The organism is Alteromonas genovensis (assembly GCF_010500895.1).
GTDB classification, from domain to species: domain Bacteria; phylum Pseudomonadota; class Gammaproteobacteria; order Enterobacterales; family Alteromonadaceae; genus Alteromonas; species Alteromonas genovensis.
Genome location: NZ_JAAAWO010000017.1, coordinates 1 through 45435, shown reverse-complemented (window position 1 = coordinate 45435; position 45435 = coordinate 1). Strand labels below are relative to the sequence as shown.

At 43.6% G+C, this 45435-nt stretch carries 43 protein-coding genes, 1 tRNA gene and 1 rRNA gene; 24 read left to right on the top strand and 21 right to left on the bottom strand.

Features of this window, described 5'->3' with window-relative positions:
* Positions 1-106 (top strand): 5S ribosomal RNA (gene rrf / locus GTQ48_RS17135); the annotation flags it as partial.
* A gap of 205 nt (positions 107-311) precedes the next feature.
* Here rrf and GTQ48_RS17130 read toward each other — a convergent pair.
* From GTQ48_RS17130 to GTQ48_RS17085, 10 genes are all read right to left on the bottom strand, one after another.
* A complete protein-coding gene (locus tag GTQ48_RS17130) occupies positions 312-872 on the bottom strand; it encodes an EF-hand domain-containing protein (protein WP_203565293.1) in 561 nt (186 codons plus the stop codon).
* A gap of 234 nt (positions 873-1106) precedes the next feature.
* The gene (locus tag GTQ48_RS17765; protein WP_239060177.1) at positions 1107-1265 is read right to left on the bottom strand and encodes a hypothetical protein; all 159 of its coding nucleotides are present in this window, start codon (positions 1263-1265) and stop codon (positions 1107-1109) included.
* A 105-nt stretch (positions 1266-1370) separates the two neighbouring features.
* Positions 1371-1910: an acyloxyacyl hydrolase gene (locus tag GTQ48_RS17120; RefSeq protein WP_163107752.1), complete on the bottom strand. Its 540-nt coding sequence runs from the start codon at positions 1908-1910 to the stop codon at positions 1371-1373.
* 170 nt (positions 1911-2080) lie between these two features.
* The gene (locus GTQ48_RS17115) at positions 2081-2905 is read right to left on the bottom strand and encodes a type 2 periplasmic-binding domain-containing protein (protein ID WP_338023354.1); all 825 of its coding nucleotides are present in this window, start codon (positions 2903-2905) and stop codon (positions 2081-2083) included.
* Between the two features lie 65 nt (positions 2906-2970).
* Positions 2971-6102 (bottom strand): error-prone DNA polymerase, encoded by a 3132-nt coding sequence (locus GTQ48_RS17110; protein ID WP_163107751.1) that lies wholly within the window; start codon positions 6100-6102, stop codon positions 2971-2973.
* Positions 6103-6109: 7 nt separating this feature from the next.
* Positions 6110-7606: a Y-family DNA polymerase gene (locus GTQ48_RS17105; protein ID WP_163107750.1), complete on the bottom strand. Its 1497-nt coding sequence runs from the start codon at positions 7604-7606 to the stop codon at positions 6110-6112.
* On the bottom strand, positions 7606-8310 hold the full coding sequence (imuA, locus tag GTQ48_RS17100; protein ID WP_163107749.1) for a translesion DNA synthesis-associated protein ImuA: 705 nt from the start codon (positions 8308-8310) through the stop codon (positions 7606-7608). Before imuA ends, GTQ48_RS17105 begins: the two co-directional genes overlap by 1 nt.
* 342 nt (positions 8311-8652) lie before the next feature.
* The gene (locus GTQ48_RS17095) at positions 8653-9165 is read right to left on the bottom strand and encodes a hypothetical protein (protein WP_163107748.1); all 513 of its coding nucleotides are present in this window, start codon (positions 9163-9165) and stop codon (positions 8653-8655) included.
* Entirely contained in the window at positions 9162-10919 is a 1758-nt protein-coding gene (locus GTQ48_RS17090; protein WP_163107747.1) for a DUF885 domain-containing protein, read from the bottom strand. The genes GTQ48_RS17095 and GTQ48_RS17090 overlap by 4 nt, the downstream gene beginning before the upstream one ends.
* 39 nt (positions 10920-10958) lie before the next feature.
* On the bottom strand, positions 10959-11294 hold the full coding sequence (locus tag GTQ48_RS17085; protein WP_163107746.1) for a DUF1820 family protein: 336 nt from the start codon (positions 11292-11294) through the stop codon (positions 10959-10961).
* A 190-nt stretch (positions 11295-11484) separates the two neighbouring features.
* On the opposite strand from GTQ48_RS17085, the gene GTQ48_RS17080 reads away from it, so the two are divergent.
* Positions 11485-13152 (top strand): M28 family metallopeptidase, encoded by a 1668-nt coding sequence (locus GTQ48_RS17080; protein ID WP_163107745.1) that lies wholly within the window; start codon positions 11485-11487, stop codon positions 13150-13152.
* A 132-nt stretch (positions 13153-13284) separates the two neighbouring features.
* On the opposite strand, the gene slmA is transcribed toward GTQ48_RS17080, so the two are convergent.
* A complete protein-coding gene (gene slmA, locus GTQ48_RS17075) occupies positions 13285-13875 on the bottom strand; it encodes a nucleoid occlusion factor SlmA (protein WP_163107744.1) in 591 nt (196 codons plus the stop codon).
* Between the two features lie 192 nt (positions 13876-14067).
* The gene (gene coaBC / locus GTQ48_RS17070) at positions 14068-15282 is read right to left on the bottom strand and encodes a bifunctional phosphopantothenoylcysteine decarboxylase/phosphopantothenate--cysteine ligase CoaBC (protein ID WP_163107755.1); all 1215 of its coding nucleotides are present in this window, start codon (positions 15280-15282) and stop codon (positions 14068-14070) included.
* A gap of 187 nt (positions 15283-15469) precedes the next feature.
* On the opposite strand from coaBC, the gene radC reads away from it, so the two are divergent.
* The 5 genes from radC (at position 15470) to GTQ48_RS17045 (ending at position 20266) form a co-directional block, all read left to right on the top strand.
* Complete coding sequence (gene radC, locus GTQ48_RS17065; RefSeq protein WP_163107743.1) at positions 15470-16147, top strand: RadC family protein; 678 nt, start codon at positions 15470-15472, stop codon at positions 16145-16147.
* A 94-nt stretch (positions 16148-16241) separates the two neighbouring features.
* Positions 16242-16601, top strand: a complete 360-nt coding sequence (locus GTQ48_RS17060; RefSeq protein WP_163107742.1) for a hypothetical protein — start codon at positions 16242-16244, stop codon at positions 16599-16601.
* 112 nt (positions 16602-16713) lie between these two features.
* On the top strand, positions 16714-17406 hold the full coding sequence (locus GTQ48_RS17055) for a YjbF family lipoprotein (protein WP_163107741.1): 693 nt from the start codon (positions 16714-16716) through the stop codon (positions 17404-17406).
* A complete protein-coding gene (locus tag GTQ48_RS17050; protein WP_239060176.1) occupies positions 17403-18167 on the top strand; it encodes a capsule biosynthesis GfcC family protein in 765 nt (254 codons plus the stop codon). Before GTQ48_RS17055 ends, GTQ48_RS17050 begins: the two co-directional genes overlap by 4 nt.
* Complete coding sequence (locus GTQ48_RS17045; protein ID WP_163107740.1) at positions 18164-20266, top strand: YjbH domain-containing protein; 2103 nt, start codon at positions 18164-18166, stop codon at positions 20264-20266. The genes GTQ48_RS17050 and GTQ48_RS17045 overlap by 4 nt, the downstream gene beginning before the upstream one ends.
* A 68-nt stretch (positions 20267-20334) precedes the next feature.
* Here GTQ48_RS17045 and GTQ48_RS17040 read toward each other — a convergent pair whose 3' ends face one another.
* The 3 genes from GTQ48_RS17040 to GTQ48_RS17030 are packed head-to-tail and all read right to left on the bottom strand — an operon-like array spanning position 20335 to position 22838.
* Positions 20335-21357, bottom strand: coding sequence for a CDP-glycerol glycerophosphotransferase family protein (locus tag GTQ48_RS17040; RefSeq protein ID WP_163107739.1), 1023 nt, complete (start codon positions 21355-21357; stop codon positions 20335-20337).
* Positions 21354-21752: an FAD synthase family protein gene (locus tag GTQ48_RS17035; RefSeq protein ID WP_163107738.1), complete on the bottom strand. Its 399-nt coding sequence runs from the start codon at positions 21750-21752 to the stop codon at positions 21354-21356. Before GTQ48_RS17035 ends, GTQ48_RS17040 begins: the two co-directional genes overlap by 4 nt.
* A 12-nt stretch (positions 21753-21764) precedes the next feature.
* Positions 21765-22838 carry a CDP-glycerol glycerophosphotransferase family protein gene (locus GTQ48_RS17030; RefSeq protein ID WP_163107737.1) on the bottom strand — a complete coding sequence of 358 codons (1074 nt, stop codon included), beginning with the start codon at positions 22836-22838 and terminating at the stop codon, positions 21765-21767.
* Between the two features lie 368 nt (positions 22839-23206).
* Here GTQ48_RS17030 and rpmB point away from each other — a divergent pair, with 368 nt between their 5' ends.
* The 4 genes from rpmB to mutM all read left to right on the top strand — a co-directional run bounded on the left by rpmB (position 23207) and on the right by mutM (position 25488).
* Complete coding sequence (rpmB, locus tag GTQ48_RS17025; protein ID WP_032094753.1) at positions 23207-23443, top strand: 50S ribosomal protein L28; 237 nt, start codon at positions 23207-23209, stop codon at positions 23441-23443.
* 11 nt (positions 23444-23454) lie between these two features.
* Positions 23455-23610 carry a 50S ribosomal protein L33 gene (gene rpmG, locus GTQ48_RS17020; RefSeq protein ID WP_013786148.1) on the top strand — a complete coding sequence of 52 codons (156 nt, stop codon included), beginning with the start codon at positions 23455-23457 and terminating at the stop codon, positions 23608-23610.
* A gap of 603 nt (positions 23611-24213) precedes the next feature.
* Complete coding sequence (locus GTQ48_RS17015; RefSeq protein WP_163107736.1) at positions 24214-24675, top strand: hypothetical protein; 462 nt, start codon at positions 24214-24216, stop codon at positions 24673-24675.
* Positions 24676-24678: 3 nt separating this feature from the next.
* Positions 24679-25488, top strand: coding sequence for a bifunctional DNA-formamidopyrimidine glycosylase/DNA-(apurinic or apyrimidinic site) lyase (gene mutM, locus GTQ48_RS17010; RefSeq protein WP_163107735.1), 810 nt, complete (start codon positions 24679-24681; stop codon positions 25486-25488).
* 110 nt (positions 25489-25598) lie between these two features.
* Here mutM and coaD read toward each other — a convergent pair whose 3' ends face one another.
* Both coaD and GTQ48_RS17000 read right to left on the bottom strand, forming a co-directional pair.
* Positions 25599-26087: a pantetheine-phosphate adenylyltransferase gene (gene coaD, locus GTQ48_RS17005; RefSeq protein WP_032094750.1), complete on the bottom strand. Its 489-nt coding sequence runs from the start codon at positions 26085-26087 to the stop codon at positions 25599-25601.
* 168 nt (positions 26088-26255) lie between these two features.
* Positions 26256-26984 carry a 3-deoxy-D-manno-octulosonic acid kinase gene (locus tag GTQ48_RS17000; protein WP_203565292.1) on the bottom strand — a complete coding sequence of 243 codons (729 nt, stop codon included), beginning with the start codon at positions 26982-26984 and terminating at the stop codon, positions 26256-26258.
* Between the two features lie 108 nt (positions 26985-27092).
* On the opposite strand from GTQ48_RS17000, the gene GTQ48_RS16995 reads away from it, so the two are divergent.
* The 8 genes from GTQ48_RS16995 to glpG all read left to right on the top strand — a co-directional run bounded on the left by GTQ48_RS16995 (position 27093) and on the right by glpG (position 36154).
* Positions 27093-28097 (top strand): glycosyltransferase family 9 protein, encoded by a 1005-nt coding sequence (locus GTQ48_RS16995; protein ID WP_163107733.1) that lies wholly within the window; start codon positions 27093-27095, stop codon positions 28095-28097.
* A gap of 102 nt (positions 28098-28199) precedes the next feature.
* Positions 28200-28670, top strand: a complete 471-nt coding sequence (locus tag GTQ48_RS16990) for a hypothetical protein (protein WP_163107732.1) — start codon at positions 28200-28202, stop codon at positions 28668-28670.
* Positions 28667-29842, top strand: a complete 1176-nt coding sequence (locus GTQ48_RS16985; protein ID WP_163107731.1) for a hypothetical protein — start codon at positions 28667-28669, stop codon at positions 29840-29842. The genes GTQ48_RS16990 and GTQ48_RS16985 overlap by 4 nt, the downstream gene beginning before the upstream one ends.
* Positions 29843-29850: 8 nt before the next feature.
* On the top strand, positions 29851-32343 hold the full coding sequence (locus GTQ48_RS16980) for a putative bifunctional diguanylate cyclase/phosphodiesterase (protein ID WP_163107753.1): 2493 nt from the start codon (positions 29851-29853) through the stop codon (positions 32341-32343).
* Positions 32344-32484: 141 nt separating this feature from the next.
* On the top strand, positions 32485-33681 hold the full coding sequence (locus GTQ48_RS16975; protein WP_163107730.1) for a glycine C-acetyltransferase: 1197 nt from the start codon (positions 32485-32487) through the stop codon (positions 33679-33681).
* Positions 33678-34703, top strand: coding sequence for an L-threonine 3-dehydrogenase (gene tdh / locus GTQ48_RS16970; protein WP_032094743.1), 1026 nt, complete (start codon positions 33678-33680; stop codon positions 34701-34703). Before GTQ48_RS16975 ends, tdh begins: the two co-directional genes overlap by 4 nt.
* Positions 34703-35014 (top strand): thiosulfate sulfurtransferase GlpE, encoded by a 312-nt coding sequence (gene glpE / locus GTQ48_RS16965; RefSeq protein WP_032094742.1) that lies wholly within the window; start codon positions 34703-34705, stop codon positions 35012-35014. Before tdh ends, glpE begins: the two co-directional genes overlap by 1 nt.
* Before the next feature lie 237 nt (positions 35015-35251).
* Positions 35252-36154: a rhomboid family intramembrane serine protease GlpG gene (gene glpG, locus GTQ48_RS16960; protein ID WP_163107729.1), complete on the top strand. Its 903-nt coding sequence runs from the start codon at positions 35252-35254 to the stop codon at positions 36152-36154.
* 31 nt (positions 36155-36185) lie between these two features.
* Here glpG and GTQ48_RS16955 read toward each other — a convergent pair whose 3' ends face one another.
* Positions 36186-36602: a flagellar basal body-associated protein FliL gene (locus tag GTQ48_RS16955; protein ID WP_163107728.1), complete on the bottom strand. Its 417-nt coding sequence runs from the start codon at positions 36600-36602 to the stop codon at positions 36186-36188.
* Positions 36603-37086: 484 nt separating this feature from the next.
* Here GTQ48_RS16955 and GTQ48_RS16950 point away from each other — a divergent pair, with 484 nt between their 5' ends.
* Entirely contained in the window at positions 37087-37698 is a 612-nt protein-coding gene (locus GTQ48_RS16950; RefSeq protein ID WP_163107727.1) for a chorismate lyase, read from the top strand.
* Positions 37695-38555 (top strand): 4-hydroxybenzoate octaprenyltransferase, encoded by an 861-nt coding sequence (gene ubiA / locus GTQ48_RS16945; protein ID WP_163107726.1) that lies wholly within the window; start codon positions 37695-37697, stop codon positions 38553-38555. The genes GTQ48_RS16950 and ubiA overlap by 4 nt, the downstream gene beginning before the upstream one ends.
* Positions 38556-38630: 75 nt before the next feature.
* Here ubiA and ubiK read toward each other — a convergent pair whose 3' ends face one another.
* Complete coding sequence (gene ubiK / locus GTQ48_RS16940; protein WP_032094737.1) at positions 38631-38879, bottom strand: ubiquinone biosynthesis accessory factor UbiK; 249 nt, start codon at positions 38877-38879, stop codon at positions 38631-38633.
* A 119-nt stretch (positions 38880-38998) separates the two neighbouring features.
* Between ubiK and rep the strand changes: the two genes are divergently transcribed.
* A complete protein-coding gene (rep, locus tag GTQ48_RS16935; protein WP_163107725.1) occupies positions 38999-41014 on the top strand; it encodes a DNA helicase Rep in 2016 nt (671 codons plus the stop codon).
* Positions 41015-41050: 36 nt separating this feature from the next.
* Here rep and GTQ48_RS16930 read toward each other — a convergent pair whose 3' ends face one another.
* Positions 41051-43651, bottom strand: a complete 2601-nt coding sequence (locus tag GTQ48_RS16930) for a sensor domain-containing phosphodiesterase (protein ID WP_163107724.1) — start codon at positions 43649-43651, stop codon at positions 41051-41053.
* A gap of 104 nt (positions 43652-43755) precedes the next feature.
* Positions 43756-44163 carry a c-type cytochrome gene (locus GTQ48_RS16925; protein WP_163107723.1) on the bottom strand — a complete coding sequence of 136 codons (408 nt, stop codon included), beginning with the start codon at positions 44161-44163 and terminating at the stop codon, positions 43756-43758.
* A gap of 246 nt (positions 44164-44409) precedes the next feature.
* Between GTQ48_RS16925 and GTQ48_RS16920 the strand changes: the two genes are divergently transcribed.
* Together GTQ48_RS16920 and GTQ48_RS16915 are read left to right on the top strand one after the other, a co-directional pair.
* Positions 44410-44486, top strand: a tRNA-Arg gene (locus GTQ48_RS16920).
* A 166-nt stretch (positions 44487-44652) separates the two neighbouring features.
* On the top strand, positions 44653-45294 hold the full coding sequence (locus GTQ48_RS16915; RefSeq protein WP_163107722.1) for a DUF1826 domain-containing protein: 642 nt from the start codon (positions 44653-44655) through the stop codon (positions 45292-45294).
* Positions 45295-45435: the final 141 nt, after the last annotated feature.

Below are 45435 nucleotides of genomic sequence, written 5' to 3'. Positions count from 1 at the left end.
ATAGCGATACGGCACCACCTGACTCCATTTCGAACTCAGAAGTGAAACGTATTAGCGCCGATGGTAGTGTGGGGTTTCCCCATGTGAGAGTAGGACACTGCCAGGTCCCATTAAGAAAAACCCGCCTCACGGCGGGTTTTTTGCTTTCTGCCCCAAAAATAATGGGGGTCAGGTCCACGTTAATCCTCAATTACATTCACTACATCCAACCTAACGAACATAAAACAGGGTCAGAACCCCATATTGCTAATATTTTTAGTGTTTAAACTAGAATGATAGACAAAGAATGTGGATCTGACCTCATTTATTGCTTATTCAGTTTCTATTTTCTCGAAGTATGCACGGTATTCCATTCTGGTAATTTCTTCATCACCATCGGTATCCATATCTGAAATATTGCCTTCAATTTTACTGGCTTCAAGTTCCTTCATAGAGAGCGAGCCGTTGCTGTCCATATCGAGGTCTGTAAATCTGCTGTCTGCTGTAGCTGACATTTCTGTACGAAGCTCTTTATTCTTCTCAGAAATCATTTCACCATCATCTAATGCTGACATCTTTTCTTGTTCAGACATTAAAGGTTGTGTAACAGTTTGCGTATTTGCTGATGTAATAATATCGTCGCTAAACATGCTCGGCTTCTCTTCCACAAAGTTATTAAATTCTGTACGACTTACTTTGTTATCGCCATCAGTGTCCATCTTCGCAAGCAGTTTGGGATTTACTGTACCTTTAGCTTCTGCTTTAGTGACAAATCCGCTGCCGTCCATATCGAGTGCGCTAAAGCTTTTCTCGATCTTAGTTTCATGGTGACCTGCTAGAGCTGATGTTGAAAGTACAGTTCCTATTACTACGGTAAGCGTGGCAATTTTCATAATATAAATCCTTCTATGTCTATAGTGTCTCGATTTACAGAGTTGCTCATTGATGAGCTAAACTATGAAATACGAAATACCAGTATCTCTATAAATCTTATTTGCGTTTAAAGTATTCACTTATAACTTTCCAATTGTTCACATTAGATTATTCACGACTTATGCCAAAAACCTAACCTGCTGTTTTTATTGTTAATTGAGTAAAATCATCATTATTTTTTTCGTAAAAGATTGTTAAAAGGAAACAGTTTTTTGAAAATGCTGCATAGCGGGCATAGCGGGCATAGCGGGCATAGCGGGCATAGCGGGCATAGCGGGCATAGCGGGCATAGCGGGCATAGCGGGCATAGCGGGCATAGCGGGCATAGCGGGCATAGCGGGCATAGCGGGCATAGCAGCTAAGGTAAATTTATTGGCAGGAGAGCTTAATATACAAAGTGATGGAATGTGCTTAGCGTGGAGTTCATGACTATAGGGCTAAGCACACGTTATTTTGATTTAAAAATGATAAGCGTAGGATAGGTTGAGAAAGTCTAGTCCTGGGTTGTCGCTGTTAAATCCACCATTTGAAAAGTGCATGTATCTTACAGCCACGTGTTGGCTTTCATCTAACTCAACGAATACGCCGAGTCGGTCTTCAAACTGATAGTTAGAGCCAATGTCTTTACCCGCTACTTCTTGATCGCCAATATAGCTAGCGCCAATGCCAGCTTCAATGTATAGAGGATACTGGTTGGCAATGGTCGTAATCTGTTTCATAAAAACAGGGGTTAAAGAAACCGCATAGCTCGTGCTTCTGGTGTTACTTTCACCGTATTCCCACACAACAGCGCTAGCTTCCCAATAGAGCTTTATATCGCCAAACCACTGGGTAGTAATATCTTGTGTAAATGGACGGTAGGCAAACCTCAACCCATCAATACCATCAAATCCATGCATGTAATCAGCACTCACAGTTTGTTTGGCCGAAACTGAGTTGGTGGTAAATAGTAATGAAGGGAAAAGCAAAATGTAGAAAAAAAGTGTAAAACGGTTCATGTGTACTCCTTAATGATAAGGAGTCTTAGCAAAAACGTGACCAAGTAATATAAGTTTTTAAAAACAGTAGTTTAAAGATTTTTAGGATGCAAATTCACGGCTGCAGCAGAGAGATTTACCCAGCGATGAGAAGTTTTTACAAAGCAGAAGGGTGTAAGTCATTTATAACTTTATTCTGCGCTGGGCACGGTATTTGTCCATACTTCATTCGGTGCTAACTGCTGCTCACTAACCAGAGTATCGAAAAGTTCAGAGAGGGGTGTTATTGCATACCTAGCCCTTATCTCCTTTATGAGCTCAGGGTTTGATGTAATAAACCCGTTTAGCTCATCAATAATGTCCTGATGCGCTAAGGTGGAAATGCAAAATGAGACTTCATTGTGTGGCAAGGTAAGGTCTAAAGTCACATCATCGTATTGCGGTAATGTGGCGGTTGAGTATTGAGCTACGTGATATTCTAAATCTAAGGCATCAACTTTTTCTTGTTGAAGTAAGGCAAATCCCTGCGGGACATCTTTTACTGAGGTGAGTAAGGTGTCGCCATTATTGACTCTTTCTTGCCAGTTTACAGGGGTAAAACCAAGCGGCATGGCCAGGTTCTTTATTGCCGTTAAGCCTTTACCTGCTTTCTTTTTCTTTACGATAGTACCCGTTACCGCATGAGTGAGTGGAAGAGAAAAGCTTTTATCTTTGGTACTTGTAATACTGTTGTACCACCTATCGTTGTCAGGGTAGACGAAATCCACATTGCCTTTCATTAACTCCATCTGAAGTCGCCTTATTGGTAAGTCTACATAGATAAACTCGTGACCTGATACATCTGAAAAAGCTTCAAGTATTGCCCACCCAACGCCTTTATCAACATCTGACTCAAAGTCGTAATGAGGGAAATAAGATAGATTTTGTGCGCCTACAATAAAACGTTCAGCTATGGCATTAGCACTACCCAAAATACCAAACACTGCAAAAGTACACGCTACTGCCCAATGCTTCACTTTATACTCCAAAACGATAATGCAATTACGTTACGCTAGCTTGTATGAAGATAGCATAAATTATCTCAATGAAAATCGCGAGATGGAATAATAATCGATTCTAGCCACGGTGTTCTATCAACCAGTTTGCCTGCAATAACGTGTACAACTCCTTCTTTAGAATGTTCAACAATACCGTTAACTTGAAGCAGTTTGGCTTTCAAAAATACTTTTTGTTGAGCTCTAGCGGTGGCTTGCCACACAACAACATTCACATTACCCGTATCATCTTCCAAGGTGAGAAAAGTAACGCCAGATGCTGTACCAGGCGCCTGTCTACCAGTTACAGCACCAAGTATGCTCACCACTGACCGGTTTGGTTTATGAGAAAGGGTGTGTGCCCAGCTAATCTTATTAAGATTTTTATGTTGTTTGAGCAATGAAATAGGGTGATTATCAACAGATAGCCCAGTGGCTGCATAATCTTCAAGCAAGTTTTGAGCTGCTGAGGGAGCATTACATAAAGGTTGAGAAGGTTGAGAGTGCAGCGGCTCACCGTCTTTTACGCTTATATTGTCAGCATTATAATTTGAAGTAACATCTTCAAAAAGAGGAAGGCTGGCTTGACTATCCATCATCTGCCACCGAGTTTCATACCGATTACCAGAAATTAGTTTAAAAGCATCGGCACTTGCGAGCGCCTCTAGTTCGTTACTACGTAGCTTTATTTGCCTAACCTGATTTACACTGCTAAAGCCATTTTTAGGGCGCCGACTAACGACGGCATCAGCGCCTTCTTTACTCAGCCCTTTAATGAGAGTTAACCCTAAACGCAGCAGCTTTTGTTCGCCATCTATCACCATTATATGTTCTACATTGGAGTTATTAACGCAAGGCGGTAATACTTTAATATTATGTCGCTTAGCATCTTGAACCAATTGCGATGGCGTATAAAAGCCCATAGGCCAACTGTTAAGTAACGCCACGTAAAACTCCACCGGAAAATAAAATTTAAGCCAGCAAGACACATAGGCTAATACTGCAAATGATGCAGAGTGAGACTCAGGAAATCCATAACCCGCAAAGCCTTTAATCTGCTCAAATAGGTTGTGCGCAAAGGTACTGTCATAGCCTTTATCCGTCATTCCCTTGATTAACTTATCTCTGAATTCAAATATGCGACCGTCTTTTTTCCAACTAGCCATTGCCCTTCGCAGCTGATCAGCTTCGCCGCCGCTAAACCCTGCCGCCACCATGGCAAGCTGGATGACTTGTTCTTGAAAAATGGGAACACCCATTGTCCGAGATAATACGTTTTCAACTTCCTTGGAAGGGTAGGAAACTGTTTCGTTACCATGACGTCGAATGAGATAGGGATGTACCATATCGCCTTGAATTGGACCGGGCCTTACAATGGCGATCTGCACAACAAGATCGTAATATTTTCGGGGTTTGAGGCGCGGTAACATCGTCATTTGAGCCCGTGACTCTATTTGAAAAACGCCTACGGTATCGGCCTGGCAAATCATATCAAAGACTTGTTTGTCATCGCCTAGCTTCGTAATAAAGGGAATGCTCACGTCTACTGGAAATTGCTTATTGATGAGTTCAAATGTTCGGCGTATTGCGCTTAGCATGCCAAGGGCCAGTACATCCACTTTGAGTAAGCCAAGTGTTTCTATATCGTCTTTATCCCACTGAATAATAGTGCGTTCTGGCATTGCTGCATTCTCAACAGGTACCAGCTCGTAAAGAGGGCCTGCGCTTATTACAAAACCTCCCACGTGTTGTGAAAGGTGCCGCGGTGTGTCTAGCAACTGTTCTGTTAAATCAACAAGAAGACTCACCCTTTTATTACTAGGGTCTAAACCAAGGTCGGCTAACTGAGACTTCCAAGGAATTACCTTGTCCCGTCGATTAATTTGCTTTATGACAAAGTCGAGTTGAGATTCGCTGAATCCTAGTGCTTTACCCACGTCCTTGAAGGCCGACTTAAAACGGTAGCAAATAACAGTAGCCGCAATAGCCGTTCGCTCTCTGCCGTACTTTTTGAAAATGTACTGAATGATTTCTTCGCGCCGTTGATGTTCAAAATCCACATCGATATCGGGAGGTTCGTTTCGCTCTTTTGAGATGAATCTTTCAAAAAGAACATTAATTTGGCGAGGATCGACAGCGGTTATTTCAAGGCAGTAACACACGACAGAATTAGCAGCTGAGCCTCGGCCTTGATATAAAATACCTTGCTGTTTAGCAAACTGCACAATATCGTAAATAGTGAGAAAGAAGTATTCGTACTCTTGCTCTTTAATGAGTACTAGCTCTTTTTCTATAATTTGCCTTATCTCGGGCTGTAAGCCTTCAGGAAAACGCAGTTTGATTCCACGTTCAACACACGCCCGTAAATATGAGGTTGGTGTGTAGCCCGAAGGCACCAATTCTGCTGGATATTGGTAGCATAATTCGCTCAGTGAAAAATGACACTGTGAGGCTAGGGTACTGGCATTATGGAGCCACTTTTCAGGGTACAATTTTTTAATTTTCTGCGTGGTTCGCAAGCATCTTTCGGCGTTACTTAGTGCGGCGCGCCCTATTTCATCTACCGGCTTATGTGTTCGGGTGGCGTGCAACACATGCTGAAGTGGCAAGCAGTCACTATGATGCATAAGCACGCCGGTACAGGCTATGACTGGATAACTATAGGTTGCGTGAAGATAGTTATAGTTTTCAAACCTATGGTGATCTAATCCATCGAGTAGCCGCTGCGCACCGATATGAACCTGAATAGCCGACTGCTTTGCTAGCCAGCTTGCCCAGTGGTCGTCGTACTCCTTTTTACCGGATGGCAGCCATATAAACTGGCAATGTTTAATGGTGCGCAAATCCCACTCTGCCAGTTTGTATTCGCCTTTTTCAGAGCGCCGACGGGCATTAGTAATAATTCGGCATAACTCGTTGTAAGCTTCTTTACTTGGGCATAGCAATACAAAAGAAAGAGAGTCATCAAATACAAAATAGCTACCTATAATAAGTTTTATCGGTAAACGTTGATGGGTTATCTCATCAAATGCGCGTACAACACCCGCCACCGAACACTCATCGGTTATAGCTATAGATTGGTAACCTAAAAACGAAGCAGTAGTCACTAACTCGGCAGGAGAAGAGGCTCCCGTTAGAAAGCTATAATGACTTTGACAGAAAAGCTCGCTGTAATTCATAACAACCCTAACTGAAAAGACCCTGTGCCCACCACTGATTGTCTTCGTCTTTAAATATCAGCATGCGCACTCCATATAAGGTTTGAGCAATAAAATAGTCTCGTTTTCGCGGTGTTTCATGCCACCACTCACTGTGCAGTCTTACCGGGCCGAAACAGACTTTCGTTGATTGAGTCAGTGGTTTAGGAGTGTCGAATAGAAAAGTAGGAACAATGTCTGAGGTAAATGTTGATGCAGATATGCTAGATGAAATTTCAGCGTTCGACATAGTCTCAAATTGATGTGTATCTGACACTTTTGGCTGAAAAGTGCACTCTTCCCCCAACTTTGCGTTCAAACGTCCAATTAATTGTTTCTGAGCTACCTCGTTAAAACGATTACTGAAGAAGTCACCATTACTGCCTTCTATCGTTTCGAAGTTGTCGCAGCGCAGGGTTATCGATACTGCTGGCTCAGGTAACACTTCGTTTTCAATGCGTAGCGTGAGTAAAGACAGCCAGCTGTCGACGGTGCTTTGTGGTAGCGCTGACTTTATTTCTAACTGCGTTGATGGATGCTCTCGAAAATCAATTTGAAAGCAGAGTGTGGACGTTTGTAAATTTCTGGCACGTAAGTAGTGCGCAAGATAGCCCAGTAGCTTTTCCATAAAAGGAGTGAGATGTTGAGTGTTTTCAACATCAAAAGGGAGAAGCGTGAAGTGCTCAAAGTGCTCTGCAGGCCGAAAAAGGGTGACATGAGGAAAGGTTTCTCCCCGCAGGGCAGTGAGGTATGAAATGGTGTTGTTATCGAATCGTCTGCCCAGCTCATGTACAGGCATGGCAAGTAATTGATGAACATGACGTATGCCCACACGAGTCAGCGCTTCTTTTGTTTTTTTATCCAACGCAGTTAAAGACAGCGAGCATTGCGATAACCTATGTTTGATATTGTCACGGTCGCACTCATAGTTATCAACGCCATTTAAAGCCAGTATTCGTGCGGCTTCAATAGACCACGCTGTAGCGAAGTGGTAGCTCACTTTTGATAAATTAAGTTCATGGGTGATAGTGCTCCACAGCTCTTTGTGACCGCCATAGTAATGCACTAAATTATCAAGTCGTATAGCCAGTGTGTTATGTGTGTCTATGACAATATCGGAAACAAATGGATAGAGTCGGTGCGCTAATTGTACGAGAGTGAGGCGTTCGTCTTCTTCACTAAAAGGAATAATACATACTTGAGGACACAGTGCACCAGCCTGAGCAAGCCCGTGGCCTATCTCTATACCTTGCTGAAGTGCCCCGTTATTTCGTTGAACAATGTGGTTTGTTTTTTCGCAATAAACAATGACAGCCGGTGTTTGTGTTTTGCCCGGTTGGTGTTGCCCATTCGCCGATTCACCTGTTCTTTTATGTCGTGCTTCGTTTTTCGTGTCGTAGCGTGAGTTATTGCCCACACTCAAACTCGCTTTTTCATGCGTATCCAAGGTGATTTGATGAAAATACAGGTATGCCCACAACATCATTAACTCACTGAATGAAGTACATGACGTTTTACTTTGTTATGTTCAACTGCCCACTTGATTGCACGGTTGTTCGGAGTCCAGTCGTTATGTATGGCAATACTATCTTTGGGCCAGCCGTGGCGCTGCTTTAGCACGCTGACTTCCAACGCATGTTGTCGATAGTTAAGGCATAAATCTAGAGAGATAGGTAATGTCTGCAGTGCTGCGCTGTTGTGCATACTGTTTCTGTTCGGGCGGGTGAAAAGCAAACAAAGTGCATCGTTATGTGTTGCTGCTACTTGTAGTCGTCTGGATTCCTTTGTGTTCACCCCATTACTCCACAAAATAACGCAATGGCAGGCCGTACTCTTCAAACACTGTTCAGTTGCCCACAGTGACTCCTTTTCCGTACTCGGCTTTACAATTAAAACCTGTTTAACATCAATTCCAAATGTTGCTAACCAGGGGGCTTGAATATCTCCTGGCGGGTTAACAAACGCAATCATCTTGTGCGTGCGCTGCTTGCTGATGACGTGTTTGAATAGAGAGAGCTCGCCAATGCCAGTTAGTGTGCGTATACGAATCACGCCAGAGGTTGAAATACCGCCGTTTAGCGCTTCATCTAACTGATCAAAACCCAGCGAAAATCGCTCTTCTTGCTGACTCTGCTCTCTAGCCCGCCAAATATGCGGGTGATTCTCTAACATAGATAATGACTTATTCATAACACCAACAAATACTGTATGTATGTACAGTATTATAGTGAGAGGTGAAGTCTTTTCAAGATAAACTGGCGCCTTTCTACTTCGTAGTTTGCTAACGTATTGATTATTTTAAAAAGGGAAGACATTAAATTTCACTTCACACTTTTTATGAGCGAGAAGCTGATAATAAAGATAGGTATAAAAATTGCCCGGTGAATGTGGGAATAAAAAACTGATGAAGAAAAACAAAAATGGAGACTTTAAAAGCACTAATAACGAAAAAAGCTGCCTGTAACAGCAGCTTTCAATTAATCCGAACTAGTTAAAATTACACCGAGACTGAGTGATGCCGAACCTGGGCCGTTAGGATACTTTTTTAGCTTGTCCTGCGTCTTGAGGGTCGCTGCTGCTCTTTACCGACGTGACTGCCTGGCAAAATGCGATAAATCCATCGGCTGTGTTCTTAGACCACAACATTCTAAGGTTACTGGGTAAGTCTTTTACAACTAGCTGTATTCCTTCTAAAGAAATCTCTTCATTACTTAACGCTTTTTTGAGTGACTCTTCCAGCGAATCACCTTTTTCACAGCAGTTCATCACAATGGTTGAAAAGTACGTCATCAAAGGTAGTAATGCATCATATTGGTCTTGATTAATAAGCCGACTTTTATACAGGCTCTGCAAACGCTGTGTCAGGTTTTTTTCTAAGGCATCAGTGACTAAGACCAAGTTGCGTTGAGCGTAATTGACTTTGCTGTTGCTCTGCTTATTGGAAGAGCGGGAAAGTATTAATTCTTTCTGCAAGTTTTGCGCACGTAGCACGAAATAAATCAAAAGCAGAATGAGTACCCCGATAACACCAAATGCAACAATCATAGTTCTTTAGCCTTTTGTTCCTTTATAAACGTATTAATACGCTGTTCTAAGATGAAAAGTGGAACTGAGCCATTCTCTAATACAGCTCGGTGGAATTTTCGAACGTCAAAGTGTTCGCCTAATTCAGTTTCTGCTTTTTCACGTAGCGCTTTTATTTTTATTTCGCCTATTTTGTACGACAGCGCCTGGGCAGGCCAAGATATATAACGGTCAATCTCAGTGTTAACGTTGTGCTCAGACAGTGCAGTATTTTCCATCATGTAGTCTACCGCTTGTTCACGATTCCAGCCCATTGTGTGCATACCTGTATCCACGACTAAGCGGCATGCACGCCACATTTCATAACTTAAACGGCCAAAGTTATCGTAAGGGTCTTCATAAATGCCTGCTTCAATACCAAGAAATTCTGAATATAATCCCCAGCCCTCGCCAAATGCCGAAATATAGGTATTGCGGCGAACCATGGGGAGATCCTCAAGCTCTGCTGCTAATGATATTTGTAAATGATGCCCCGGCACAGCTTCATGAAGGGTTAATGCAGGTAGTGCATACAAGGGGCGCTTATCAAGAGCATAGGTGTTTACCCAGTAGTAACCAGGCTGATCGTCTCTACCTGGATGAATGTAGCGGCCGGTGGTGTACTTAGGCGCAATGGCGTCTGGCACTGGAGCAACACCGTAGGGGGTTCTGGGCAGGTATTCAAACAATTCCGGCAGTTTAGCATCCATTTTTTTAGCGATAAAAGATGCCTCTTTCAGCAGCTCTTCCGCGCTGGTGGCATAAAACTGAGGGTCTTCCCGTAAAAATGTAATGAATTCGTTTATTGAGCCATCAAACGCTAAGTCATCAACAATCTGCTGCATTTGCGCGCGAATTCTTGCTACTTCAGATAAGCCCAGTTCATGGATCTCTTTTGGACTCATATCTGTAGTTGTGTAATGTTTAGCTCTGTTTGCGTAATAGTTAACCCCATCAGGCCATTTCTCTGCGGCTATCTCATCCCGCGCACCAGGAATATAGTCATTCACCATAAAGTTATAAAACGCTTGATAAGCCGGTAGTACAAAGTTGCGTATTGCTTGCAGGCCTTGTTTTTTCAATGCTGCTTTTTCTGTGTCGCTAAAATAGTCTGGAAAACGAGTAAAGGGCCCGTAGAAGCTACTGTTCGTCACATCGCTGACTAAATACGTTGAAATAGAATCTTCGAAACCGTTAAGTACTGCGCTAGGTTGGGTATATCCCTCTGCTAATGCCTGTTTCATATAGTCAATTTGCTGCTCGAAATAGGGTTTTAGCGCCTGTAAGCGACTGATATACGCCTCGTAATCTGCTACGCGCTTAAACGTAGACAGGTTGGGCAAAGACGCCATGGCGCTGTGAAAACCGTATTCTGAATTGATGGGAACAAGATAAGAGCGATACGTGTACTGGTCTATATAGTTTGCCAATCTGTACCGCTGCATCAATAAGGCAATAAACGCATCTTGCGATAAATTGCTTCTATCATAATGAGCCAGTTCGTTTTGGAACTTAAGCCAATTTTTATGCTGACCACTCAGCCCTTCAGGAGATATGTCAGGCAGTGCATGCGCAAGGTCTGTATTACCTTGGCGAGAGGCAAGCAGTGGAGATACAGACATTTCATACTGCCAAATGTTATCGAGCAGTGTATACAGACTTTTATCATCATAGCTTTTGGCTGATAAGCCTAGGCTGCAAAGTAAAAGTGTTGCGGCAAGAAGCAAGCGATACATAAGGGTCTCCGGTAACCTTAACCGGAAAACCCCGGCGCGTTACTCTTTAGTTGGTGTATAAATTGGACTAGGAAATTGAGTTACTTTATCAGATTTGTTTTCTAATTGAGTAATTTTGGCAGAACCTTTTTTATTTACAGCATCAATGCGCAAGACATTGTGCATAGGAATATAGGTTTTTGTGACTTCTGCAAATTCAGATTTTAACTTTTCATGGCTAGGGTCGAGTACAACGCTGGTATGCGTATCCCAGACAAAATCCCCAATTTCAACAAAGCCAAATAGGCTTCCTTGCATGAGAGTTTTTACATATAGCTCGTATCGCTCACCATTGCTGATGAATTGAATACGATATAATAACGCTTCGTTAGACATGTGCCGCTCTTATCATTTAAAAAATTACGAGTGAATTTTATAACGACCCTACTATGCGGGCAATGGCATAAAACCCGTGTTAAACAAAAAGGGGTTGCATAGCATTGCCCCTATGAACTGAGTTAACATGTTGCTTACAGCGACAAGCAAGAAATAAAAATTTTGTATAATAAAAACTTGGTGAATTAAAATGATAAAAAAACTACTACTAGGTAGTGCTCTAACGGCAATGACTTTTGCTGCAAGTGCACACAATCATTCAACGGCAGAACATTCCTCAAAAGCCCATGCATCAACTGAGGGGGCTTTTAGCCCAGATACTCAGCGAATTAAATCTCACCTTTTCTTTTTAGCTGACGATTTACTAGAGGGACGTGATACTGGCTCTCGTGGGCACGATATTGCTGCGCTTTATATTGCAACAGAGTTTGCAAAGTATGGTTTAACGCCGGCCGGCACTGATGGGTTTATTCAAGATGTATCATTTCGCAAGGCAAACTTAGTTCAAGAATCTCCACAGTTTACTTTGACGAAAAACGGCAATACCGTAGATTTCGCCTATCCAAAACAATACCTTGCTGGCCCTAGCTTATTGAACGTAGATGCGAAGGTAAGTGGTGAAATGGTCTTCGTGGGCTACGGTATTGTTGCCGACGAACTGTCGCACAACGACTATGAAGGCGTAGATGTAGACGGAAAAATTGTCGTTGCGCTAGCGGGTAAGCCGAGTGATTTTCCTTCAGAAGAAGGAGCGCATTTTGCATCGGGTTATCAAAAGCAAAAGTATGCCGTAGACAATGGTGCCATTGGCATGATTACTATCACTACCCCGAAAAATGAAAAGGTGCGTCCTTATCAAAGCCGTTTAAGTTACATCCATACACCACGCATGGCATGGCTAAATGATGACAATGAGCCTGCAAACAGTTTTCCTCAGCTTAAAGGCGGCGCTTACATGAGTGAAGGGGCTGCTCGCACGTTATTTGAAGGCGCTGAGCGCAGTTTAGACGACGTTTATGCTGACCTTGAGGCTGACAAAGTACCAAAAGGTTTTGCGTTACAAGGCACAGTGGATATCAGTAAAAAGAGTGTGCATGACACCATTACAAGTCCAAACGTAGTGGGCATGTTGGAAGGCTCAGATCCTACATTAAAAGATGAGTACGTCGTATTTTCAGCTCACTCTGACCACATAGGCTTTGCGAAAACCGTTAAAAAAGACAACATTAATAACGGCGCGATGGATAATGCCTCTGGCACCTCTGTAATGCTAGAAACGGCGCGACTTTTCAGAGAAATGAAACAAAAGCCTAAGCGTTCTATCTTGTTTGTATCTGTAACGGGTGAGGAAAAAGGACTGCTAGGTGCCGACTATTTCGCACGCAACCCCACGGTACCAGTAACGTCTATGGTGGCTAATGTAAACCTAGATATGCCTATTCTTACCTATGAGTTTGCAGATGTTATTGCATTTGGTGCAAATCACAGCGATTTGCAGCAGTCGGTGGAAAAAGCGGCTGCAAATGCTGATATTGAACTAAGCCCAGATCCATGGCCTGAACAAGCCCTATTTACACGCTCAGATCACTACGCGTTTGTTAAACAAGGTGTTCCTTCGGTGTTTATGGTGCCAGGTCTTAAATCAAAAGATCCAAGTGTAGATGGCAGCAAAGTGTTTGGGCAGTTTTTGTCGACGCACTATCACAAGCCTAGCGATGATGTTAACCAGCCCTTTAATTGGAAAGCGGCTGAAACCTTTACGAAGGTGAATGCTCAAATAGGTTGGACGTTAGCCAATCAAGAAGATAAGCCTCAGTGGAATGAAGGCGACTTTTTTGGGGATACCTTTAGCAAATAATATTGCCATTCATTAACGAATAAACGGTGCTTATTGAACCGTTTTTTGGCTTCTACATTTTTCGGAAGTTTTGTCAGCGCGCCTTTAAAATGCAGGCGCGCTTCTTGGCAGAAAGACAGCGCGCTATTACTTCTATGCAATAAACATGTGTTTAAAGGCTGCCCACTGTTCGTTGAACTGCTCGGTAGGTTTGCGTGTGAATCCGCTTCTGATAAACAAGTTTATGCGCCCGTCAGTGTAACAAATTAGCATGTTTGCAATAATGGCTTCATCGGCAGAAAGGGTTTTGCCTTCTCTGAGTTTGCGCTCTCTAAGCACTTGCTTTAACTGAGTTTCCAGGCGCTCGAAAAGTTTTGCGATACGGGCGCGTAACCTGTCTTGTTCGCCCATTAATGCATCACCATTAAGAATACGGGTAATACCCGGGTTTTTTTCTGCAAAACCAAGGATAAGGTGCAAAATCATTTGGCAGCGAGTTAACGAATCTTTCTCTTCGTTTACAATCTTGTTAATGCGCGTAAACAAGGTTTCTTCTATAAACTCAATAAGGCCCTCGAACATACGAGCCTTACTTGGAAAGTGACGATAAAGGGCGGCTTCAGAAACCCCCACTTTTTCCGCCAATTTTGCTGTAGTTATACGCTGACCTGGGTTGGTTTCTAGCATTCCAGCAAGTGCTTGCAGAATTTGCGCTCTGCGATTTGTTTTTTTGACTGCAGGCATGACGAAATGACTTCCTCCGCAACCGAGTAAGTTCTACCCGGGTTCCTTGTTAAGTTGGCTAATGCCAAAACGTTATCGTTTTATTGTTATTATTTATCAAGCCTACCACTTTCTTTTGTGGCAGCACTCTTAAACCGTGTTTCTATTAATCAGCATGTTGAGCTGCTGTTATCGACACATTAAAGGTGTCGTTTAATTTTTTTCGATTTCATTAAGCCGTGTTGTTATTAGCGATATTAATTGGTGCGCTAATTCACTTTTGCTGGTGGCGGGTAACTTTTTATCGCCTCCGCTCCACAAAACATGAAGTGCGTTGTTGTCGCTATTAAAGCCTAAGCCGTCTGCTGTTATGTCGTTGGCCGCTATCATATCAAGCTTTTTATTGATCAGCTTCTGGCGGGCATATTGCTCAACATCTTGGCTTTCAGCCGCAAAGCCTACGCAAAACGGTCTGTTATCTTTACATGAAATTGTAGCTAGAATATCAGGGTTTTTTGTAAAAGTAAGTGTTAACTCATTATCTGATTTTTTGATTTTATTTTCAGCCACACTTACCGCTTTATAATCGGCTACCGCCGCTGTACTAATGAAAATATCTGCCTTGCGCGCGAATTGTTCACAAGCATCTAGCATATCATCTGCCGTAGTAACATCTATACGTTCGCATCCCCGCGGTGTTTGAAGGGAAACTGGGCCTGCCACCAAGGTGACTTCAGCCCCCGCGTTCACGGCAGCTTCGGCAATAGCGAACCCCATTTTTCCAGAGCTATGATTGGATATATATCGCACGGGATCCAAAGGCTCTCTTGTTGGCCCAGCTGTAATTAAAACGTGTTTACCACGAAGCTCAGCAACTGCATGTCGGTTGACTGTTTGACCTACAATCGAGGCAATCTCTACTGGCTCCATCATTCTTCCCGCGCCCAAATCTCCACAGGCCTGCTCTCCGCTTGCTGGACCAATAAAATTAACTCCGTACCGTGCTAATCGCTCTACATTATCCAGTGTCGCCGGCGCTTTCCACATTTGTTGGTTCATTGCGGGTGCAATAAATACGCTGGCTGTGGTGGCAAGATACAGTGTAGTTAATAAGTCATCCGCTATACCAATGGCTAATTTGGCCAATACGTTCGCCGTGGCCGGGGCAATAAGTAATATGTCTGCCCACTTCGCCAGTTCGATATGTCCCATTGCTGCTTCTGCTGCGGGGTCTAGCAAATGCTGGTGGACTGGATTACCCGATACAGCTTGAAGAGATAATGGGCTGACAAATTCTGTTGCCGAGCCTGTAAGTACGACGCGTACGTTAGCGCCTAAAGCGGTAAGTTTGCGAACAAGATCGGGTGCTTTGTACGCTGCAATGCCGCCAGTAACGCCAAGCAGTACATTTTTATTTGCAAGAGACATAGTCATATAAATACGGATTGAAACGAATAGTAGTGATACACGCATACTAAACTATCATGAAGCTAAAATCTGGGATAGGTAAACAATAGTAGGTGTTAGGGTTTCACTAATAAACCCGCCTTGAAGACAGTCGCCGTTGATTTGAGTTTTCGATATAACATGCTTTCACATTAACTAGAGTACAATAATGTCGATCAAAGCATGGCCATTTGGTGAAAGACCAAGAGAAAAATTACTGACTTCAGGTGCACAGAGTCTCAGTGATGCTGAGTTAATTGCGGTGCTATTTGGCAAAGGAGTAAAAGGAAAGTCAGCAGTAGAGCTTGCCCACGATATGCTAAACGAGCTTGGTACACTACGAGAGGTTGTCACTGTTTCAGAGGAGCGCTTTACATCGTTAAAAGGTATCGGGCGCTGCAGCTATGCACAATTTCAAGCTGCGTTTGAAATTTTCCGTCGTAACTTAGAAATACAGCTTACGCGCCAAGATGCATTTCATAACGTCGATGACACAAAACAATATCTACAGGCCAAGCTAAGAGATTGTGAGCAGGAAAAGTTTGCTCTTTTAATGCTTAACAGTCAGCATCAACTCATTGCATTTAGAGTGATGTTTACTGGCACGATAAATAGTGCAGCGGTGTACCCCAGAGAACTGATAAAGCAAGTGATGAAAGACAATGCCGCTGCTGTGATCCTAGTACATAATCACCCTTCTGGTATAGCAGAACCAAGCCATGCAGACATTCGATTAACAAGCGAGATCAAAAGTGCGATGGGAATGATCGACGTGCCTGTTCTAGATCATTTTGTTGTTGGCGACAAAGAAACTATTTCTTTTGCACAAAGGGGCTTGTTATCATAGCAACTTAAGTCATTTTTTTTGATTATATTCTAGTCAAAGCGTTCAGAATGATTTAACATAGGATATTAGTGGGTATTTTTATTAAAGGACTGTTATGAAAAAGTCGATTATCGCATTATTTGCAGCTGCAACAATGGTAGCTGGTGTTAACGCGCAAGACGTTGATGGTGGTAGTGGAACTACTGGTGCTGGTCTGACTACAGGTCAGATTGTGGGTACGATAGCCGTTGTTGGAGCTATCGGCGCTGGTGTTGCAGGCAACGCGAACGCTGATGCACCTACAGTAGTAGATCCAGATCCAGCTGTTCCGACTTGTGAAGGTACGGATCCATTGGTAGACGGTGTATGTGTTGGTACAACTAACACAGTAACGGTTACTACATCTGGTACAACAACAGCAACAACTACAGTCACTGTTCCAGTGACATTTACTTACTCTCCGACAGTACAGTAAACAAAACGTATTTATTAAAAGCCGCTTTTATTAGCGGCTTTTTTATTGCTAAAACGTTATAAAATACAGTTAAAACAGGTATACCTAATTTTCCTTTCGTCGGCGCATTCAAATGAAACCATATTTTTCCTTGGCCACTGTTGGCTTTCTATTACTCGCTATTTCTGGTTGTTCAACAACCACGCTTGCTTACTACAACACGTTAAAATTAGCGCTAAAAGACAGAACGGTAACCTATACCGTTGAAGAGATCGCGAATAACAAAGCCGATCTTATGCAAATTAAAGCAGGCGATCGTGATAATGCCTCGTTGGCGTTAGCCTTTATAGATGGCGATCGCTATCGCTGGGTTTCGGCTGATAAAGTCATTTTCACTATGCATCACGGTGTTATTATTAAAACAGAAGGGTTAGATAACGACATCTTCTATACGGGTAACCTTCAACATAATCCATTGGGTGGAAACGATACGCTTAATTTTAACTGGAAGCGTAAGGTTGATTTGTCTGAGGTCGGTTTTGGACTGGCTGTGAATTCAGCATGGCGTGTAGAAGGTGAAACAAGCCGCACCTACTTTGACTACCCAGTTCCCCTTATCAAAATAGTAGAGACAGTGTCGTTCCCTGAATATACGCCTTTTATTGATGTAGGCTTGTCGTGGGAAAACACGTATTTTCTGCATAAATCGACTAAAGAGCTTTTGGCTTCAACACAAAAGTTTAGCCCTATTGGGGATACCTACGAAATGGTGTACTTAAGCCGCATTGTTCGTCAGATGAATAAGGCAGGAGCAGAAATACAATGAAAGGGCTAAATTACATTTTATTTGCTGCTATCGCGCAGTTTTTAAGTATGAATTTCTCGCAGGCTGCAGTGGCCCAAAGCGACCTCGTTACAATAATGATCAACAAGCAAACCTATCAATTTGATAGAACCATTAGGCTATCGAGCGCACTGTCCATTGTTGCGGACAACGGGCAATGGTATTGGCCGACTGCTGCCGCATTTGATTTGACCAGCCCTAAAGCAGAGCATGAAAAAGAAGTGGTGTTGGCTAGCATTAGGCAGCTGTTAACTCATTTCGATAAAACCAGCAACACACATAAAGCACTGAGCAACTTATACGGGCAAGTGGCACAGTGGACAGTGTCTACCCGCTTAGATATGCCTATATCCTATAACCGCTCCCGTTTATTTTTTGAAGATAACCCTATGTTTCAGCCCGGCAAGTATTGGTTGAGACTGAATGGTCGGCCCAATGTGCTTCATTTTTCTGGTGCGCTTGTTAAGCCCGGGGCATACCAACATCAAAGCGATACGTCTGTTTATACAGCGTCGCACAAAGTGGCCAAACTCGATGATGCAGACAAGAGTATTGTTTACGTTGTACACCCAAATGGTGAAGTTGAGCGCAAAGGCGTTGCTTATTGGAATCTTGATTTTTCACAGCTGATGCCGGGCAGTCAGGTTTACGTACCTGTTTCATCAGAGCTATTCAGTAATAAAATAAATCAGCTTAATCAGCGGGTTGCCGCTTTAGCAGTACACAGGGTTCTTCCTCAATGAGTGCGTATTTTCCTTCAAAAAGAACAACACTAGCGCTGGTTGTGGGCAGTGTGTTATCGACAACAACGCAAGCAGACACGCAAATAAACGTAACGCCTTCACAAATGGTACAAGGTGGTAACGGTCTTATACAAACGCCAACGGCGCGTATGCGCGAGCAAGGCGGCATGGCCATAAATTACACCGACAACGGAGAGTATCGTTTTTGGTCTGTGAATATTCAGCTCTATGATTGGATGGAGGCGACTGCTCGTTATACCGACGTACGTACTCAGCTCTATAGCCAATTTGAATCATTTAGTGGAGATCAAACGCTCAAAGACAAAGGCTTAGACGTTAAGTTTAGATTGTGGAAAGAGAGCTATTACTTACCGGATATTAGCGTTGGCTTTAGAGACTTTGGTGGTACCGGTTTTTTTGAAAGTGAATATATCAACGCCAGTAAATCTGTAGGCCCGTTTGATTTTCATTTAGGGTTGGGTTGGGGTTATCTTGGTACTGCCGATGATATTACCAATCCGTTTTGTGAGCTAAGAGACAGTTTCTGCGAACGCCCTGGAGGCTTTTCCGGCAGAGGCGGAAAAGTAGATTACGATCAGTTCTTCAAAGGTACAGCCTCATTTTTTGGTGGTATTGAATATCAAACGCCTTGGGAACCGCTCACGCTAAAGCTAGAGTTTGAAGGGAATGATTACTCCGAAGACCGGGCTGGTGAGCTTGAACAAGATTCTCGTTGGAATATTGGTGCGGTTTATCGATACAAAGACGTCGATTTTTCTTTTAATTATCAGCGTGGTAATACCATTGGGTTTGGCTTAACGTATCGTTTCAATATGAATACTGCCTCGCAGCTGAAATTCGATAAGGAGCCGCGTTCGCTTATGGCAAGGCGCCCGCCTAAAAAGATTGAAGACGTTAATAAATCAGCATTGTATAACGACATGTTCCGCGATGCTGGCTTCGTACTTTCTGATGCAGAATTAAACGAGAACGAAGCAACGTTTTACGGCACACAAGTGAACTACCGCGATCAAGACGAAGCAATAGAGCGAATTGGTCGTGTGGCGGCCTCTGAGCTGCCAGATACGGTAAAAACCTATCATATTGTAGATAATCGTGGCGGTCAGCCAATGGTAGATACGCAAGTAGATGCTGAAGCCTTCATTGCGGCTGCGCGCTATGAGTCTGTGGACGCTGATATTAAGCAAACCTACATAAGAACTGACCCCTCTCAAGAGGTATTAGACGCTTATGAACCTGAAAATACCAAAGGGTTATTTTATAGCGCAGACTTTTTCTTTACTCAGTCTTTCGGTAACCCAGAAGATTTCTACCTCTACCAAACTGGTTTTTTGCTAGGCGGTGGATATGCGTTTGACGAGAAGTTTTCAATACGAGGTAGTGCTCGTGTAACGTTGCTTGATAATTTCGATAAGTTTAATTACCTAGTCGATAATGAAGAAGTCGCCTTGCCCAGAGTGAGAACGCGGGTAAGAGAGTATGTGTCTGAAAATGACGTGTGGCTAGATACTGCTATTTTGCATTACAAAGATAGACTATCTGAAAACCTATTTGGGCAGGCTTATGCGGGTTATTTAGAAACCATGTTTGCTGGAGTCGGCGGCGAAATAATGTATCGCGAAGTGGATAGTAATATCGCCTATGGCGTAGATGTTAATTACGTAAAGCAACGCGACCCGTTAAAACAAATGGCGTTGGAAGACTACGATGCTATCACCGGACACGCGAGTGTGTATTGGAAGCCCGAATTTTTAGATGACACCCAAATAACCGTGAGTGCAGGGCAGTTTCTTGCAAAAGATAAAGGCGTGAATATCGATTACGCTAAGCGTTTTGACAGCGGAATTATTGTGGGCGCATTTGCAGCTTTCACGGATGTATCGTCAGAAGAGTATGGGGAAGGGAGTTTTACAAAAGGCTTCTATATCTCAATTCCAACTGACTTATTTTTGCTGCAGCCTTCAAAAGGGCGTGGATTCTTCCCTTGGGTACCAATATCTCGAGATGGCGGTCAAATGTTACAGCGACCTGCAAGGTTAATTAATCAGACCGAAATAAGAGCGCCATTTTACGATTAAAAAAGGGAGCTTTTGCTCCCTTTCTATAACTTTAACCGTCTTTAACCCGTAAAAGTGTACTTAACGCTTCACCTCCAATAGCCAAGCCTTTTTCGTAATTTGAAATTACGAAAGATATTTTTTGGCTTCGCTACATTTTCTTCGCGTGGGTACATTTCAATTTCTTCAATTGTTGCCTGTAATACTCGTTGTGCAGACTGTCCATCGGTGAAAGGGTGCATTTTTAGGCTGTAGTTATTAATACTCTCTTTTAAAGTCTCATCCATTGTGAGGGCTTTCTCAACTGCGTCTTCGAGTTTATTGGCATCATCAATATCAATAAGCACAGGCTCAGGCTGGGCATTTTTGAAAGTGACGACGGGTTTTCCAAGTAGCAAAAATTCAGTGATGGCTGAGGAAGTATCTGAAACCATCACATCACTTTCTACTAGAAGAGGAGTGATGTTATGAGAGTCGATAACTTCAAGGTTTTTATGCTGTGCTCGTTTAAACGCCTCTATTGTCTCTTTATCCATTTTCGGGTGAAATTTTACTTTCCACTTCCAAGATTTCTTTTTGCTGAGAGCAAACATTGCATTGAGCAGAGAATTAGCAGAGGTGAAGCTAGGCGAGAACGTTGGTGCATAAAGAATAACGGGTAATTTGTGTTGGGGAATGTCTTTTTTGGTATATTCAAATAATGTATCTAGTTTAGTCCACCCAGTTTCTTTCACCGTGAAATGAGGGTGCTTTTCTCGCAGTGCTTCAAACTTCTTGGTGAAAAATGGCCCTTGTGTACAGTACAAATCAAAGCAGCCTCGAATTCTGAAATGCCCTTTCTTTTTCCATTCAAATCCGTGAAATAACTGTACTTTTAACCCTGGTATAAACGAAGGGACAATGTTTCCAGGCAGAAATGATGCATCGGGTCGAAACCTTATTGCCTCTGATATCGTGGATAAAACAATATCATCAGGTTGAAATTGCGACTTGTTAACCTCGCTGCCTTCTGCGAACCATCTTACGTCATGTCCTTCTTTGCGCATTAGTGAACAAAGCGGGCGCATAATCTCAAAAGAGTAATTCTGTGATAGGTAGAGTAAAAACTTCATCCGTTAACATCTTTAATTATTTCGATGATTTCAGTTGTAGAAATAGACGGGGTTCTTGGTAAATAAACAACGGCACAAACGTCGCGAAATTCGTCAAATTTACCTTCCCAATCATTCCCCATTACTAGCACATCTGCTTTGTGCTGAAGAATATAATCTCGTTTTTTTTCAAGGGATTCCTCCATGAAAACAGCATCAACAAAGCGCATAGAACTAAGCAGTTCCGATCTACTAGAATAGGGATAAATAGGGTTTCTGCCCTTTTTACTAAAATTCAATTCGTCAGAAGACAAACCTACCGTAAGGTGATCGCCGTGAGCTTTAGCTCGCTGCAAAATACGTACGTGACCAATGTGAAGCACATCAAATGTGCCAAATGTAATTACTCTTCGCAATGTTGCACCTTTTTATTCTGTTAGGTATTTAGCAATACGTTGACTGCATAGCCCATCTGTTTTACCAACCATTTTGTTAGTAATAGTTTGTCGAGTTTCACTTTTTGCATGTGGTGAAATTACACATTGCTCAATAAACTCATTCGCAAGATTAGGAGACGTTGCTCTGTGTGCTATATCGTGGAATAAAGAGAGGTCTGAGTCGAGTCGCTTTTTCAACCTGAACTTAAACAGGCCAGAATAACTCCATCTTGTTTGTGAAAAGTCACACCACACAACAGGTCTGTTCATAGCCGCAAATTCAAATATAGCTGACGATGCATCTGACACCATCACATCGGCGATCTGCATAAACGAAACAAGGCAAAATTCATGCTTTTTGGCCACATAAACATTATCAAAAGATGCCCACCGTTCTACTTTTTCTTTCTGTTTAACGTATTTCTTTTTAGTCACACTAAAAAAGTGAGGCTTTATGATAATGTTATATTTTTTAAGTGTTAGCGGCCAATCGTTTTTAAATTTTTCTATGCTGCTTGGGAAAAAAGTAGGTGCGTAGAGTATTGTGGGTTTGCCTTTTTCGAGTCCCAATTGTTCGATTGTTCTCGGTGGCTCTGTTCCATCAAAAATAGGGTCCAATTTGGCGTAGCCAGTATCAACAAAAGTTCTTGTAGGAAAAAGAGCTTGAAGGCGGGATAAACGGCTTTCACCTTCTACAAAGCGAACATCGAAAGGGAACTCTGATACGTTGTAATAACAAGCTTTAGGTCCAATTCCATGCTGCATAAGTGCAAGTTTGGAGCTAAGTTTGGATTTTTCATTCGTTGAAAACGGGGGGATATTTCCAAAAATTATCCAATCTACATTTTGTGATTGATAAAAAGACAATACACTACTGCCATCTGGAATAAACTGATAGTTAAACCCTCTATTATTCAGTGTGGAAGTCTTCACCTCGTCGTATCCGGGCTCTTGGTGCAAAACGAAGTTTACTTTTACACCTAATTCCCTAAGCGCACATGCAACAGGAAAATATTGGGGTAAATAGTAAAGATGTTGAACATCAAAAATTACAGAATTTGTCATTTGAAGAGAAACCTATTTTTGCATAGTTGCTTTTTATTTTAGTGACGCGCCTGAGCGTGCGTGGTATGTTTGCGCCCACTTTATTTGTGGCTTTTGTTGAGCCGACTGCTCAATGTAAATTAGCACAAAAATAATCGGGTGTGGGTTGCGGTTATTAATTAAAGTACGGTAATTAGTAGTAGAAATGCCGAGATCGTAGAAAAAGCAGTTAAAAATTGAGCTTTTTTTACTTTTTTATTGAAATGATCCTGCCTTTGCTGTATAAAATGCGCCCTCTAATTTATAGTAATACGCCTTTTGACCCAACGACTATTTGAGTGGTGGGAACGACTGGCGCGACAGTTATCGTTGTTCTGGAGACAAATACAATGTCAAGAGTATGCCAAGTAACAGGTAAGCGTCCAACGGTTGGTAATAACCGTTCACACGCAAGAAATGCGACTCGTCGTCGCTTTTTGCCAAACCTTCAAACTCACCGTTTTTGGGTTGAGAGCGAAAGCCGTTTTGTTAAACTACGTTTGTCTGCGAAAGGCATGCGTATCATCGATAAGAAAGGTATTGACTCAGTATTAGCTGACGTTCGTGCCCGTGGTGAGAAAATCTAAGGAAGCCGACAATGCGCGATAAAATTAAACTAGTTTCTTCAGCAGGTACAGGTTTCTTCTACACTACTGATAAGAACAAACGTAACATGCCAGGCAAAATGGAGATCAAAAAGTTTGATCCTGTTGTGCGTAAGCACGTTATGTTCAAAGAGGCAAAAATCAAGTAAAGCCCTTTTAGAAAGAGCACTTGCTTTTGTCTCCACGAAAACCCGGCCTTTGCCGGGTTTTTTGCGTTTATTCGGTCACACGTTCTCAGTACTGATCGCTTTTTCGTCTTTCAGAGCAAAACAAATCATAGTTGCACGTTAAAAGACGAGCAGAAGCCGCGAGATCGTGGTGAGATCCTTCTCCCGCGCGACACCCCCCCGCGCAAACATGACAGAGCTTTGATAAGCTCAAACCCGAACTCAAGATTTCATAAGGGCGTGTTGATCTTTGCAGTACATTTTTGCAGCGGTCTGTGAGCTATTTAGACAAGGCGAATGGTTGAAGGTCTAGCGGGCTAAATCGAAACCATTCAACGCAGGATAAATCGCTCACAGGCGCTGCCCTAAGGGGGCGTTATGGAAGCATTTTACTCTTTGTCGCCGCTTTTTTTATTTGGGCCCTTTGACTTAGCCCACTAGGCCTACACGACTGTTTCGCGATTAAAGTGCTTCCATTTAGCCCAAAACTCGTACAACAAAGATCAACACGCCCTAGTATCTTAAGAATCGAGGCTTTACTATATCTGCTCTATATCTCCTTTTTCATTGTAACGGGCATAGGCAATGGCAAAACTTTCACAGCGGGCAATGAATAACGTGGTCATCGTTGCCATGTTGGTCATGATTGCTTTGTTCAACATCGACAGCTTACGTCCTCAAAAAGATATTTCTGAAGTACGCAGCTTGTTGCCGCAAAACGCCTATGTGTTAAAAATAGAGCATGACGATAACCAGCTTGTTAGAAGTGGTCAGCAGTGGCGTCAACGCAGTACTGAGGGCAACCTTTCAATCAGTCCAGATGCACAAATAGGCGGATGGCAAGAAGCGCGCCTTCGTTATCTAACTTCCCTTAAAAACGATATATCGGACATAGAGCCCCTTGTTGTTGTGGTGTGGCTTGCGGGTGAAACAAATGGTCGGGTTTACGCCTTTTACCCCACGTCTTCTGTCACCGTAGTGAAAGTAGACAATAATTGGTATGCATTAGACAATGTGTCCCTAAGTACATTGCTCCCATGGATATAACCAATGCCTGAGTTACCAGAAGTTGAAGTGAGCCGTTTAGGTGTATCACCGCATTTAATCAACAACACTATCGCAAACGTCATTGTTCGCGAGAGAAGGATGCGCTGGCCTATACCTGAAGAGGTTTCATTGGTGGTAGGGCACAAAGTTAACAATGTTACGCGCAGAGCTAAGTACCTGTTAATTGAAACAGCCGTGGGAAGCTTGGTTATACATCTTGGCATGTCTGGCAAACTGCGGGTAATTGATGCGTCAACACCGCTGATAAAGCACGACCATGTTGATATTGTCTTAAACACTGGGCAATGCTTGCGTCTTAACGACCCTAGGCGCTTTGGTGCGGTGTTATTTCAAGCACCTGATACACAACTTGGTCTATTAGATAACTTAGGCCCAGAGCCGCTTACTGAGGCCTTTGATGAAAGTCGTCTCTACACATTATCTCGCGATAGAAAAAGTCCTGTGAAAAGTTTCATTATGGATAATGCGGTTGTAGTCGGCGTGGGCAATATTTATGCGAATGAAGCGTTATTTTTAAGTGGTATTGACCCCCGTAGACAAGCAGGTCGCATAGGTGCAGAGCGTTATAAGCGTTTAACCCACAATATTAAACAGGTATTAGCGAAAGCAATCGCGCAAGGTGGAACCACCTTAAAAGACTTCGCGCAAACCGATGGTAAGCCGGGCTACTTCGCGCAGCATCTTAACGTTTACGGTAGGAAAGGCGAAGACTGTGAGGTGTGCAGCAACCCCATTCAAAGCAAAGTCATCGGGCAGCGCAACACCTTTTTCTGTATTCACTGCCAGCGATAGCCGCTCTGCGATATTTTGGGTTTGTTTATCATTCTACACTATTGATTTTTGGCGACAGCGGTCTCATGCATCAGCAGTCTCTGTGCAAGCAGGTTCAAGCGTTAGCAGAGCTATTTTTTCTTGCCTAATCGCTCTTGCAGGGCAGCCTCTACAACAGGGTGACAAAATCCGCTCACGGCACCGCGGTGAAGGGCAACTTCTTTTACTAACGTAGACGAGATAAACGAATTTTCTTCAGCAGGAGTGAGAAAGACACTTTCCAATTTAGGATTGAGGCGTCTATTCATATTCGCTAGCTGAAATTCATACTCAAAATCAGATACTGCTCGCAAGCCACGAATCAGTATGGTGGCGTTTTGCTCATCAGCAAAATCTGCAAGTAGCCCAGTAAAGCCCACCACTTCAACGTTAGGAAGGTCGGCGGTAACTTGTTTAATCATTTCCACACGTTCTTCTAGCGTGAACAAAGGCTTCTTACTCGGATTTGATGCAATAGCGACAATCACGCGAGAAAATAATTGTGATGCTCGTTCAATAAGGTCGGCGTGTCCGTTTGTAATCGGATCGAAAGTACCTGGATAAAGTGCTCTAGTATGCATGTTGTCGAATCTTTTTAGTTATAAAATGAGTGTAGAGTTATTATAGAGTTGGGTTGTAGGTTAATTACTCAATATATCAGCGCCATCAATGTAACACAGTTGTATCATAGTTAGGTGCTATTCCCATTACTCTTATACTTGTCGTTATATTGGCCGCTATGTGCGTCGTTATGCTGTTCTTGCTATTGACGAATAGCCGTTAAGACAATGCTGCCATTCGTCCATTGACCAATGAAAAATGGCGTTTTTCTCTTTTTCTTTTAGCAGTGAGCGCAGTAATCTGTCGAGGTTACCGGTTTTCCACTGGTGTCCTTGACGTTTGCGACAGCGGTCAAAATCAATGAGCCAAATTGCTTGCTTGTCATCTATCATAATATTACGAATATTGGCGTCGTGATGGTACACTTGGCAGTTGTGCATTGCCGCAAGTGCGCGCCCAATGGCGTGCCACTGACTTTCACTCAGTGGCTCATGGCACAATACTTGGTGTAAGTCTTGGCTACCTAGTATTCTCTGTGTGATGAGGTCGCCGCGATAAATTACTCCCCTGCGGTGAATATTAGCAGCAACCGGCACCGGAACATTCAGTCCTTCTTTACGCATTTCAGCAAGTAGCTTAAATTCTTCAAAAGGGCGAGACGATTCGACTCCCAAGAACAAGTACTGATCGCTCAACAGTTTGCCAACTAAACCACCGCGCTGGAAGTGTCGAAGTACCCAACTGTGCTGCTCATGTTCAATAAACAGCGTTGTTCCTCTTCCTTTTGCATGGCCAGTGATTTTGTTTTGAAACTGCCAATGCTCTTGGGTGAACATATCAATACTTGGCTCACCGATAATGGCGTCATCAAATAGAAAGTGGTGCCCGGCACCTAAGTCTTGTCGTATTGTCGCCATATTTCTCACAACTTATGGTAAATTTAACATTCTAACGGTTTATTAAAGTTTTTCAGCAACAGTTTTTCAGCAAAAAGTGAGCGCTAAGTGGGAAAAAAGATTTGTATAATGCGTTTATCTGCTATCGGCGACGTGTGTCATGCGGTTGCTATGGTCACTCGAATTCAAACTCAATGGCCCGATGCCCACATAACCTGGGTGATAGGAAAAGTTGAGCATCAGCTCGTAAAACTCATGCCTAATATACGCTTTATCATTTTTGATAAAAAGCGCGGTAAAGCGGCAGTAAAAGACCTTAAGCAGGCGGTAAAAGGCGAGGTGTTTGATGCCTTGTTAATGATGCAGGTGGCTTTGCGAGCAAACTTAGCGTCTCGCGTTATTAAAGCAAAGCAGCGTATAGGCTTTGATTGGGCTCGTAGTAAAGAGCTGCATTGGCTATTCGCCAATAAACGCATATCGGCAAATCAGCATGCTCACGTACTCGATGGGTTTATGGGTTTTGCAGATGCATTAGGCGTACCTAGTGTAGACAAACCAGCTTGGCGTATTCCGGTTTCCAATGAAGATAGGGAATGGGGGTTACAACAGGCAAAAGCCCTTGGTAACTATGTAGTTATTGCCCCTGCCGCAAGTAAAGCTGAGCGGAATTGGTTACCAGAACAATACGCGCGTATTGCCGAATATATTCAAAACAACAATGTGAACGTGATATTGTGCGGCGGTCCGGGGAGTTTAGACCGCGAAACTGCAGATGCAATAAAGCAAAGAGCAGGTGTTACCTTGCAAGATTTTACGGGGAAAACGTCGCTGCATCAGCTGCTTATGTTGCTTAAACACGCCGCGCTTGTCATTGCGCCAGACACAGGCCCCGCACATATGGCGACCACTGTTGATACGCCGGTTGTGGGGCTTTACGCTCATTCAAACCCACAGCGAACTGGGCCTTATAATAATCTCAACGATGTCGCATCGGTTTACGATGAATGCATTAAAGAGCAAAAAGGCAAGGCGTGGCAAGAATTGCCTTGGGGCGCACGAGCGAAAGGCGATACCCTCATGCAAAGAATTTCTTTCGAGCAAGTAAAAGAAAAAGTTCATCCATATATCGCATAGCGTATTTTTTAATGGGTAAATTGTTCAGCTTTTATCTAAACTGTAGTTAACTAACCATCCATTGCACTGTGCTTTTGTTTAAAAACAGGGAGCTGTTACTGAATGAAAACGCCCTCGATAAGGCGGCTCTTAGAGTCTTTATCTCAAATTTCTTATCGTACATTTCTTATTGTTGTGTCTCTTGTTGCGACATCTTCTTTTTCATACGCCGGTGACTTGAAGGTTATGGCGCACGAGAGCGTCTCCATATCTCAATTGAACCGCTCTGAGCTTCGCCAAATTTTTACAGGTCACCGCCAGCACTGGCAAAACGGCAAAAAAATTACCGTTTTTGTATTACAAGATAACAACGAATTACATAAGCAGTTTTGCCGTGACATATTGCAGATGTTTCCTTATCAGCTATCTCGCTTATGGGATCAGCTAACCTATTCAGGGCAAGGTGTTACGCCCGTAAGAGTGTCATCATATGACGCTTTAATTGAAGCACTAGAGTCAACAGAGGGAGCTATCGGCTATGGTGATAAAGACGATATCGTTAAGCTGCGCCGTATTGAGGTAGAAGAAAAATGAAAGGATTACTCTATTTTTCGTTGTTAGTGAGCAGCTTCGCTGTTTTTTCAGCAGAGTCGGATTTCGCATGGCATGGGTACGCTTCCCAGGGGGTTACTCAGTCTAATAACAGTAGCTTTATAACAGATGGCGACGCTGTTACTGGTGAGCTTACCGAAATTGGTATTAACGGGCTTTACAGATTGTCCGAAAATTTATCTATTGCAGGGCAAATTAATTATCTGGATGGCGGGAACAGGTTTGAACAAGGAGCACGGCTTGATTACCTATTTGTTGACTGGAAGCTCCCTAACTTAGGGAATGGGTGGCAAGCTCATATTCACGCCGGGCGGTTTAAAAACAGACATTGGCTTTACTCTGTCACCCGTGATGTGCCGCAAACTCGCTACACCGCAGTACTGCCTCAATCTGTTTATTTTGATGGTTTTCGCGATGTGGCACTTGGCAGCAACGGCATATTGACCAGTTTTACTCACTATGGGCAAAGCACTATTTGGGAATTGAACTGGAGCTATGGGCGCTCTAACATCAATTCGTCACAACGAGACTTTTTATTAGGAGAAGAGGCGAACGGTGAGGCGAAGCAAGATTTTGTTCACCAAGCGAGTGTATTTTGGCAGCCTGCTTCTATGGCGTGGAAAGTGGGCGTCAGCTGGCTTAACTCTGACTTTAGCTATACCCCATCACAACAGGACAATCGTTTAGCAGGCGAGGCTAATGTTGAACGCTTTATGCTTTCAACCCAGTATTTTGCTGAGCATTGGGAAGTGTCGATGGAGCTGCTTTCAGAATCCCAGCATAGCAGGGGCTTATTTGCGCCAGACTTTAACGATAAGCGTCGCGGTGATGGTGGCTTTGTTCAGTTTAGGTATTTGTTCAATAGTCAGTTTAGCGGGCTTATAGGTTACGACACTTACGTCAATGATGTTAACGACAGAGACGGAAAACGTCTGGAGCAATTGTCTAACGGTGCCGTACCTGCGTACTTTGGTTACCAAGACACTACCACCTTGGGCTTGCGTTGGGATATTGCGCCAAAATGGCGTTTGCAGGGGGAATACCATTGGGTTGAAGGCGCGACGCGGGTAGTGAGTTTGCTAGACCGAAATGTAGCGGATCAAGCGGATAAAAACTGGCAAATGTGGTCGCTACAACTGATGTATTGGTGGTAATGAGTAATATGAAGGTGCAGGTATCATTCACCACTAAAACGATTGCTATATTAATGGCGATGGTGCTAACCGTCACCGTAGTGATCTCGGTGGTGCTGATACAAGAGTCGGAAGCGAGTTTGCTTTTGCAGCAAAAAGAAAACCAGATAAGTCACCAGCGGCGTATCCGGCTTTTCGAGGAGGTGCTGCATAACCGCATGATAAGCCTTATTGATATTGTAAGTCAGCAGCGGGATTTACAAAGCAAAAACCTCGATGAGCTTCAACGTACACTTCAAAACCTTTCAGAATACTTCACCCTTAACTTCCAAGTAGAAGAGCTTTTGTTGTTTGATGAGTCTGGTGTCGTGGGCACCAACATGAGCCACTCTCGTGAAGCAGTCGCCCAATTAGTCAGCTCAACCCGAGCCAACTTCGAAAGCCGTTCAACTATTGTCTGCGATAAAGTTTGTACTCATTATATGTCTATTCCCATTATGAGCGGCAGCGATACCGTACCTGTTGTAGTGGTATCTACCTCAATGCGCGAGCTGCTTTACCTATTTAACCGGGCGGCGGGAGTTCACAAAGTTGCGATTGTGCAAATTACGCAACCCTTTCCAACCGGGCAATCAGCGCCAACCAACGCCGAAAATGCTAACAAGGCCAGCACACCCTCGTTGACGCTATCCAGTCAATTGTCTGCAGCGAATCGAGAGTATTTACAGCAGGTTTTTACTGGGCTACCTGCTGACTGGTCGGTGAATCGCTTAGTCACAAGGGGCAGCAATATAACCCTGAATAAAGAGCAGCTGCTTGTTAGCTTGCTACCATTTTCAAAAGGCAACGCCAATCGTCCCTATCTGCTACTTGTGCAAGATGTCACTGCAGCCGTTCAGCAGGCCAATCAATATCAAGCCATCGTTGTTGGCTCGGCCGTTATTTTGTTTGTTATCTTTTCAATATTGCTTTACCTATTTTTGAATGGATACAACCAGCGTTTGTTGTCTATTAGCGAGCGTCTTCCCATGTTGGCAGAGCACAAATTTACTGAATTTCATGCTAACGCCGCCAAACAGCGAAAGACGTCGAGTGTAAAGCTAGTAGATGAATTAGACGTTGTAGAAAGCGCGGCGAATAACCTGGCAAAGCAGCTTGAAGACTTTGATGGTCAAATGGCAATTAATACCGCCAAGCTAGAAAAAATGGCCATGTTCGATGTGCTGACTGGCTTGCCCAATCGGAACATGCTGACGTTTCAAATTGAGAAGCAGTTAGCCCGTTCATTTCGCGATGAAAAGCTTGTTGCTCTCATGTTCATGGACCTAGATGACTTTAAGAAAGTGAACGATAGCCACGGTCACGATGTAGGTGATGCGCTGTTGAGAGCCGCGGCCATGCGAATATCACGGCCTATTCGGGAAACAGACATTGCCTCTCGCTTTGGTGGCGATGAGTTTGTAGTATTGCTTTCAGACATTGAGAGTCGCTCTCAGGTCGACCTTATTGCTAATAAACTGCTCAATGAATTTGCCGAACCCATTGTCATCAATGGTCAAAAATTCTATATCTCTGTGAGCATAGGTATTGCCATTACAAGCCATGCTCAAGCCACACCCGTTGAGCTATTGCGACACGCTGATATTGCGATGTATGCAGCAAAGTCAAAGCAAGGTGCAGCCTACCGAGTGTACGAAGCGAAAATGAATTTAGCGGTAATGCAAAAGGTGGAGCTAGAATCTGAGGCCCGTGAAGCACTGAGAGGTAATCAGTTTAGTCTTGCCTTGCAACCACAAATAGAAATGCATACAGGTAAACTCATAGGCTTTGAGGCGCTGCTTCGTTGGTTCCATCCAACCAAAGGTGCAATTTCGCCTGCCGATTTCATACCGCTATTAGAAAATACCACTTTTATGCTTGAGTTAGACTACTGGGTTATCGCTAGAGCTTGCTCCCTTACTCAAGAGCTCGGTCATAGCGGTTATCGCAATATGAAACTGGCCATTAATGTGTCGGCAGGGCAATTTATCGATCCTAGCTTACCCGATTATCTACAGCAGCAAATACAGCGCAACGAACTGGCGCCTGAGCAGATATGTCTAGAGCTTACAGAAACGGTGTTAGTCTCTGATATCAAAAGAGCCCGCGCTATTATGAACACTATTCATGAAATGGGTTGCATGTTGGCTATTGATGACTTTGGCACCGGTTATTCTTCACTGAGTTATCTCAAGTCTTTGCCGGCAGATTTTATTAAAATCGATCGCTCTTTTGTTTCAAATATTACCGACGATGCCGACGATAGAAATATTGTGAATTCCACAGTATCTATGGTGCGTAATATGGGAATGCAGGTGGTTGCCGAGGGCATAGAGACACAGGCGCAGTACGATTTGCTTTGCGAATTTGATTGCGACTACGGGCAAGGCTATATGATAAGTAGGCCTATTCCAGAGCAACATATTTGGAGCGTACTGAGCACAAATGTTGAAAATGGTTATTGGAAACCACCTCAAGCGTAACGACTAACAGCTAGCGTATATGGCAAGGTGTGCTAAATAATTTACACACTTCATCGGCTTTCCTATTAAATAGAGCGCATCACTGTATACCCACCTGTAGGCTTTTACTAAAATATCCTTTTACGAATTTCGGAGAACGGCATGTCAGCGGCATTTATTTCCCATTTGCAATCGCAAATTGAAGCCACCAAACAAGATGGTTTATATAAAAAAGAACGCGTGATCACATCTCAGCAGCAAGCTGATATCGATGTGGCTAACGGTGACCATGTCGTTAACTTCTGCGCCAATAACTATCTTGGGCTAGCAAATAATGAAAGCCTCATTAAGGCAGCTAAGGACGGTCTGGACTCTCACGGCTTCGGCGTAGCCTCCGTACGATTTATTTGCGGCACGCAGGATATTCACAAGCAGCTTGAAACGTCTATCAGCGAATTCTTAGGCACAGAAGACACCATTCTTTATCCGTCTTGTTTTGACGCAAACGGTGGGTTGTTTGAAACCATTCTTGGTCCAGAAGATGCCATTATTTCAGATGCCCTTAATCATGCAAGCATCATTGATGGCGTTCGCTTGAGCAAAGCAAGACGTTACCGCTATGCAAATAACGACATGGCAGCATTAGAAGAGCAGCTCATCAAGGCAAGCGAAGAGGGCGCACGCTTTAAAGTTATTGCTACCGATGGCGTATTTTCTATGGACGGCGTAATCGCCGATTTAGCCTCTATTTGCGACCTCGCAGATAAATACGATGCCATGGTAATGATTGACGATTGCCATGCTACCGGCTTTCTTGGTGAAAACGGTCGCGGAAGTCACGAATATTGTGGCGTTCTAGACCGCGTAGATATTATTACCGGTACACTGGGCAAAGCACTTGGTGGTGCATCAGGTGGTTATACGTCGGGTAAAAAAGAAGTGGTTGAGTGGTTGCGCCAGCGTTCACGCCCTTACTTGTTTTCAAACTCTGTAGCGCCTCCTATTGTGGCAGCGTCGCTTAAAGTATTTGAAATGATGAAAGAGGGCGATGAACTGCGAGCCAAACTATGGCGCAACGCAGAACATTTCCGCAGTCGTATGGAAGACGCTGGCTTTACGCTATCAGGTAAAGACCACGCTATCATCCCAGTTATGCTTGGCGATGCGCGTTTAGCGAGTGACATGGCAGACAAGCTGTTAGAGAAAGGTATTTACGTTATTGGGTTCTCTTATCCCGTGGTACCAAAAGGGCAGGCGCGAATTCGCACCCAAATGTCTGCGGGGCACTCTATTGAGCATGTAGACAAAGCCATTGATGCGTTCATTGAAATTGGCCGCGAAATGGGAGTGATTTCATGAAGTCATTGGTAAAAGCGAAAGCCGAGCGCGGCATTTGGTTAGAAGATTCGCCAAAACCCGAGGTGGGACACAACGACCTGTTGATAAAAATTCGCAAAACCGCTATCTGCGGCACCGATATGCATATTTACAACTGGGACGAATGGTCACAAAACACTATTCCCGTGCCCATGGTTGTGGGTCATGAATATGTGGGTGAAGTAGTTGGAATGGGTCAAGAAGTTAAAGGCTTCGAAATAGGCGACAGAGTCTCTGGTGAAGGTCATATTACCTGTGGTCATTGTCGTAACTGCAGAGCGGGTCGCAGACACCTTTGTCGCAACACCGAAGGGGTAGGCGTTAATCGCCCTGGCGCCTTTGCTGAGTTTTTGGTTATTCCCGCATTTAATGCCTTTAAAATACCTCATAATATCAGCGATGAACTTGCGTCAATTTTCGACCCGTTCGGCAATGCCGTGCACACCGCGCTAAGTTTTGATCTTGTTGGTGAAGACGTGCTTATTACCGGCGCGGGACCCATTGGTATTATGGCAGCAGCGGTTGCAAAGCACGTGGGCGCGCGTCACGTTGTGATTACAGACATCAATCCATATCGTCTAGCCCTTGCTGAAAAAATGGGCGCTACTCGCGCTGTCGATGTGTCTAAAGAAGACCTGAAAGATGTCATGAACGACTTAGGGATGACAGAAGGCTTTGATGTGGGGCTCGAAATGTCGGGCGTGCCCGTTGCGCTTCGCGATATGCTAAATAAAATGAATCACGGCGGTAAGGTTGCCATGCTAGGTATTCCACCTAGTGATGTGGCTATCGATTGGAACCAGGTTATCTTCAAAGGACTCGTGATCAAAGGCATTTACGGTCGCGAAATGTTTGAAACCTGGTACAAAATGGCAAGCCTGCTTCAAAGCGGTTTAGACCTTACCCCAATCATTACTCATACTTATAGCGTAGATGACTTTCAGAAAGGGTTTGATACCATGGGGTCAGGGCAATCAGGTAAAGTTATTTTGGACTGGCAATAATGAGTACATTTTCTCACATCAGCGTGCAAGACGTTGCTGATTTTTCGGGTACGGTATCTATTGTTGATATTCGCGATCCACAATCTTACGCGAACGGGCACATGCCTAACGCAGCGCCGCTGAACAATGACAATTTCGCTACGTTTGTAGAGCAAACGCCAAAAGACACGCCTGTTGTTGTAGTGTGTTATCACGGTGTAAGCAGTCAGCAAGCTGCGCAAGTTATCGCGCAGCAAGGTTTTGAAACGGTGTACAGTATGGATGGGGGCTTTGAGGCCTGGCGTTTAGCTAACCCAGTAGAAACCGAGTAAACCACCCAATTTGTGAAGGTGCTCATTTCAAAACGCCTTAGGGTGTGATGAGATGAGCACCTTTGTTTTTTACCCTTTCCCTGATAACGCTTTATCAATACACTTGTTCAATAGATAGACTTGTCGAATCAATAGGCCGGTTTTTCGTGTTATTCTCCTTTTTACACCCATGTTTATTGTATTCATATTTATTAGATTCGGTATTTCGAGTCATGTGTTTTGGAGCTACCTCAGCCTATGGGCCAACCATTAATCGCGTTCAATCAGCAAAGTGCTGCGCACCTTCTCGCCAATTATCTCAATAGCCAAGGGGTTACTGCTTCTGTTAAACAACAGGCTTCATCACAGCAGCCTGCATCGTCAGAGTTTGTTGTACTTATTGATGATGCTGAGCACACCGTGCAAGCAGAGCTTATTGCTAAAGACTTTATTGCAAACCCAGGCCACCCAAAATACCAGCAGGCAGCATGGGATAATGGTCAAAATGTTCAGCTAGCAGCGTCGCCCAGCGGGTTTTCCGTTAAACACATCGCCGCAAATGCTATTTCAGCGCCATTTACGTCTTTGGTGTTTATTTTGTGCTTATTGGTATACGGCTTATCTTTGCTAGGACTATTTGCGCCTATTGCACAACATTTGCTGATGCAGCCTTTTGGCCTGCTGGCAGAAAATCATCAGTGGTGGCGGCTATTAGGGCCAGCGTTCATACATTTCAATGCGTTGCACATTGTGTTTAATTTATTGTGGTGGAGTATGCTTGGCGCCAAAATAGAGCGTACTTTTGGTGTTACTATGCTCATCATTGTTTTTATAGTTTCAGCGGTAATATCTAATGCGGCTCAGGCGCTATTTAGTGAGCCAGTGCAGGCTAACCTATTTCTATTTGGTGGCCTTTCTGGTGTTGTATATGCCGTTATGGGATTCGTGTGGTGGCTAGGTTGGCTGCGCCCAAGTTGGGGAGTATCGTTACCGAACTCTATTGTCGGCTTTATGTTGGTGTGGCTAGTACTTGGCTTTGCAGATACATTCTTTGCTAACGTATTGGGAGTAAACATGGCAAACGCAGCGCATACGGCGGGCTTGATCACCGGATGCTTATTGGCTGCGATGCTTAGCTTAGGTTCCAAAAAGCCTGGATAAGAACGCTAGCGAGCAATCGGTCTTGTGTAGATTAATCGCCTTGATATAGATACTTGGTAAATATCACGTTTTTGATCACTTCGCCGCCAGTCTCTTCTTTCATGTGCTCTTTTAATGCTTTTAAAAGCGCTAATCGAATGTCTTCACGGCCCGTAAGAGACTTTACTTTTTCAGCGGGCTGTTGACCAAATATTTCGATAGCAGTAGAGCGTAAAAGCGGCATGTGATGCTCCGCAATTTCCAGCTGCTCTATGTCGTATACCATGAGTTCAACCTGTACACGAACATAACCAAGTTTACGCGCACTGTCGCTAATGTAGTTAGTGACGATTTCTGGCTCTAAGCCAATATAGGCAAAGTTGGCTTTCTCTTGTGCTTGAGCGCTAAACGAAGCGCTCAGTAAAAGCGCAGTTATTGCTAAACAACGTAAAATTAAAGACTTAAGCATGGTAAGAACCGAAAAAAGGATAAGTTAAAATCAGCCTTATTGTAGCAAAGCTGAGGTTAAACGCACTACTGCAAAAGTAGTACGCATCTTAATAAACCTGAATCCTGTTTAAGAAACGGCGCTCAGCACCACTAGAAACGCGAATTACTGCGTTGCAAAAGTAAGTAATAGAACAACTAGTACGTGACTTTTGCGCCTTGCACTTCGCATTTCTAGCAGTACTGAGTTTGAAATTTTAATTTATATTTTATAGAACAAATGCTTGCACCATTCTTTAAACAGGATTCAGGTTAATAAGCAAAAAATGTCTGCCAAAGGCTTACAATCAAAGTGATGGAAATATACAGTTTAGCTTTTCCTGAAGATTACAGCGCAAAAATAAATGTTATGATGTTGCCAGTTCAGAAGCTGTGTGAATGGCGCCAGCAGTGAGTTTTTTCTAGTAGGTTTTGTACAGTGAGTCTTTGTAAATGGGTGCTTTAAAGTGAGTCTTACCGCCGACTTTCCCGTTGGTCTTGCCGTTAATTGGCTTTCCTTAGCAGAAGCAAACATACCTGAGCCAACGCTAAAAGGCTGGTTGTTAGATACTGGCTCGTTAACCGAAAGGGTGCAATCGGCCTGCGGTGAATTTTCGCTCCAACTGTTAGGCCAGCAAACGTTAGAGCCTCACAGCACTGAGTTATTCTTATTACAAGCGAACGGCCAAACAACCTATCAAATACGAGAGATTGTATTGTGTGGTGATGAACAGCCTTGGGTATTTGCACGCTCAGTCATCCCTCAAGCTATTATCGAAGCAGAGCTATCTAACTTAGGCAGTGAGCCATTAGGCAAACGATTGTTCAACGATAAGCGGTTTATACGCTCTGAGTTTCAAGTGTGTACGCTACCTTTTGAGCAGTTTTCTCAGCACCTAGCTGAACCATCAGACTCGCAGTTAAAGAACGATACAAAGCAAAACTTGTGGGGTAGGCGGTCTGTGTTTACCTTTGAGTCGCATCATTTGATTGTTGCAGAAGTGTTCCTTCCTGGCTCTCCGGCCTACGCGCAAAATGAAGGGCAGAAACAGGTGATAAAAAGAGAAACGAGAGTATGACACAGCACAACTGGGGCGCTTATGCCCGCCTAATGCGCCTAGACAAACCCATCGGGTTTTACCTTTTACTGTGGCCCACATTATGGGCACTGCTTATTGCCTCACAAGGTATGCCAGCCCTTGATATAGCCGCTATTTTTATTGCTGGTGTTGTTGTTATGCGCTGTGCGGGATGCGTTATTAACGACTATGCAGATAGAAAAGTTGATGGCAGTGTTAAGCGCACTGCCACACGCCCTCTTGCTACTGGTGAGGTAACTGCTAAGCAAGCATTGCAGCTGTTTGCGCTATTAATAGGTATCGCGTTTGTGCTCGTGTTATTTCTCAATTGGCAGACTATCGCACTGTCGGTTGTGGCGCTGCTGCTGGCCGCATCATACCCATTTATGAAACGCTACACGCACCTGCCGCAGGTGGTACTTGGTGCTGCATTTGGCTGGGCTATTCCAATGGCGTTTATGGCGGTTTTAGAAACTGTACCCGCTTATGGCTGGTGGTTATTTATCGCAAATCTTACCTGGACAGTGGCCTACGACACTATGTACGCCATGGTCGATAGAGATGACGACCTTAAGATAGGCGTAAAGTCTTCCGCCATATTGTTCGGTCAGTACGATGTAATGATTGTGATGGCGCTGCAGGTTTTTACACTGGTGACTTTATGGTGTGTTGGCTTAACCATTGAGGCGGCATGGCCTTATTTTGTAGCGGTGTTATTTGCAGCGCTTCTGTGTGTCAGGCAGTATCAATTTATTAAGCGAAAACAACGAGATGGCTGCTTTACCGCGTTTTTAGAAAACCATTTAGTGGGCTTATCAATTACCGTAGGATTGGCGGTTAACTACCTGCTTTATTAGCTAAAGTCAGTGAACCATAAAAAAGGCACTAAAAAGTGCCTTTGTGTACATCGAGATTATTGGCTGTCTAGGCTATTAGCCATTAAGTTTGGTTTCAAGCTCGGCAATACGAGCTTCCATCGCCTCTAGCTTTTCGCGAGTTCTAATCAGCACCTGGCTTTGAATATCAAACTCTTCACGAGTCACCAAGTCGAGTTTAGAAAGCTGAGACTGCAACACAGTTTTAACTCGTGTTTCTGCGCCTTCGGCCATATTTTTTACGCCCGGTGGAACGGCATCAGCAATCTGTTTAGCCAAATCTTCGAGTTTTTTCGGATCCAACATGGATTTCCCTTATAATACGCAGCTCAAATAGTGTCACTATTCTATCGGTATCGACACGACATGCAATCAAAACTACGAACTATGCATGTACTGCCTGTTAACCCTGTTTTAGGAAAAAAATGAAACTAAATGAAGCTCAAGAGTCTGCCGTTACTTTCGTATCGGGCCCATGCTTAGTATTAGCCGGAGCAGGCAGTGGTAAAACTCGTGTAATCACCAACAAGATAGCTCATTTAGTTAGAAACTGTGACATGCCTGCTCGCTATATCGCAGCAGTAACCTTTACCAATAAAGCAGCACGAGAGATGAAAGAGCGGGTGGCGCAAACCTTAGGCAAGCCAGAGGCGCGAGGACTTAAGGTTTCAACGTTTCACACCCTTGGTCTAAATATTATTAAATCTCACGTGAAAGACTTAGGGCTAAAGCCAGGCTTTTCCTTATTTGATGACAAAGACTCTCTTTCTCTTTTAACCGACCTTACCGCCGACACCTTAGACGGTGATAAAGACCAGTTGAAGCTATTGCAAAGCTGTATTTCAAATTGGAAAAACGATTTGGTGCTGCCCGATGCCTTATTAAAGCAAGCTCAGAGCACTGGCGAGCAAGAGTTTGCGCAGGCCTATAGACGCTATCAAGACAATTTAAAAGCCTATAATGCCTTGGACTTTGACGATCTTATCTTATTACCTACGTTGTTATTGAAAACAAACGAGGAAGTTCGAGCCAAGTGGCAAAACAAAATACGTTACCTACTGGTTGATGAGTATCAAGATACCAACACCAGTCAGTATGAATTGGTGAAGCTACTTGTTGGTGAGCGCTCTCGTTTTACCGTGGTAGGCGATGACGACCAATCTATTTATTCTTGGCGTGGGGCCAAGCCACAAAACCTGAATTTATTGCAAAAAGACTTTCCCCGTTTAAACGTTATTAAGCTGCAGCAAAACTATCGCTCTTCGGGGCGTATACTGCATTGCGCGAATATCTTAATTCAGAACAACCCCCATTTATTCGATAAAACCTTGTTTTCAGAACTTCACTACGGTGAAACGTTAAAAGTTATTGAAGCCAAAAACGAAGAACATGAAGCTGAGCGCGTGATAGCAGAGCTATTAGCCCATAAATTTATGAACCGAACCAAGTTCAAAGATTACGCTATATTATACCGTGGTAATCACCAAAGTCGTTTGTTCGAAAAACTACTAATGAGCAACCGCATTCCTTACAAAATAAGTGGAGGCATGTCGTTCTTTGGGCGCACCGAAGTGAAAGACATCATGGCGTACTTGAGGCTGTTGGTGAATCAAGACGATGACAATGCACTGCTGCGTATTATCAACACTCCGGGTCGCGGTATTGGCCGAGCCACACTGGAAAAACTCGGCAATTTTGCAAATAGCCTGGGTGTGTCCATGTTTGAGGCTGCAACACACAGCAACCTAAACAGCGTATTGCCCGATAAAGCGTTTCATTCGGTGTCGGGTTTTGCCCGATGGGTCGTAGAGCTATCTGATAATACAGAGCGCGGCAACACGGCAGATGCAGTAAGGAGCATGATACGTACGATGGGTTATGAAGAGTGGCTTTACGAGTCGAGCGCAAGTCCTAAAGCTGCTGAAATGGCCATGGCCAATGTAAGTACACTTTTTGGCTGGGTTACCGATATGCTTGAGGGTAACGACCTTGATGCTCCGATGACCCTCACAGAGGTAGTAAATCGTCTCATACTTCGCGATATGATGGAGCGTGGCGAAGAAGATGGTGAAAGCGACCAAGTTCAGCTAATGACGTTGCACGCCTCAAAAGGACTAGAGTTTCCTATTGTGTTTCTTGTGGGAATGGAAGAGGGATTGTTACCCCATCAAAGCAGTGTAGATGAAGACAATGTAGAAGAAGAGCGACGATTAGCCTACGTAGGCATAACGCGGGCGCAACGAGAGTTAATATTTAGTTTAGCGAAAGAGCGCAGGCAGTTTGGTGAGGTGATTCAGCCAGAGCCCAGCCGGTTCTTGTTCGAACTGCCGCCAGATGATATTCAATGGGAAAATCAAAAGCCCAAAGCGTCTAAAGAAGAGCGTCAACAAAAGGCTCAGGTGGGTATTGCAAACCTAAGAGATATTTTGGGCAAAAAGTAGTGTAATGTGAGCGCTTACTAACTAACTTTGCGGGGCTCAGTCAGTTGCTTTAGTCATATCTAAAACAACGGCGCGCTGCAGTGTTTTACCTTGACCATATACACATTCAATATCGTTTAATGCACTAAGCTGAGCGGGCGAATCTACGCCTTCTGCAATCACATTAAACTTTAAGTGTTCTGAAATTAACATAACCGACTGAATAAGTTTGAGGTTACGCTGAGACCTTGGTAACGATTTCACGAATCGATGGTCAATTTTAATAAAGTCAAAGGGATAGGCAAATAGGTAGCTCAGCGAGGCTAAACCACTACCAAAGTTATCAAGTACCAGCGTTACGCCAGCGCGTTTTAACTTTTTAATGGCTGGCAGTATAAACTGCGAGCGGCGATTCAAATCATTCTCATCGAACTCAAACACTAATCGACTTGCTTTAATGCCCGAGTCGGCAATAACCTCGGTCATGTGATTAACCATTGAAGGTTGTAGCAAATGATTAATAGATACATTAACAGCTATGCGCTCAATCGCTTCGTCGGTGTCTTCAAAGCGCTTTATTAGCTCACATGCCTTAGCTAACTGGAAGAGATCTAAATCGATAGTTAATCCACTATGATCCGCTACTTGTCGAAATTGCTCTCTCGCAATTTTACCGTAAGTAGGGTGCGACCAGCGTACGTACATTTCCTTATACAAAATGCTGTTGTCGATAAGGTTGATGACGGGTTGTAAGAAAAAATCAAACTCTTCGTCTCTAAGAGCGCGTCTAAATTCGTTTTCTAGTTCAAGCTCTTCAATTAAGCGTTGCCGCATGCTCTTATCGAACATTACAAAGCGTCCGCGGCCAAGTGTTTTAGCTTGGTACATAGCGGCATCGGCGTCGCGCAGTACCTCATCAGCACTATTGTAATAGCGCTCCAAATGAGCGATACCAATACTCGCACCGGAATACATTTCACGGCCATCAAGTAGGAAAGGCTCTGATATTGAGGAGATAATACGACTTGCTACTTCTTCAACATCTGCGTTGTCATCAAAGTTATCGAGTAGCACAACAAACTCATCGCCGCCTAATCGAGCCAGTAAATCGTGGCCTCGAATACACAGTGCAATGCGCTTAGAAACTTCAATTAAAAATTCATCGCCAGCATGGTGACCAAGGGTATCGTTAATCACTTTAAAGCGGTCTAGGTCGATAAACAAAACGGCAAACATATTTTCGCTGTAACGCTGTTTGCTAGCTACCGCAAGTTCTAAGCGGCTTGTAAACATTGCTCGGTTTGGCAAGTCGGTTAGCGAATCGTGGTGGGCATCGTGAATGAGTTTAAGCTCAATCTCTTTACGTTCGTCTATTTGTTGCTGTAAAAACGAGTTGGCGCGATTAAGCTCAGCGGTGCGCTCCTTTACTCGCTCTTCAAGTTGCGTGTTGTACTGTTGAATGGCTTCCGTATTACTTTTGCGCTCCATAGCCACCGCAATATGGTGGGATACAAAGCGTAAAAGCTCTTGATCACGAGCGGTGTACTTGGCGTGTTTTCCATAGGTTTGAACGGCAATTACACCCGCTATATCGCCATCTACCACAAGTGGAGAGCCCAACCAGGAGTTCGCACTTTTCAACATTTTCTGCGCCACAGTCACATCAAGCTCACCACTTTCAGCAAGCTGCAGCACCCGAGGTGGGTTAATTAGCTCTGCCTGTCCCGTGCGAAGCACAAACTCTGTTAATCCTAGACTTAGCGGTCTAGGGTCAATGGTTGCTTGGTTGATGTCACTAAAATACGGGAACTCAAGTTTATTTTGAGCCTTATCCACAATCGCTATATAGCAGTTTGGTGCGCTTATCAGCCTTGCAAGAATCTCATGTAAACTTGAATAAAACACGTTCATGTCGCCTTCAAGGTTAGCTGCGAGCTCGGATATCTCAAACAATGCTTGTTGTAACGATTCTACCTTTTGGCGTTCAAGAATTTCTTCTTGTAAGTCATCGTTAGTTCTTCGTAGCTGACGGGTTCTATCACGAATGGTGCGTTCGGTTAGCTCACGGTTTTTAACACGGTCTACAGTGGTAACAATATGCTGTGATACAAATAGCAGTACTTCTAAATCTTCTTGGTTGTAGTGCACACCTTCATCGTAAGTTTGCACAACCATAGCCCCAATAACTTGGCTGCCGCGCTTAAGTGGAACGCCGCATAATTCATAAGGGGGAGAGCCGACTAGCTTAAAGCCAAGTTCTTCAGCAAACTTATGTTCTTCGTCACGCTTGTAAAAAAGATGATTACCCGACTTAAGAATATAACCGGTCATGCCGTCCATTAACGATTCCGCAGGAAGCTGACGCACCGTCTGCTCGTCAAATTCATCAACGAAATAGGAAAAATCGACAATGTTGCTTTCAGGGTCGTAAAAAGCGACGTAAAAGTTATCTGCATTCATAAAATCGCCAATGATTTCATGAATAGACGTATAGAGGTGATTTAGATTACTAACTGAACTGGCGAGCTCTGAAATATCAAAAAGCGCCTTCTGAACACGTTCAGCACGCTTGTACTTATCTGTAAGCTGTTGAAGCTGCGGTATGAGCTCCCGCAGCTCTTCTTCAGACAGCTCAGATTGTGTCGAATTTGATGACATTCCACTCGCCAATAAAAAACTAACATTTTATGTAGCGGAATAACTTACCTCATCCACCGAAAAAACGCTAATTTTTCAAACAGCTTAAACTATGAACTAACAGTTTAAATGCCTTCAATCATATACTCGATTGCGGCTTTAATATCGTCTTCTGAACAGTTTCCACACGTACCCATTGGAGGCATTGCGTTAATACCGTTAATTGCGTTTTTCCATACGCCGTCAAGACCACGGTCGTCTAGGCGAGGTTGCCAATCAGCGGCTACCTGAAATTTAGGAGCACCAAGTACGCCTGCGCTGTGACACGCTACGCATGCAGAGTTGTAAATATCTTCGCCAGATTTTGCTCCGCCTGCAGCAGCGGTATCGCCTTGTGCAGCGGCACCGGCAACGTGTACTTTACCAAGTGGCTTAATACGATCTGCAATTTCATCGTTACTCATTTCTTGCGCTTGAGCCGCAAAAATAGTTAGCGCCGTAGCAGCAACAGTTAACCAAGTCTTTAATTTCACATCTGTCTCCAGGCAATGATGAATTTGTTTAAAATATAACTGGCCAGATTATAACGGTAAATGGCGGCTGAACAACTATTAGAATCCAATTACCTATAAAAAGTAAGGATTTTTAACAATCGAACATCGATTAGATAGAAAGAAAAGAACAAACTAGTTGATGCCTGCCCATGGCCTAAGTATCATTACGCCGCGTTTGCTAATGTGTTTATTAACATTCATTAATTTCTGCAAACGTCATTTTTAGCACCTGTAGCTCAGCTGGATAGAGTGTCGGCCTCCGAAGCCGAAGGTCGCGCGTTCGAATCGCGCCAGGTGCGCCATCTCCTCACATGCCTTTACTTTTTGCTCGCAATTAAATTCATCATTGCCATTTATGAGTGGTTACACCGTTTACAATATAAATCTTTATTGTTATGTTATAACATTGTTGTGGGCGTTTTTGAGTGGTCAGCGTTATCCGGCCATTTCCATCCTGGGGGCACTAACATGCTTGCATTGAAAGAAAACAATATATGCTCTTGGAGCAGTGGACAGTCTCCTATCGTACTTGGCGATATTATCTGCGATACAAAAAGCGTCGCTATTTGGGAGCGAGTGAAAAATGATGCTATCACTGGCTACTTTGAAGCGGTTTTTACATCGCTAGGGTTAGGCATTAAAGCCATGTTTGAGGTTAATACCCTTAAGCAGCAACTAGACACTATGTTGCCTGAGCACGATGGTAAAGCTGACGTTATCGAAGATATTTATTTACTGACCGACATGCTCACATGTTTGTTCGATTGCAAAGAAGTGGGTCTTCGGCTGGTGCCGCTTACCTCAGCAATGTGCCCTAGCTTTCATCGAGATAATATACCCGTACGCCTTGTAAACACGTACATTGGAGCTGGAACTCAGTGGCTTCCGCTAGAGCAATTGCGGTCAACGCCTTTTGCTGAAAGTCAGCAGCACGTATCTCAAACGAATTTTGGTATGTACTACAAACACAACGACATTCAAACAATGAATACGTTTGAGGTAGGTATGCTAAAAGGTGAAGCTTGGCATGAGTCGTTAGGGGCCGTGCATCGTTCATGTCCTGTAGCAAAAGGCGAAAAAAGAGTGTTACTCACATTAGATCCAATGTGAGCGTTTTATTGTATCCCGAATTCAGATAATAAGTGCACCACTCTTGGTTAAATGGTGAGAAGAGATCAACTGCCTGTTGGTGGTACTCTGTAATCGCCAAAAAACAAGAGTAGTTACCATGAGTTACAAGCAGTTGATCGA

Excerpts from the sequence above, each read along its gene's own strand:
- coaD (WP_032094750.1), bottom strand. The coding sequence starts at position 26,087 with ATGCATACTAGAGCACTTTATCCAGGTACTTTCGATCCGATTACAAAC.
- GTQ48_RS17095 (WP_163107748.1), bottom strand. The coding sequence starts at position 9,165 with ATGATTGTTGCATTTGGTGTTATCGGGGTACTCATTCTGCTTTTGATT.
- GTQ48_RS16990 (WP_163107732.1), top strand. The coding sequence starts at position 28,200 with ATGAAAACGCCCTCGATAAGGCGGCTCTTAGAGTCTTTATCTCAAATT.
- GTQ48_RS16980 (WP_163107753.1), top strand. The coding sequence starts at position 29,851 with ATGAAGGTGCAGGTATCATTCACCACTAAAACGATTGCTATATTAATG.
- GTQ48_RS16995 (WP_163107733.1), top strand. The coding sequence starts at position 27,093 with ATGCGTTTATCTGCTATCGGCGACGTGTGTCATGCGGTTGCTATGGTC.
- GTQ48_RS16955 (WP_163107728.1), bottom strand. The coding sequence starts at position 36,602 with ATGCTTAAGTCTTTAATTTTACGTTGTTTAGCAATAACTGCGCTTTTA.
- GTQ48_RS16930 (WP_163107724.1), bottom strand. The coding sequence starts at position 43,651 with ATGTCATCAAATTCGACACAATCTGAGCTGTCTGAAGAAGAGCTGCGG.
- mutM (WP_163107735.1), top strand. The coding sequence starts at position 24,679 with ATGCCTGAGTTACCAGAAGTTGAAGTGAGCCGTTTAGGTGTATCACCG.
- tdh (WP_032094743.1), top strand. The coding sequence starts at position 33,678 with ATGAAGTCATTGGTAAAAGCGAAAGCCGAGCGCGGCATTTGGTTAGAA.
- rpmB (WP_032094753.1), top strand. The coding sequence starts at position 23,207 with ATGTCAAGAGTATGCCAAGTAACAGGTAAGCGTCCAACGGTTGGTAAT.
- GTQ48_RS17060 (WP_163107742.1), top strand. The coding sequence starts at position 16,242 with ATGAAAAAGTCGATTATCGCATTATTTGCAGCTGCAACAATGGTAGCT.
- radC (WP_163107743.1), top strand. The coding sequence starts at position 15,470 with ATGTCGATCAAAGCATGGCCATTTGGTGAAAGACCAAGAGAAAAATTA.
- ubiA (WP_163107726.1), top strand. The coding sequence starts at position 37,695 with ATGACACAGCACAACTGGGGCGCTTATGCCCGCCTAATGCGCCTAGAC.
- GTQ48_RS17105 (WP_163107750.1), bottom strand. The coding sequence starts at position 7,606 with ATGATGTTGTGGGCATACCTGTATTTTCATCAAATCACCTTGGATACG.
- imuA (WP_163107749.1), bottom strand. The coding sequence starts at position 8,310 with ATGAATAAGTCATTATCTATGTTAGAGAATCACCCGCATATTTGGCGG.
- GTQ48_RS17120 (WP_163107752.1), bottom strand. The coding sequence starts at position 1,910 with ATGAACCGTTTTACACTTTTTTTCTACATTTTGCTTTTCCCTTCATTA.
- rep (WP_163107725.1), top strand. The coding sequence starts at position 38,999 with ATGAAACTAAATGAAGCTCAAGAGTCTGCCGTTACTTTCGTATCGGGC.
- slmA (WP_163107744.1), bottom strand. The coding sequence starts at position 13,875 with ATGCCTGCAGTCAAAAAAACAAATCGCAGAGCGCAAATTCTGCAAGCA.
- GTQ48_RS17090 (WP_163107747.1), bottom strand. The coding sequence starts at position 10,919 with ATGTATCGCTTGCTTCTTGCCGCAACACTTTTACTTTGCAGCCTAGGC.
- GTQ48_RS17055 (WP_163107741.1), top strand. The coding sequence starts at position 16,714 with ATGAAACCATATTTTTCCTTGGCCACTGTTGGCTTTCTATTACTCGCT.
- GTQ48_RS17030 (WP_163107737.1), bottom strand. The coding sequence starts at position 22,838 with ATGACAAATTCTGTAATTTTTGATGTTCAACATCTTTACTATTTACCC.
- ubiK (WP_032094737.1), bottom strand. The coding sequence starts at position 38,879 with ATGTTGGATCCGAAAAAACTCGAAGATTTGGCTAAACAGATTGCTGAT.
- GTQ48_RS17110 (WP_163107751.1), bottom strand. The coding sequence starts at position 6,102 with ATGAATTACAGCGAGCTTTTCTGTCAAAGTCATTATAGCTTTCTAACG.
- GTQ48_RS17000 (WP_203565292.1), bottom strand. The coding sequence starts at position 26,984 with ATGGCGACAATACGACAAGACTTAGGTGCCGGGCACCACTTTCTATTT.
- GTQ48_RS16975 (WP_163107730.1), top strand. The coding sequence starts at position 32,485 with ATGTCAGCGGCATTTATTTCCCATTTGCAATCGCAAATTGAAGCCACC.
- GTQ48_RS17130 (WP_203565293.1), bottom strand. The coding sequence starts at position 872 with ATGAAAATTGCCACGCTTACCGTAGTAATAGGAACTGTACTTTCAACA.
- GTQ48_RS16985 (WP_163107731.1), top strand. The coding sequence starts at position 28,667 with ATGAAAGGATTACTCTATTTTTCGTTGTTAGTGAGCAGCTTCGCTGTT.
- GTQ48_RS17040 (WP_163107739.1), bottom strand. The coding sequence starts at position 21,357 with ATGAAGTTTTTACTCTACCTATCACAGAATTACTCTTTTGAGATTATG.
- glpG (WP_163107729.1), top strand. The coding sequence starts at position 35,252 with ATGGGCCAACCATTAATCGCGTTCAATCAGCAAAGTGCTGCGCACCTT.
- GTQ48_RS17080 (WP_163107745.1), top strand. The coding sequence starts at position 11,485 with ATGATAAAAAAACTACTACTAGGTAGTGCTCTAACGGCAATGACTTTT.
- coaBC (WP_163107755.1), bottom strand. The coding sequence starts at position 15,282 with ATGTCTCTTGCAAATAAAAATGTACTGCTTGGCGTTACTGGCGGCATT.
- rpmG (WP_013786148.1), top strand. The coding sequence starts at position 23,455 with ATGCGCGATAAAATTAAACTAGTTTCTTCAGCAGGTACAGGTTTCTTC.
- GTQ48_RS17015 (WP_163107736.1), top strand. The coding sequence starts at position 24,214 with ATGGCAAAACTTTCACAGCGGGCAATGAATAACGTGGTCATCGTTGCC.
- glpE (WP_032094742.1), top strand. The coding sequence starts at position 34,703 with ATGAGTACATTTTCTCACATCAGCGTGCAAGACGTTGCTGATTTTTCG.
- GTQ48_RS17085 (WP_163107746.1), bottom strand. The coding sequence starts at position 11,294 with ATGTCTAACGAAGCGTTATTATATCGTATTCAATTCATCAGCAATGGT.
- GTQ48_RS17045 (WP_163107740.1), top strand. The coding sequence starts at position 18,164 with ATGAGTGCGTATTTTCCTTCAAAAAGAACAACACTAGCGCTGGTTGTG.
- GTQ48_RS16915 (WP_163107722.1), top strand. The coding sequence starts at position 44,653 with ATGCTTGCATTGAAAGAAAACAATATATGCTCTTGGAGCAGTGGACAG.
- GTQ48_RS17050 (WP_239060176.1), top strand. The coding sequence starts at position 17,403 with ATGAAAGGGCTAAATTACATTTTATTTGCTGCTATCGCGCAGTTTTTA.
- GTQ48_RS17765 (WP_239060177.1), bottom strand. The coding sequence starts at position 1,265 with ATGCCCGCTATGCCCGCTATGCCCGCTATGCCCGCTATGCCCGCTATG.